Consider the following 57,671-nt stretch of genomic DNA (forward strand, 5'->3'; position numbering starts at 1 on the left):
ACCGTCATCGTAACGAATTTGGTTAATCGAATTGATATCTGTCTCATAGGCTTTGCCATCGGTACGAACCGGTACTCCGTTATCTTGCTTGTAGTGCTTACCCTCAATTCCCCATTCAAATAAATTTTGAATTTTCTCATCAGACAGCTTATCCAGGAAAGCAAGAATGTTTTTTAGCTCTTCCTCGGTTTTTACGCTCGTTTTCGGGAACATATACAAACCGTTATATCCGCCGTTGAATAGCATCTGACGCTCGCCCGCTGGACCGCTGATTCTGCTAATTACATCAAGCTCGGCATTTGGATTTACTTTGATTAAATCATTAAAACCACTGTTCACATCATCTAGTGCGCTAATAATCAACCCGGCATTTCCTTGATTCATCGCTTCTACGCGCTTTGTACCCGGCGTAATCGCAAAGTCCTGATTGATCAGCTTCTCCTCATACAACCGTTTATAAAGCTTGAGCACATCCAAATATTCACTCTTGAAAAAATCAGGAACAACCTTGCCGTCCTCAATGCCATACATATTGTATCCGCCATGCCAAGCGAGCAGCGCTTGGAAACCGTTCATGCCTCTGCCTTCGTACATCCCAAACGTATCGTTTTTGCCATTTTTATCAGGATCTTGCGTAGCAAAAGCTTTGATCACATTGTAGAAATCATCGATTGTTTTAGGAGCTTCCAATCCTACCGTATCCAGCCAATCCTTGCGCAAAATGATGCCTTCGCGCGCCACAGGACGGCTGCGGAATACACCGTATGTCTTGCCTTCTATGGCGATGTTGTCAAGCACAAGCGGATTCAGCTTGCTCAAATTTGGATAATCTTTAAGGTACGAACCAATTTCCCAGAACATGCCAGACTTTGCTGCGTTAATGATGCTTGGGCTTTTGTTACCCGTTATCATCATAATTTGCGGCAGCTCGCCGCCGGCAATGGTCGCATTGATTTTATCCGTATAAGCAGAGTTAGGAACCCATGTAATATCAAGCTTCGTCCCGGTATATTCCTCAATGAACTTAATCGCTTCATTATCCGCTTTTGGCGGCTCAACCGAATAATATTGATTAATCATGGACAGTTTGATCGGTGCAGCAGGCTTAGCCGTTTCCTCTGGTGCCGATGTAGATGTCGGCGGTAATGACTCCTTCGCACTGTTTGTGCCTTTGCCGGCTCCCTGACTGCAACCAGCCAATAGGACCGCTGATAGAATGATAGCACCACCAAATCTCATAGCAGCTTGTAAGCGATTCCAACCCTTCATTTAAAAATCCTCCCCTTGCTCTCATAGTTTTATATTAAATGACGACGCATCATACGTCATCCTTTAACCGAACCCAATAGAACCCCTTTGGCAAAATGCTTCTGTAAAAATGGATAGACCATTAGAATCGGAAGCGTCGATACCGTTATCACAGCCATCTTGACGGACTGCGCCGGAATCGCAAGCGATTCGCTCATCTGGCTTGCGTCGCCAATGCCGCCTTCCGCCATAATAACGACCTGTCTTAACAAAACCTGAATCGGCCATTTAGCCGTATCATTAATGTAGAGAATGGCCGTGAAAAAGGAGTTCCAATGCCCTACCGCGTAAAACAACGAGAAGGTAGCAATTGCCGGCAATGAAAGCGGAAGCACGATTTTAATTAATATTCCTATATCATTGCATCCATCGATTTTTGCTGCTTCCTCAATTCCATCAGGCATCTGCTGGAAAAAGTTTTTTAATATAATGAGATTGAATGCGCTGATCGCACCCGGAAGCAGCAAAGCCCACAGCGAGTTCATTAAGCCTAATGCCTTCACAACCAGAAAGGYGGGAATCATCCCTCCGCTAAACAGCATCGAGAAAATGATCATCAGCATAATCGGTTTTCTTCCATGCAGTTCTTTTCGCGATAGCGGATAGGCCATTAAAGACGTAAATATGATGTTGATCGCAGTCCCCGCCAATGTAATGAAGATCGTATTCAGCAGGCTGCGTACAATTGTATTTGTCGAGAAGATGTACATGTACGCATCTAATGAAAATTCCTTTGGAAAAAACACGACGCCACGCCTAGCAAATTCCTCTGATGATAGGAAGGAATTAAAAACAATATATAAAAACGGCAGCATAGCGAGTACGGCAAACAAGATTAAAGCCGTAATATTGACAATATCAAATAACCGCCCGCCAACAGTTCGGTCTTTCATGCTAATTCACATCCTTCTTCTAATAAATGCCTTCTTCCCCAGCCTTCTTAGCGAGTGCATTTGTTCCAAGCACAAGAATCAACCCAATTACGGATTTAAACAGTCCTACAGCTGTGCTATAGCTGAATTGTCCTTGATTAATGCCGGTCGTATAGACATAAGTATCGAATACCTCGCCAACCTCTCGATTTAAAGCATTAAGCATTAATATAATTTGTTCGAAGCCCGTATCCATAAAGTCTCCCAGCCGCAAAATCAACAAAATGATGATCGTGCCGCGTATAGCTGGCAACGTAATATGCCATAGCTGACGAATGCGTCCTGCTCCATCGATTTTTGCCGCTTCATACAGCCCGGGATCAACCCCTGCCAATGCAGCCAAAAATATGATTGTACCCCAGCCCGTTTCTTTCCAGATAATCTCCGTCATGATCATCGAGCGGAACCACTCAGCGCTAAGAAGGAAATTAATTTTCTCTCCGCCCATTTTCACGATAAGCTCATTGATCACGCCACCCTCAACCGTAAATAAAATGTAGAAAACACCGACTACAACTACCCACGAAAAAAAATGGGGAATATAAATCAAAGTTTGTACAAACCGCTTGAAAAATTCCTTTCTAACCTCATTCAGCATGAGTGCTACAATAATCGGCAGCGGAAAGAAAAACAGTAGATTATACATAGCCAGCACAACTGTATTCCAAAATAGCAGACCAAAGGTTGGTTCGTTGAACAGTCGGATAAAATGCTTCAGTCCGACCCATTCGCTTTTCCAAAAGCCCAGATAAGGCTGGTAGTCTTGAAATGAGATCAACACGCCCCACATTGGAAAATATTTAAACAAAATAAAATAAACAAGCCCAGGCAACAACATGAGATATAGCCAGCGATCACGAATTAATATTTTCATGCCAATCCTCCCCAAAAATCCTTCTTGCGCTTAGGGTCATCCCGATGGTAGATCGAATAACCTGACTTTGCTCCCGCAACATCGAACACCTTACTATTCAAGTCATATTGCAAGACCGCCACCTCGTTCAAATCTTGCAGCACTACTGCGAATTTTTTCGTGACGAGATATCCCGCTACGATGAATAAACCCTTATCCGGAATCTCAATTGGGACAGCATTACGTATACGGTTAACCTCGCTTTGCTCCTGCATTTGAACAAGCTGATCGCTTGAAGCATTTCCCCAGTGCTCCCTTGTGCCTACCCCCACCAGTTCCAAATAATGAACCTTCCTTGATAGTCCGAGCTCTTGAATCCGTTTCATATAGATCCGCGCATGCTCCACCGGCACACGAATATCTTTATCGCCATGAGCAATAAACAACGGGGTAAGCAAATTTTCGGCCAGCGCCAAGCCGCTACGTGATTGATAAGCCTCCGGATTATGCTTGGGAGGAAAGCCTATCCATACATCCAATTCATCGCGGAATTCTCCAATCTCATCCTGCTCATACCAAAGCGCATAATCCGAAATGCCGCACATTGCCGTAGCTGCGGCAAAAAAATCCGGAAACTTTGCGATTATGGCATAAGCGTTCCCGCCTCCGCCGCTTCCACCCTCGAAATAGACCAACTGAGAATTACTAATGTATTCTTGATAATGGTCTTGCACAAACCGGACTGCATCTATTACATCGAGCAGCTCCCACCCATTGCAGTCAGGGCGGCCATCAGAGAAAGCTCTCCCTCGCATATCAACCTCGACCACAAGATAGTTGCCACCCCCGTAAGGCTCTTCCCTATGTTCGAAGGGTGGGATGCTCATATGCCATCCATGTGTCGTGACTAAAATAGGCGAAGGCTCTGTAGGCTTTAATATTCTCATCGCCAGGCGAAGACCAGGCTCCTTGGATGACGGGTAATAAATAAAATCACAATAGGGTGAATATTTATTAAAGCGTTCATCATGGCTTTGGCGTTTTTCTATAATCCGATCCTCATACTTCTCTAAGGTCATGCTGCTTGTGCTCCCTTCAAATGCGGTTTAATTATTCCAAGCTTATCGAGCTGTACAATTACCGTCTATAATCATCGCCGAGCGAGTTGGCTTAACCTTACACACATAATCTTTAGCGAGTCACCATAATCATTGACGGAGATAGCCGAGAAAGGGCAGCTACATCAGTCATTTCAATATTTTCGAGCCCCACGCTTTGCGTGTAAAATCAAAAAAAATAAGCCTCGGATTCCACTTTGATTGTGGTTTCTGAGGCTTATTCTTTCAGCTCCTTGCGACCGAACAGGCATTGTTTTCCCATTTCGTCAGAGCCTCACTATTTATAAGGAATAAGGCAGTCATTCCATACTAAAAAAACCGACTACTCAATGTCGGTTTCTTAGTCACAGCGAAGCGAATACTCGACTAGCTGCAGATTTTCTCCAATTTTATTTTGAGCGATGCCGTTGTAAAGGGCTTGCCAAGATACTCGCAAACCCTATTTTCAAAATTATACTAATTCTTAGTTTCTCCATCACCGGCGATAACCTGAACATTAGTGAATACTGCCTTATTATCACTTGTACTAGCTGGATTGCTGAGTGCCAAACCTATATAGACATCATCATTCATAATCGTTTCAAAACTGCTGACTACCGTCCAGTCCACTCCATTATTTGAAATTGAACCGGTAAATACATTGCCGCTGCGATTCAGCTTAAGCCACAATGGCGGACTACCAGCCATCGTCTGATCGACGGTGCCTCCCCCCTCATTTTCCCGATATTGAAAGGTGGCTCCATTAACTGGGGTAACCATCATGTCTACATGCTTAGCGTCCACGTCCAACGTCTCACGAATCATCAAGCCTGCTTTGGCCCATTCACTCATTTCTTCCATCATAGTCACTTGCGCTATAATCGATCCATCCCCATGCAGTGGCTTATAAATATAATTTAATAGATCGTTATTTCCCCAAATATCGGTTGAACTTCCTGTTAACGTGAATGTCTCGTCCGCCGCATCATAGGATGCATCGCCAGTCTTCAACCCGATATTTCTAGCTTTCCAAGGCTGTGGCAGAACAGCATCATAATCATGCTCCACAGGCGGCTCCCAGCCTGCAGTTGGCCAAGCTCTTCTCGCATCGATTGCTTTAAGCACATTCCAATCCCAAGCGCCATAATTAAAGTAAGAGAGATGTGTAATAGCAGGAAAGTTCTCTCGAATTCCGCCATACACCGCTTGATATTCGTCATCCGTCCAATTGTCATCGAGCGTCGGCACGATCGCTACTCCAGAACCAACAAGGAACGATGTATCGGATAAAATCCCGTTCTCGTCATAGACCCATTCCTCATCGAATCCCCAATCATCGAAATAAGCCATCGGAGCTACAAAATTTACTGCATCCTTGAACTTCGAAGCATTTTGGCCAACCTCTACGAATTCCGGAGGCAAAATGAAAACGCCCAGCTCCATGCCCGCTTTAATCTGCTCGATATCCTCACGAACATCCTGCACATAGCCGCCGATTTGATCCGTTCTCCATTCATTCCATTCAATCCTGCGAGTAGAATCTTCATCAAAGTTAATATCCAGCGGCGAATATCCGTATATGCTCTCGTACAGGTTAACCGTGTAGCTGCTTACATCCATATTGTAATTATCGAATCTCAACCAATCGAGAACCACGCCATCTATATCATAATTGCTTACGACCTCTTCAATAATCGAGCGCTCATAGGCTTGAACATCGGGATGGATCGGGTTGACGAAATACTCACTGCCATTCGAGCCTGTATAAGGAACTGCAATACCGTCAACTAAAGCGTGCATCTGCCAGCTTGGACCCTTATGAAAAGCTGCCTGATCATGGAACTGAGGAATCCATGCACGAACCTCAATACCCTTCTGATGCGCCTGCGTGATCACTTGCGAAAGAGCATCAAAGCTCTCATAGCCATCGGCTATGGGGGCGATCGCACTGTTGTAAAATACATGGCCTGAAGGCACTTCATCGTCTTCGTCCTGTTTGACACTCATATTAATAATATCCACATTGTACTTAACGGCTTGCTCAACAAAGTCCGCTACATCACTTGCACTACGAAACTGGTTAACCGTTCGTACCGTAATCTCTGTTTTGAACGGCGTGTTCTCTTCTTCAACTGGCGAGGTTACTCCCCCGTTGCCGTTTCCACCAACATTCCCGTTTTCCGGTTTGATGGGAAGCTGGCTTAATTTAACTTGCAGCGAGCGGTCCAGGATAACCACCAGCTCCGCACGTGTCAATGGATTCAAAGGCTTAAATGTGTTTGCAGAATTATAGCCGCGCATTATACCTTGAATGACCACATTGCCAATTGCTTCCTTGGCCCATTCGGCAAATTGTTCACTATCCGAAAACTCCATCATCGCTGTAGATTTATCCACTTGCAATTGAAGCAACTGATTTATGACGACAGCGGCTTGCTGCCTTGTAATGAACTCTCGCGGCGCGAATTGCTTTGCACTCTTGCCGCTGATATAACCCGCTGCGACAGCCTTTGCAACATCTTGATAAAACCAACTATGCTTAGGCACATCCTGGAAGGTCAGCTCCGATTCATTCGTGAATTGAAAGGATCGATTAACAAGCGCCACAAATTCGGCTCTTGTTAAAAGCTGATCCGGCTGAATTGAACCATCCCCGTAGCCTTTCAACCAACCCTTATCCATCCATTCTGTTAATTCCTTATTAGCCCAATGATCGACAATATCCCGTTCCGATTCTGCCTCCGCTGCAAAGCTAAATGAAGTGAATAACATACTAAAGATGAGCATTAATGCAACGATCCTATATGATTTCAAATGACTCATGCTCCGGCCCCCCTATTGTAGATCTGGGTTACACCTTGCTCCACTCAATATTCGGCATTTATTTTCTTAACATTTGCCTGCCATTTCTCCGTTTTAAATTCGAGCAGCCGCTCCAGCCCTGCTTTTTCTGCGTCATTTGATGTTTTCTCTAAGATGGATGCGACCTCATCATCAGATTTAGCAAACACCATATTTGCAAAGGCTACTGTGAAAATATCAGAGATTTGCTGTGAGATAATGCCGAGCTCTGAATCAGGCAGCGGATCCACATTGACAAATTCGGTAATGTCCTTCGATGTCTCCCAAGTGACAGAGCTTTGCGCTATCGTCTCCCATGATCTTAGCTTCTCCGACAAGGCCATCTCCAAGCTTACCTTGGCTTTATCGATGAAGGTCGTGTTGCCCGCCCAGTTGAAATCTTCAAATTTTCTCATCGTTTCCGAACGCTTATTGACGTCCCCATTTTTATAGTTTTCATTCGGAATTGGAGATCCATCCTCATTTTGCTCATCCCAATAAAGGCCTTGCGGTCCGAAGAATAGAACCTTCTGTCCTTCAGGTCCTGTAAGCCAGTCATAATAAGCGAAGATTGCTTCGGGATCTTTGGCTTCAGTCGTAATAACGTTGACATTCCATCCTAAGCTTTCAAATCCACTCACAAAAATATTCTTTTTGTCCAATCCAGCTTTATGAATCGGCCAAATAATTTCGTAACCACCGTCTGGTTTAACCTTAGTCAATTCACGATGCCCTTCTGCTCCGTAAGTTGTAATATTCGATTCGACCATAACAGCCACTCGGCCTGTGTTTACTTTTTCTTTGACTGCATCCTGGGTTTGTGTAATAGCATCTTGGGTAATCAATCTCTCTCGGAATAGCTTGCTAATATACTTCATCGTTTCCTGAAATGCAGAGTCCTCATAGATCGAGACTAGCTTGTCGCCTTCCGGATAACCCCTCATGCCGATGAATTTGCTAGTTACACCTTCTTTGAAGCCTCCGTACAACAATTCCAAGCCTGCGCCTTTCTCCCCAACCTCAAGCGGTACAACATCTGGGTACGTGTCTCTGACTTTAATTAAGTAATTGTATAGATCATCGAATGTTTCCAGCTTCGGTCTGCCAAGTTCATTATAAATTTCTATGTTTACCATCCATCCGCCGTTCCCAAAGGTTCCCGATGTATACCAATTTGGAATTTGATAGATTTTCCCATCCTCGGAACGAAGTAGATTGAGCGTAGATTCCTTCACATACTTTTTGAAATTGGGATACTTATCGTAATACTCATCAAGCGCCACAAGCTTTCGTGCTTGAACCAAGCGGTCGACTGTCGCACCGCGATCAGTAAATATGACATCTGGCAAATCGTCAGAGACAATCATCGTGTTCAGCTTCTCCACCGATGCGCCGCCAGATTGAATCGGCTTAACGGTAACTTTCTTGTTGTCCAAAATCCATTTGGTCGCTTCGTTATCCGCCCAAGGTGCCGTCGTTAACCAATCATAATGACCATAAAATGAAAACGTTACCGGCTTTGGACCGTCGTTTCCTCCGGAATTATCCGGGTTGTTCGATACTTGCGGCCCATTGTTGTTGTTTGAACAAGCAGCCAGAAAAACCATTAGGACAATCAATAACGACACCCATCTCAATCTTGTATTCATTTTTTCCCCTACCTTCTTTTTTTATTGGGACTATCCCTTTATCGAACCGATCAATACCCCTTTGACAAAATATTTCTGCAGGAAAGGGTAGGTCAGAATGATGGGAATAGTAGCAACCATCATCGTAGCCATCAGAAGAGACTTTGTCGTTATGCTTCGGTTTCTGTTGATATGTTCCATTGCGATTGCATTGCCGGACGACATTTCTGTCATAATATTCGAATTCATAATTTGCCTTAATAAGGTCTGAATGGGCAATAGCTCATCCTTGGAAATATAAATGGCTCCGGTAAACCAATCATTCCAATGCCCCACCGCCGTAAATAATCCGATGGTAGCTATAATTGGACCCGAAATAGGCACAACAATTCGAAAGAAGATTCCATAATTGCTGCATCCATCGATCTTCGCTGATTCTTCCAGACCATCGGGAAGCGCGGAGAAAAAGGTACGGAAAATGATCATATGATACACACTGATCAATCCCGGAATAATCATGACCCAGAACGTGTTCATCAATCCAAGGTTTCGCACCAGCAGGAAGGTCGGAATTAATCCGCCGCTGAAAAACATCGTCACAATGAAGAAAATCATATAGTAATTCCTTAGCTGTAGATCTCTCTTAGACATCCCGTATGCAAGCAGCGACGTAACGAATACGGACAGAATCGTGCCGATCACTGTACGCATCACCGAAATCCAGAAGGAATTCAACAATCGAGTATCCTTGAATACAACATTATAATTTTCAAGTGTAAATGCCCTCGGCCAGATCGTAACTCCCCCAAGTGCCGTATCTCTTCCTTCATTAAAGGAAATAACTAGAGAGTTCCAGAAAGGATAGAACATCACGATTCCCAAAATGACCAGGCTCGCATATATCAAAGTCTGAAATACTTTATCGCCCGTGCTAAGCCTCATGCTTGCATTCCCCCCTTTATATTGCAAAATGAATTACCAAAGACTAACTCCCGCCCTGCGTGCCACTCTATTGGCTATTAGCAGTAAAACTACACTAATAATAGATTTGAACAAACCAACAGCTGTCGCGTAAGAGAACCGTGAATTTTGAATGCCTACTCGATAAACATAGGTATCTATGACATCTGAATATTCTCTGAGAATTGGATTGGAGGCTAGCAATAGAATATCTTCAAATCCAGCACTAAGGATCCCGCCAATGGCCAAAATCATGAAGATGATAATAACCGGCGTTATACATGGAAGTGTCACTAAATACATTTGCTTAAATCGGCTTGCTCCATCAATAGATGCAGCTTCATACAGCGTTGGATCTACTCCTGCAATGGCAGCTAGGTATACAATGCTTGCAAACCCAACCTCCTTCCACACGTTGACGCTTACTAGAATCGACCAGAAGTACTCAGGGATGGATAGAAAATTTATGGGATGCTCTATGAGATCCAGTTTTGCGAGAAGAATGTTCACTGTACCGTTATCAACCGATAACAATGAGACGACGAATCCGGATACGATGACCCAGGATAAAAAATAAGGCAGGTAACTGACCGTTTGAATGATGCGCTTAAACGCCATATTTCGAATCTCATTAAGCATGAGAGCCAAAATTATCGGTGCTGGGAAAGAAATGAGCAGCTTTAAAAAACTGATAGCTATCGTGTTGCGCAGCACATTAAAAAATTCCGGAGCATTAAAAAATAGCCGAAAATTAGTCCATCCCACCCACCGACTATCCCAAATCCCTGCAAAAATGTCATATTGCTGAAAAGCCATTAACACCCCATACATCGGAATATAACTGAATACAAATACGAAAATGATTCCGGGTAAAACCATAGTTTGAAGATCCCATTGTTTCATAAATAGGCTGCGTCTAGTTGGCTTTGAGTTGATTTTCATTCGCCTTTTGCTCCTTTGCCAAGATTAAATAAATCAGATAACATAGGTATTTAATATCTCTTGAGTTGCTAGTTTGAACCGCTGCTACCTGCTGCTGTAGCAACTCATCCTTCCTATAGGAATAGTTCTAACAATGGAATGGAACCGCTTTCAGTATACGAAAAATTCAATAGCACCAATTCTGATAAGGAGCATAACTGGCATGATACGATTACAGATATTTCCCACTCACTATGATTATTTTTACATCGTTTTTTGAACATTTTGAATATTTCGAATATTTTTTAGCTTAAATTCGCTTAAGTTATTCATAATATCGGGTGATACCTCCTCACCACTGCTCTCCATTGCTAGAATGAGAGCACCAACCGCCGGCTCCGTATTTAAAATAGTAATCGAACAACGCGGCGCTGCTTGCTTAACCTTTCGTTCAATAATACTCCGCAGCAGCCCGTCCTGATCGCCGCGTGTCAATATACTGCCTGCCAAGACAATATCGAATTTCTCCTCGTTCATGGCTAATCGATTGATAGTTGCTGCGGCCGCTAAACCCAATTCTTCGCCCTGCTTTATCAAGATACGCCTAGCTACTTCATCCCCTTGCTGCACGGCATCGAACAACAATTTTGCAACTTCGACAGGCAAATAGTTGGAGTAATCAAGGAAATTATCCCTTAACGCCTCAACGCTTTCATACCCTAATTTATTTATCAGCAAATTCGATAAGCTCGTTTCTTCCTCTCTTCCCTCCCAGGCACGCATTACACTGCGGAATACCTCTATACTCAAATCTTGCCCTCCGCCAAAGTCACCGAACATATAGCCGAATCCCCCGCATTGAAAGGATTCGCCTTTTCTGTTCATTCCCGAGCAATTCACCCCTGTTCCACAGATGAGAACAACACCAAATGGCTGATTCGTTCCTGCTCGAAGCGCTATTGTTGTATCACACGAAATATTTGTATTCGGAAGATTCATCTTCTGAATGATTGGCCTTAAGATGCGATAGTCGCTTTCTCTGTCCGCACCAGCTAAGCCAAACCAAGCAAATTCGATTTGATCAACGGTTAATTGGGCTTGCCGTAATGCATCTGAGACTGCACTACGCAGGCTTTCTTCCGCTTGATCACGATTTGTTTGGTGATTGCCGTTTCCCCCTCTTCCTACACTCAGAATGGTTCCCTCAGAATTAGCGACGAGGGCATAGGTTTTACTTCCCCCTGCATCAATACCCATATAATATTTCAAGTAAATCGTCACTCCTATTTATATCGAGTTATTTTTTCTCAAGTAGGCCGTTGATTCTCTAATTAATAATTGGGGTGTAAGCTTGGTGATCGTTGTTTCCTGAATCGTGCCGTTAATATGCTTCAGGAGCAGTTCAACACCGATAGTGCCTAATTGTGCTTCAGGTTGCCTGACGGTCGTTAATCTTGGGAAAAACCCAGCAGCCAGCACCTGATCATCATAACCTACGACTGAAATATCATGAGGAACACTTAGCCCTTCTTCGCTTAGAGCATGGATAACCCCAAGTGCAATGAAGTCATCTGCTGCGAATATGGCCGTCGGCAGGCTGTCATCTCTGATCCATTTCTTAGCTACCTTGTAACCATCACTTACCGTAAACTGACTATACTCAATAGCAAATGGGGTTAGCCCTGCTTCGGACAAGGCTTGCAAGTACCCCCTTCTTCGCTCCTTAACACTCAAGAACAGCGTTGGTCCCCCAATATGGGCAATCTCCGTATGACCTAGATCTATCAAGTGCTTCGTAGCCTCATACCCACCTAAATAATTGTCTACAACCACACTCGATACATCCTCATGCTCTTCTTGATTATCCAGTAGAACGAAAGGAATATTCTTTCTTTTCAACTCGGCGATATAGCTTTCTTCTTCAATCGGGGAGAGGACAATAATGCCATCCACCCTGTCCTTCTGAAATAAGAAATTGCTGGTGTCCCCTTCCCCCTCATTTTCCGAAATTGACAAGGTTAGAAAGTATCCTTGCTCTGCTAATTTCCGATTGGCTGCCTTAATCACTCTATCGTAAAAAGAATCGTTAAGATTCATAATGGTCATGCCAATAATTCCGGTCTTTCCTCGAATTAGGCTTTGGGCAGCGGAGTTGGGCTGATAATTCAATTCTTCCATCGCCTTTAATACCTTCTCCCTGTTCTTTTCACGAACAGACGGTGCATTATTGATGACTCGAGAAACCGTTACAACAGATAAACCGGATTTTTTTGCCACATCATGTATATTCACTGTAATGTTGTTCTCCTTTTAGTAAGTATTAAAGTTAAATCCTTTTAATTTCAATGTGATGCTAGCATCCATCCAGCATTGTGTCAATCCTGGATGGATGCTAGGCGTTGTGTACCCTATAAATAGCTGCTTAACGCACAATCTTGACCTCATTGAACAAGGCCTGATTGGAGGTAGAACTGCCTGGATTGCTTAGAGCGAGCCCAATGTAAGCTCCGCTGTTCATGGTCAACGTGCGTCTGCCAACCTCTGTCCAGCTGACCCCGTTGGAGGAGATATAGCCAATGAATTGATTGTTTATTCGCTCCAGCTTAACCCAGCGCGGCAAGGATGCGGCAGTTACGGTGTCCGTTGTTACGCCTCCAGCTGCCTGCCTGTATTGAAATGATGCTCCATTGCTAGGGGTGATAAGCATGTCGACATGCTTCGCATTGGCACCCAAAGTCTCACGAATCATGACTCCCGCTTTTGCCCATCCGTTCATATTTGTCATATTGGAAACCTTAGCGATAATCGATCCATTACCGGTTAACGGAAGATAAGCATATCGCATTTTGTCTGCGGTTCCCCATATATCAGTGTCTCTGCTCGATAAAGTATAAGTTCCTGACTGAAAATGGGCAGCTCCTGTAGTCGAGTTAATATCCGTGGTTTTCCACAGTACAGGCAAAGCGCCGCTAAGCGAGACATGATCGATTATGGCTTGACTATTGGCCGAGCTGCTAGAATTGCTCAGTGCCAAACCTATATACACATTACTGCCCATTGCAATTGATGCGCTGCTCACTGCGGTCCAGTTTTCCCCGTCTGTAGATACCGAGCCTGTGAACTGATTGCCGCTGCGCTCCAGCATTAACCACGACGGAGGAGCTTCAGCTATAATATGATCGACTGTGTTCCCTTGGTTAGCTGCTCGGTATTGAAATGCGGCTCCATTCACAGGAGTTACGATCATGTCCGCATGTTTAGCATCCACAGCAAGCGATTCACGGATCATTAAGCCCGCTTTCGCCCAACCATCCATATTATTCATTCCTGCAACAAGGGCAACAATCGCTCCATCCCCTTGCAGAGATTGATAGATGTAGTTTAATTGATCCTCATTGCCCCATATATCCGATGAGTTGCCTGACAATGTGAAGACCCCGCCGCTATAGCTAGCACTACCTGGCTTAAAGCCAATATTTCTTGCCTTCCATTCCGTTGGAATATTCGCTGCATAGTCTTGTGCCACAGGCCAGGTCCTTCGCGAATTAATATCGCTTAGCACGTTCTCATCCCAAGCTCCATAGGAGAAGAAGGAGAGATGAGTCACTTGTGGAAAGTGATCTCTAATACCGCCATATACCTCCTGATATTCATTCACTGTCCAATCGTTATCCAGTGTTGGAACAATCGTTACTCCAGAGCCAGCAAGCGACGATGTATCTGACAAAATCCCATTGGCGCCATAGACCCATTCCGTGTCAAATTCCCAATCATCAAAATAAGCCATTGGTGCAACAAAATCAATCGCATCCTTGAACTTCGCAACATTCTGACCAACCTCTGTGAATTCCGGCGGCAAAATATAAACACCGAGCTCCATATCTGCTTTTATCTGATCGATGTCTTCACGAACGTCCTGCACATAGCCGCCGATTTGATCCGTTCTCCATTCATTCCATTCATTCCTGCGATTAGAATCCACATTAAAGTTAATATCGAGCGGAGAATATCCGTAAATACTCTCGTATAGGTTAACCGTGTAGCTGCTTACATCCATGTTGTAATCGTCAAATCTCAACCAATCGAGTACCACGCCATCTATATCATAGTTGCTTACAACCTCTTCAATTATCGAGCGCTGATAGGCTTGAACATCGGGATGGATCGGGTTGACGAAATATTCACTGCCATTCGAGCCTGTAAAAGGGACTACATTACCGTCAACGAAAGCGTGCATTTGCCAGCTTGGATCCTTAACAAATGCTGCCTGATCATGGAACTGGGGAATCCATGCACGAACCTTGATACCATACTGATGCGCCTGTGTAATCACATGCGAAAGCGCGTCGAAATTCTCATAACCGGCGGCAATCGGGGCAATCGCACTGTCATAGAATACATGACCAGAAGGCACCTCATCGTCTTCATCCTGCTTTACGTTCATGCTAATAATATCGACATTGTACTGAACAGCTTTTTGAATGAATGCCGTTACGTCAGCGACATTTCTAAATTGGTTAACGGTCCGCACAATGATCTCGGTTCCGAACGGTGCTTGTTGGCTTGCCTGAACTCCCAATGAATGAGTAGGAAATAGGACACTGACAAATAACACAAATACCAGCAATTTCAAACCTTTAGTTTTAATCACCCTAACATCTCCACCTTTTTCGTTAAAAGTTTAAAGCATTTAACTTTCAGGCTAAAAAAAATGTTAAAAACGTGAGATCACATATCGAGCGACTAACTGTTTGATGATTAAGTCCTAATAATGGTTTGTTTTTTCAAGTTGTTATTCAATCCACTGCAAGCACCTCGAAAGTTTAAAGCTTTTAACTTTAGCTAGATATTATCACTCAATCGGAAATGCGTCAATAACTGGAAGAAAAATATTGTTCTTCAGTGCTAAGCGATTCAGTACTGTACTGACAAGAGGAACACTACAATCAGGAGGAGAACTAGATGCCTCGCATTTATCCGATCACGTTCGCAGTGGACACAAAGGGAATAAGGGGGGAGAAAAAGGAAAAGAACTCCTTGCACCCGTCCCCAAGCGGAGCGTGCAAGAAGTTCCTATCGAAATATTGGAGTTACAGCATCTACTTGTTCAACCTAAGCTTCTTCGACATACTCCCAATCTGGATAAAAACTATATTATTTAACGACGCCATGGGGATCTATAACAAATTTCCGGGAAACGCCGCGATCAAAATCTTGATAAGCTTTTGGAGCGTCATTTAATGATATAAGCGTGGCATTCACGGCTTTAGCAATTTGTGCACGTCCGCTCATGATCGCCATCATTAATTCTCTGTTGTATTTCATAACTGGCGTTTGGCCTGTCACAAACGTGTGGGACTTCGCCCAACCGAGACCAAAACGAATTTTCAATGTTCCAATTTTCGAATCCTCATCCACAGCACCTGGATCCCCTGTTACATAAAGTCCCGGAATTCCTAAGCTGCCGCCTGCACGAGTAACTTCCATAATGGAGTTCAATACCGTTGCTGGCGCTTCGCCATGCCCCTCCCCATGCCCATGCGCTTCAAAACCAACACAATCTATCGCCGAATCTACTTCAGGAGATCCCAAAATTTGATCAATTTGTCCAGCCAAATCACCATTCTCACGAAGATTAATCGTCTCACAACCAAAGCTTTTCGCTTGGGCAAGACGCTCTGCATTCAAATCGCCGACGATAACAACCGCTGCCCCTAGCAATTGAGCAGAATGCGCTGCAGCAAGACCTACCGGACCTGCACCGGCAACATATACCGTTGAACCCGGGCGAACCCCAGCACTAACCGCACCATGGTAACCTGTTGGGAAAATATCGGAGAGCATCGTTAAATCCAGAATTTTTTCCATTGCTTTCTCTTTATCTGGGAACTTCAATAACTGAAAGTCTGCATAGGGAACCATGACATATTCGGATTGCCCGCCCACCCATCCGCCCATATCCACATAACCATAAGCAGAACCAGGACGGTCTGGATTGACATTTAAACATATATTTGTATTACGTTCTTTACAACTGCGACAACGTCCACAAGCAATATTAAAAGGAACGGAGACCAAGTCACCCTTTTTGATAAACTCGACATCACGGCCCACTTCAATAACTTCACCTGTTATCTCATGGCCTAAGATAAGACCAGATGGAGCCGTTGTCCTTCCTCTAACCATGTGCTGGTCGCTTCCGCAAATATTCGTTGTAATCACTTTCAGAATAACCCCATGCTCACATTTACGTCCTACATTCAATGGATTGACACCCGGTCCATCCTTCAATACCAAGTCTGGATAAGCGGTGTCTCGTACCTCAACACTTCCTGGTTTACTATAAACAATTGCTTTATTTCCAGACATGTTCTCATCTCCATTTACTAGATTATTTAATTACAGTTTAGATGCTTTTTCAGCCTGTATGCCTAAATAATGAAGATTCTTTACCACGAAATTATGCAAGTGTAAGCTTAGTTATACGTCCATCGAAAATCCATTCCGCAACATAGACAGAACCTTTGGAATCAACGCAAATACCATGTGGTGAACTAAATTTATTATCCCTGTAGTAAGACTTAGGCAAATTCGGCCAGCCTGCTTGTTTGTAAGCCTGCTGATCTTCACCTAAATGACAGATCAACCGATCATTTTTGTCGAAGATCGTAATCCGACTGTTTAAGTCTGGGAAGAAGAGATCGTCCCCGTGATAATAGAAGCTGCAGGGCTGATCCATGTCATCGACGATGACTCTTTTGAAATCGCCCTGTAGAGTGAAGACTTGAATCCGATGATTGCCACGATCAGCTACATAAACTTCTTCTATCCCACTGCGAATATCAATCGAAATACCATGCGGGCAATTCAATTGTCCTAGTTCCGTACCTTTCCCACCCCACGAACGGATAGATTCTCCTGCTGCTGTATATTGATGAATCCAGCTTTGTCCATAACCATCGGATACATAAATATCACCATTTGCCGAAACGGCTACATCTGTAGGGACATATTTAAGCTCCTCGTTATAAATATCAGGACGATCAGGTGTTCCCAATGTCAATAAGTGCTTTCCGCTCAAATCCATTTTCACAACATTACCGCGAGCTGTGTCTGTGATATAAAGGTATTCGCTATTTTGCTCCTTATGAAGATAAAATCCGTGTGCGCCACCCTCGAACTCTTCGCCCCAAGCCGCTTGAAACTCCCCGTTCTGATCAAATTTGAAAATGGAGGGTTTTCCTGTATGAAAGACATAGACATTATCCTGTTGATCTACGACGATTCCATGTGTATAGCCAAACTCCAAGTGAGCAGGAAGCTGTGCCCAGCCTTGAACAAGATCATAGCTGCGTGCGGTATTTCCTAATTGCGGTGTTTTGTTTGTGATCATATTTAAATCCTCTTTTCCTTAGTTGAGTGATTAACTTTTTTGTTAGCAAACGCTATCATGAATTGGCTCATCATTTGATTTAAGATCAGCTTCTACCCGCCCGCGAATCAACAAATGATAGTGTTGTCTGATATGATAAACTCCCAAACTAAATTAGTCTTTGAACAAACGAGACTTAATTTTGCACTATGTGGACATTTTGATAAAAAAACGGAGATTTTGATCATTGGCTTCTTCGATAAAAAAGAAGGGAAGGCTTTTTTGCCTCCCCCTCTTCTTAGTTAACCCAGTATCAATCTAGCAACAACTTCAAGATCCGACCGCTTTGGCCCTGAATTAATCCTTCACCATTTCACTATTAATTCGCCGTATTATTTATGTTCCAACATCCCTAAGATCATGACCACCGCTTCCGCTCTCGTGGCGTTCTCATTCGGTGCGAAGAGATTCTTCCCGCGCCCCTTAATGAGCTTCGCTTCATACGCTGCGGCCACAGAGGGTCTTGCCCACTCAGCTACCTTGTCTGCATCAGCAAAAGATAACTTCGCGTTCGGATCGACCTTGAGCCCCAGTGCACGAACGATCATTATCGTCATTTCCGTGCGGGTAATATTACGTGTCGGACGGAAGGTATTATCATCATAGCCCTTCAAAATTCCTGCTTCTATCGTTCGTGAAATGGAAGGTCTAGCCCAAGCCGGAATCTTATTAAGATCTCTGAAAGGCAGCTCCTTTTCTACGCCTTCCAGTTTCAATGCACGGCTCAACATGACTGCGAATTCACTTCGTGTTGTTTGTGCATTCGGTCGGAATGTACCATCAGTATACCCCGTGATGAATCCTAACTTAACTGCTTCTTCGATAGACAATTTCGCCCAGTGACTAGAAATGTCAGTTAATCCGCTGCCAGAAGAACCGTCGCTTTTCACATCAACTTTCACACTGCCAAGGCTTGAAACAACCTTCGACTCTAACTCGGAATCCACGAGCTTCATACTTGAAAGTGTAATTTCGGCCGATCCCGCAGTAATTGCCTTAAAGGTTAGTGTAGCCAGAGTCACATTCCCCTTCTTGCCTGCTGTGTTTCCTATTTGTGTATGCGCTAACTGAATCGTATTCTCTTTCAAAATCGGACTTACTCCGAACCCTTCTTTTCCAAAGTCCGCGCTCACAAACTGCAGTCGTTTCGAATCGTAAGTTAGATTAATTTCGTAGGCGTACAAATCGATAACATTTGTTCCATTCACTTTGACTTGAAAGGTTTGGTTCGCCTTTGAACCGGTATCTTCGATGGATAGCGAAAATGCTTGATCATTCGCAGCAAACGTAGTTCTCGGAGGCAAGCAGGATATACACAGAAATAATGCCAAGCTGCATAAAAGTAATTTACGGATCATCATTGAACCATCCCTTCGGTAAACAAAGATAAGAGTGCGAGAGTAGCCTATTAATGTTTGACCACTCTCTCACCGTTTACTACTATCAGTATATGTTGATAATCCTACATAACTAAACTATAAAAATCGGAGAAAACAACAAAATCTATGCATTCGTAGCAACAAAAAACAAAGTACTTCATTGAAAGCTTGTTATTGTTGACTGCCTAATTATTCTTCTCATCAGGGTATAATCATTTATTATTCTTTAACTCATTGATATAATCTTCCATCAAAATAACTCGGCTTTCCAAACGTGATTTTTCAGCGGCGAAAGCAATCAGATGGCTCTTTACAGAGACACCTGCACCTGTAAGCCCTTCTTCCTTCCCATCACTTCGAACAAGACGTACAAAATCGCTCATTATACCTGTATCACCGCCGCCATGACCTGCCAAGTCCGTATCCAAAGTGATAGTCTCCGTCTCCCGAGTAACGAAGCTCGTCACTTCAATTACATTCTTCTCCATATCGCCTCTGATCTGACCATGAGTGCCCATTAGCTTCACCGAGCGTCCGCCTTCATAAGTAAATGCGCTCATTGTGAACGCAACCGTCACTTCATTTGCAAATTCCATGTTCACTACCTGATGATCGACCACATTGTTATCGCAATGATACACGCATCTTCCATATGGCCCATTTTTCAGTGCTCGAAGCACTCCCTCATCACTTGTATCGTTGCTAACAACCGTGCGAAGCACTTCACCCACCCAATCATCTCGTTCAATATACATTTTAGGTGCATAATAAGGGCAGCTGTCCTGTACCGGGCAACCGTCCAAACAGTACTTAGGCGCGCCTTCCGGCGCACTTTCTTTGCGGAAATGAGTTAATGAGCCGAAAGATGAAACCTTAGTACAATCTGCATCAACAAGCCATTGTAATATATCCATGTCATGGCAGCTTTTTGCCAGAATCATTGGACTCGAAACCTCTGAATCACTCCAGTTACCTCTTACAAAGCTATGTGCTTGGTGACGATGTTCTACATTTTCAGTATGTTGAATTGAAACGAGTTTGCCGATTTTTCCCTCCGTAATAATCTGCTTGATTGTTGAAAAAAAGTCCGTATACCTAAGTACATGACATATCGAAAATACCCGATTATATTTCTCAGCATATTCCCCCATGACAATACATTCTCTTGGATCGGGTGACATCGGCTTTTCCATTAGCACATGGTACCCTTTCTCCAATGCTTTCAGCGCAGGCTCATAGTGCATTTTATCCTGAGTACAGATGAGAATCGCATCGGCTAGCTTCGGCCCTGCAAGCAGATCCTCCCAGTTCGAGTAACAATTCTCATTCAGAACACCATGGTCTTTTTGGAATCGCTCTATTCGCTCAGGATCGATATCCGCAACGGCAACGAATTGAATGTCGTCTGGATGTTGCAAGGCATATGGAGCGTAAGCACCTCCCCCTCTTTGTCCAGCTCCAATTAATACAGCAGTAATTTTTTTCATTCCTGTGCTCCACTCCATCTCTATTGTTAGTTAATATCAGCTTAAATAGGTTCGTCCATTTTGAAAATAATAAAAAGTTTGTATTTCTTCGAAAAGTAATACAAATCGACTACTATTTAATATCATTTCTCTGAATTCAATCTGATAACTTTCAAGTTAATAAAAAAAAGCCCAATATCCGCAATGGAATCAGGCTCTTCAGAACGATACTAATATTGAAATGGCATATCATTTTCATGATCTATCTCTTGCCCAAGCTGCAGTCTGTAATCACTCAAAGACATGCCAAAATGCTTTTTAAATCGCGTGTAAAAATAATTATTTCTCTCTAGTCCCACCTTTTCAATAATGGATGTTAAAGGAAGCTGCGTATTGCGCATATATTCGTCCAGTTTTTGCATTCGCGTGTCGAAAATATACTGCGCAATAGACTGCCCATGTGCAGTTTTGAATATATGGCCGACATAGTTAGATGATAACCGTAATTTTTCGGCGATAGAGCTCAGGCATAATTCTGTGTTGGAATATTCTTGCTCGACAATTGCGACAATACGTTGGATCAGATGATCATTACTATTGGAAGTGTTCCTGAGAACCTCCACTTTATTACACAGCTTCTGTAAAAATGAATCCATTACGCTGTCCATATCTGTACTCACTTCTGCATTTTGAATCCCGCGCAAAAACTTTTGTAGTGTTAAATCCTGACTATCCTTTACTGCAGGCATCTTGCTTAGCACACTGGAGTAAACACTGTAAATCAAATGAACAATGCAATACAAAATTTCGTCGTAAGTGTATTGATATAACTTTGGACTAATACTTTGATAGATTACGGCAGCAGATTCATAATTGCCCTCGAGTACTTTCTCAACCAACTGCTCTTCTTTCTTGACGGGTATATGAAAATTATCTGTGTTGATTTCATCCATCATGTAAGGAGTAATAATACAACCATGTCCGTAGCGCATCTTCAACAGAATGGAGCCCTTCATATTATTGTACATGCTAGGTAAATGCTCAATCCCCTGAAACATCGTGCTGTACGCCATAGATAAAGAAATACGAAGATACTTAAGTGTATTACTGTGTACCTCGAGCAAGTAACGCTCTATTTTCTCCTGCAGCACTTTATATTGGGTTACTGTGGAACAATCCATAATCACTACGAATTTATCGGGCTCACTGCTGAAAATTTCGCACACACCATAGTCCGCTGCCAGTTCTGTTGCAATATTCACAATAGCATAGCGTAGTGCCCATCGTTCCTTCTGGCTATTCACAGATACAAATTGGCTGTAATTATCGATTTTAATGAGACACATGCACAACTGACTGGTGGCGATATAATCCAGTTTGATGTCATGTAGTTTCTCCTGCACTTGGTCTATAGAGTGTGTAGTACTATCACTTAATAGTGCATTAAGAAAGTCTTGTTTGACCGCATAGCCTGCTTCATGGATTATTTTATCAAGCTGTTGATTTCTCTCCTTCATAGACTCGAATACAGACAAAATAAATTGAAATTCTTCCATTCTCGAAATGACTACATCGTTTTTCTCAGAAGCTTCGCCGTTAATAATTTTCGTAATCGTTTGAATCGGATGATTCAGTCTGCGAGCCAAGTACAGACAAATTATTGCGCAAATGATAAATACAACAACTACGATACCCGCAGACACCATTGATGCTTGAATTACATCCTTAAACGTTTCTTTTACAGGAGTAAGGCCCATAATGTACCAATTGTTTGCGTTGCTTTTACTGCTGGATACCAAATAGCTGATACCCCCAATTTCTCGTATCTGATTATTGCTTCCAACAAGTTCATTTACTTGCTGGCTTAATCCGCCTACTTCACTCATATTATGCTCAAACTCCGGTGTGAGCGTCTTACTTAGAATAGAGCCGTTTGAATCAACGACTAAAAAAGAAGATTTCGTTTCAGGGTCATTGCCATTGATCGCTTGAATAGATTCCGTAAGCGCTTTCGTGCGAATGTTGACGACAATAGCATTTTTCAAGCCCGATAATGTCTCCCCCGGTTCAAATAAGATATAGGAACATGTATCGGCCGATTGCGTTGCTTCTTCTACAGATGTCACAATAGGCCGACCACGATACTCCGCTATAAAATTTTTATCGGTTAGCAGCGCTACAATCGCTTGATCTGAGAAGGTAGAGGCTGATTGGCGTTCACCGCTCCTTGAAGAATAAAACAAATCCGCCCCCGCATTGTAAAGATAAACGCTATCGATATCTTTTAGTGTCAGAAAGTGCTTGTCAATGACCTTGCTTGCTAAAATCGCCACGATCTCATCATTTTTCTTCATATTAATAAATTGGATGATATCTTTATCGCTGTACAGTGCATTTCCTAATTTTTTTGCAGTCTCATCTAGGTAGGTAATACTGTAATTGTAATGTTCAATCAGCTCATGATTGAAGCGGTTAATCATCGAGATACTCGTGCGTAAATAAGTAATGGTCAAGAAAACAGTAAGCAATACAGTGATGAGGATCGTAATAATCAGAAAGGAGAAGAATGATTTGCGAAAAAAGCTCGTACTGTTTTTTTCCAATATCCTCGGTAGCTTCATTGTGATCCCCCAGTTCATACGACTTCGATTTTCTATGTATTTACAATTATCATCATAATAGCATAAGTATCCATTTAGCATCACAACGATTAAAGCTCTTTGTAGATTTCATTATTTTTTAGAGATGCCATCTGTCGAAAAACTAAGAGAATGATGGTTTTGATTGTTGTGGATAAAAGTACCACTAAATACAATGAGGGAAGTAAAAGATTAATTGCAAGGAAGGGGGTGAACTCAATGAAACTAACTACAAGACCAATTCATAACAGAACATTGCGCAGCGTACGTAAACAGTTTCCTTTCTATTTAATGATGTCACCTGGTCTACTATTCATTGCAATCATGTGTTATATCCCAATGGGCGGTGTCATAATCGCCTTCAAAGATTACAATGCACGCGATGGTATATTCGGAAGCGCATGGATGGATCCGCTGTTCAAAAACTTCGAATTTTTCTTTAAATCCGAAACAGCGAGAATTGTTACGTTCAATACACTTTTCTACAATATCATAGAGATGGTTACCGTTACGCTCGGTGCACTAATATTGGCCATTCTATTGAGCGAAGTGAAAAATAAAAAGCTCTCAGCCACCTATAAAGGTGCTTTATTGCTGCCAGTTTTCCTTTCATGGATTGTAGTTCAGTATATTGTGTTCGGTATGCTTAGTGTAGACCGAGGTATTGTCAACAATGTTATCGAATCAAAAGGTGGAGAAGCTATTTACTGGTACAGTGAGCCTTCACATTGGCACTATATTCTTCCCTTAGCCTATCTGTGGAAGAATATCGGTTACTATTCGGTATTGTATGTAGCAGCGATCGCGGGGATTAATACGGACTATTATGAAGCTGCTCAATTGGATGGCGCTTCGAAGTGGCAGCAAGTCAAATATGTTACACTGCCGCTGCTGAAACCAATAATTATCGTCCTCATGTTGTTATGGGTAGGTAAGTTGTTCAATGGCGGATTGGGCGACTGGAATGGATTCTATACCCTTTCCAATGATTCAGGAGCACTATATGGTGCAACAGATGTTATAGACACCCTTGTATTCCGCTCTCTGAAAAAGCTGAACGACTATGGCATGTCGTCTGCAATTGGTCTATATCAGGCAGTGATTGGTCTCGTTCTTGTCCTGATTTCTAACTATATTATTAAAAAAACAGACCCCGACAGCGCCTTATTTTAATCGATCAGCGTAGAGAAAGGGAGGGATTTTCATTTTAGCAAGAAACTTTCACGTGTCAAAGATCGTGATTCATCTCATATTCATTGTATCAGCACTAGCCTGTATCATTCCGTTGCTATTAGTTGTATCGATATCGTTTACAGCTGAAAAGTCGCTTATGGTCGACGGATATAATTTTTGGCCCAAAGTGTTTGATATTTCAGCTTATCGATACGTATTTAGCGGAGCAGGCTCGATTGCCAATGCATACGCAGTAACGATCTTTGTAACCGTTGTTGGTACGCTGCTGCATTTACTTGTTACTTCGATGCTGTCCTATTCGTTGACGCGACCTGAAGTTACCTATCGAAATGCACTCACTTTATTCGTGTACCTTCCCGTGCTGTTCAATGGCGGACTTGTTCCATCCTACATTTTAATAACACGATATTTGCATCTTAAGAATACCATCTGGGTTCTCATTGTCGTCTTCCTTGTGTCAGCGATCAACGTGCTCATTATGAAAAACTTTTTCAAATCGATTCCTAGTTCCTTGTTCGAGTCTGCACGCATAGACGGCTCAGGTGAAATTCGTACTTTTTTCAGTATTGCACTTCCACTTTCAAAACCGTCACTGGCGACTATCGGTCTGTTCACAGCGATTTCCTACTGGAATGACTGGACGACCACTGCCTTGTATATCGAAAAGCCGAAGCTGTACACATTGCAATATTTACTGCAATCTTTAATGAACAATATCGGCTATTTGCAAGCCAATGAAGCAGCATCTAAATCTATGGAAGCCGCTATCGGCATGCTTCCTAGTGAAGGAGCACGGATGGCGACCTGTGTACTTGCCATCGGTCCGATTATATTACTGTATCCTTTTCTACAGAAGTATTTCGAGAAAGGCTTAACAATAGGTGCTGTAAAAGAGTAATTTTACAAGAATCTAGTTGAGAATAAAATTAGTTTTTAGGGGGATATCAATGAAAAGAATTTCTATGTTGTTGATCAGCGTAACTCTGCTTCTCACCATGATCCTGTCTGGCTGCTCAAAGGTTTCACCAAACGCTAACGGCGATTCTACGACTCCAGCACCTGATACTAAAAATGCTGAAAAAGAAAAGGAAAAAGAAAAAGAAGAACTCGTTACCCTTAACTTCTATATGTCGAACAGCCCTGTCAATGACTTTGACCGCATCATGAACAAAGCTAATAAAATTATTGCTGAAAAAATCAATGCCAAATTGAATTTAGTACTTGTAGACGGCAGTACTTATGCAGATAAAATGAATCTGATGATCAATTCGGGCGACGACTGGGATCTTGCTTTCACTGCATTCTGGGGTGGAATTAATTACTTTGGAAACGCTGCAAAGGGAGCGTATGCTGACTTAACTGACCTTCTTCCTGTACATGCGCCTGAAACGTTTTCCCGCATCCCTCAAGGTCTATGGGATGGTGTGAAAATAAATGATCGTATTTATGCAGTTGTCAATTATCAGCAATGGGGCGTTGCCAAGCGCAGTGGCTTTATCTTCCGCGAAGATGTTCTTAAAGAAACGGGGTTTGACTGGAAAGCTGTTAAAGGCAAGCCAACCATAGAAGCTCTCGAAATGGTAGGACCATTCCTTGGCGAAGCGTTAGCTAAGCATCCTGATATGATCGGATTTGAAACTAGCGCTAATCATAGTTTTTTTGCCAATGAGCCGCTTTACTGGGATATGGAGCCTGTAGGTGATTTGCTAACTCCTGGCTGGGTCAATCTCAATGCGCCAGACAAAGTTATCAACCAGTTTGAAACTCCTGAGTTCGCTAAATACGCTGAAATTATGCGTGACTGGTTCAATAAAGGCTATGTGCGCAAAGATGGTGCAACGGTAAAAGATACAACTCCTGATCGTAAAGCTGGCAAAATTGTTTTTGCGATGCACTATGGCTGGCCTGACAGCATCGATCTTCCAGGTCAAGAGCAAGCTATGTCCATGACAGAATACAAAGATTTCCCTGCTCTATCCGTATCTACTACTCGTACATTGATTTCAGCTGGAGCTGCCTCCAATGCAGCTATTGCTATCAATTCAGGTTCAAAAAACGTTGAAAAGGCTTTGCAATTAATTGAGTTGCTAAACACTGATGATGATCTATACAAACTCATTACATTAGGAGAAAAAGACGTTGACTACACCTACAACGAAAAAGGTGACTTCACTCAAATTGGAGGCAAATATAATTTCAACTGGAATGAATGGCAAATCGGTCAATCCTTCAGCCCAACATTCAACCGTGCCGATCATGCCGAAAATGCGGCTGGCGAAATGAAGAGAAAAGCTCAGTCAATCGTTTTTGAAAATGATCAAACAGCAGATGTTTCGCCATTATCAGGCTTTGTATTTGACCCAACTCCTGTAAAAACGCAAGTTGCCAACGTAGCTTCCGTTATGACTGAGATGATCCCAGCTATCAGCTCTGGTTCGATTGACCCGACTACAGCCGTGCCTAAATTCCTCGAGCGTTTGAAAACTGCTGGCGTAGATGACATCATCAAAGAAAAACAAGCTCAATATGACACTTGGAAAAAATAAAAATCTATCACTCAGTAATGAAATCCGGTGTATCGCTTACACCGGATTTCTATTTTGCAAACCACTATCTGCCTGCGACAGGATGGGATGCCGCTGCCGTCCTGAGATGCTGAAGGCAGCTTTGTGGCGTCATCCCCACGATGAGGCTGACTCCGTCCGTATAACCCTCTTCTCGTCCGGTAAGTTCTAGAATCAATCGGTCTTTCCAACAGTTCAACAACTCTGCGCGCTCCGCAGACTTTACAAGGTTGCACAGCTCTTGCGGGTCAACCTGAAGATCAAACAATTGCTCCTCGCCCGTCTGGGAATACCAAATATATTTGACCTTGCCATCGGTTAAGTAGTGATAGGAAAGCTCACCGTAGGCATGCTCACCGTGGATGTAAGTCCTCCATTCGGATGTGCCGGCATGCGTCCCCAAAGGAATGATGCTGCTTCCGTCTACCGTGGTTGGGATCGGGACATCTGACGCCTCCAATAAGGTTGGCATAATATCACGCAACTCGACGATTCGATCCACTTGTTTGCCTCGGACGAGGCCTAACTTGCCTGTAGGGTCATTCAAAATGAGCGGCACTTTGGCGCTTCCTTCGTAAGCTAATATTTTCTTATAGAGAAGATGGTCCCCCATCAGGTCCCCGTGATCCGACGTGAAGAGGATGATCGTATCGTTGCTTACACCGAATTCATATAGGGCGTTCATCAATCGGCCGATCTGGTTGTCGATATGAGTAATTAAAGCATAGTAGGCCGCCAACGATTTTTGGCGCATACGCTTATTCACGATTCCTCTGCCAGTCGTCGGATTCAGCCCGTCACGGTCGGGATCATCGAGGCGCGCCCAATCGCCAATCGGAGGTTCCGGCAAATCGATTCCATCATACAGATCAAGAAACGCTTGCGGAGGATCCAAAGGCGCATGTGGCCTTACGAATGAAGTCCAAAGAAAGAACGGCTTGCTCGGATCCCTCCGCCGCAAGAAATCAATAGACTGAGTAACCGCCCAGTTGGTCGGATGTAACGCTTCTTCCAAATGCCAAGGTCTCGCGACAGTCGAAGCGTTACAATCAAGACCGTGATCCATAATATCCTGTTGTGATCCGGCTCTCTCTTTCAACCAGCTGATATAATCGTCCGTTTGATCCCACCACTCATTCGCCGTCGATCGGGAGCGATCACGGTTATAATGCATATAGCCGTCATGCAGTACGATGTTGTGAAATCCGCACAGATTGCGCGTGGGATACACATGCATCTTGCCTACGCATTGTGTATGGTACCCGGCCTTCGCAAACTCTCCAGGCATCGTATGCTCATAGCTCCAGGGCACTTTGTCCTCATACCCAACTCTTCCATGGTTTTGCTGGCTCATTCCTGTTAAAATGGCGGCTCTTGCCGGAACGCAGGATGGAGTTGCTGTGTAAGCGCTTGTATACGCAACGCCGGTTCTCGCCAAGTTGTCCAAATTTGGTGTTTCGATAACGGGATGGCCCAAGAAATGAAGACAATCCGCCCTCATCTGATCAACGGTGATTAAAAGTACGTTTGGTCTCATGCGACGCCTCCTTCTCGCTTGCTATATGAAATCCTTCTCCTCTACTCCTAATACTTCTTCAAACGTAGGCGTTATCCTTTTGCAGCAAATGCGAGCTTCTCGTTACTAGAGTCACTGAGTCACTGATATGCATCGAAAGGGTATACAAAAAGGTCCCCAGACGCTAAACACTTCTAAGTGTCCAGTGTATGGGGACCAGTTTGGGCTYTTTTTTGTATGTGGAGCGATGTCGCGCCTTTCCATCGCTTCACTTAAATCTATTTTATTTTTGGAGATTTAGAAATAGCACTCTTAAGACAATGTTAGTCAACAATAAAAGTTTCTTGTTCTTTATACACTTGCAAGCTTGACCGAGGAAGGCTTTAAACCTTTAGAATAAGCCTTCACTTTGATTTCCCCAGGCGTCTCCCGCGACTGAAGCAGCACAGTTGCGATGCCAGCTTCCGCCCTTACGGGGTTCTCGCCGACGATGACTGCAGGACCGTCAATTTCAAACCAAACCTCATGGCAGGCGGGGGACACCACGGTCCCGTTCGCGTCTTTGATTTCGGCGTAGACAAAGATAAAGTCAGATCCGTCGGCTGTAAGCTTTCTCCCGCTCTCGTCAATGCGGATGGAAAGCATCTCAGGCTCCAGTGGAGTATGCACGACGCATACAGCAGCTTCCCTGCCGTCTATTCGCCCGATTGCCTTTAATTCTCCGGGCTCGTACGCTACATTGGTAAATGTGAACGGAGCTTGCGTCAAATTTCGGCAGTTTCCTCCGTCATGCGGATAAACCTTCATGTCACCAGCATCCGTTTTCCCATGCACGCCTGCTTGATTCCCTTTATGCTGTTCTTCATCCGTAAGCCAATAGTCCACTTCGTAGCCTGTCACACGTTCTCCGTATTCCGTATCCGGACCATGATCAGCTTTTCTCACACTGACTGATTTCCCGTTTACAAATAACTCGACCTCGCTGCAATTTGAAAATACGACAACCTTCGTCGGCGAGATGCGTTCCGTCCAATAATTCGCAATGTAGACCATCGGTCCGCTTTCCACATGTTCATGAGCGATTTCCGCTCTTCGTTGACTCTGGTAAAAATAGTAAACCATTTTAGGCAGACGGAACGTGTCGAGGGCCCCGCATTCCGCCAGCCTTGGATAACAACCGCGGTTATGGTCGATGCCAACCCACGAGGCGTCCCCGAGCGACCATCGGTTACCGCGGTTCCGGTTCAGCGACCATTGATAATTCCAGGCTTGCAATAGCAGCTTCTGTTCTCCGGCGCCGCGCGGTACCCTGCTTGTACTCTCATGGCCGCCGAACTCGTAATCTCCATATTCTCTATCGAACCCCCCTTTCTCGGGCAGCACCTCTTCCAGTGGACGCGACAATGTTTCGTCTTTCCATAGTGTATAGGGCACATCAAAGTTGACGTAAGCCGGATTTATTCGTCCGATCGTGTCTCCAGAAGTAAACATTTGATCTCCCGGATATTCTTCATGGGCAATCAGATGGCATTCGTGAAAAAATTCGTCCGTCGCCCCTTTCCTGCCGGGATACGTTTCATTCAGGCTGACCTCCCACATGATCACGCACGGACGGTTCCGGTCGCGGCGGATCATATCACGTATGTTTTGCCGGACAAGATCCAGAAACTCTCCTTCCTCGCAGTACTGCCAGCCCGGCACCGGTTCGACGACCATCAGCCCGAGTTCGTCGCAGGCGTCAAGAAAAGCAGGCGCCTGGGGGTAATGGCCAAGCCTGACGAAATTGAATCCCGCCTCCTTCAGCTTCTTCGCATCGCGGTAATGTGCGTTATTCGAAGCTGCATTTCCGATATATGGATATTGCTGGTGGCGGTTCGTCCCCCTGATGACCAGCCTTTCATCATTTATTACAAAGCCGCCTTCTTTACTGAACGAAATCTTGCGTATTCCGGTTCGGGTGCGAATCTCATCCACCGTTTGGCCGTTTTCGAGGATTTCCGTTTGCAGGGTATACAAATAAGGGTTGTCCGGATGCCAGAGATGAGGCCTCGTTATCGTTAGCATTTGAACGAACGTATGCGCTCCGCCGGCTAAAACGGTCTCCACCGAACTTTCTTCCGATTCTACTTGCCGCCCCTGTTTATCCAAGAGTGTTGTCACGATTTTCACTTTCTTCATCGCTTCATGCTCATTAATCACATAGGTCAGAACTTCGACCGTCGCCGATGCTTGCGAGACGTCGGCGTATTTGACGAAGATCCCGCCTCCCGCAGGTTTTCCGGTATAAACGGCATCCGTGACATGGAGCTTATCCGTGACATGAAGGTGCACGTTGCGGTAAAGTCCGCCGAAATAGGAAAAATCCAGACTTTCCAGCGGCTTTCCCGGAGGTATGGCTCCGTTGTTCCGGTTGTCGAGTCGTACGGCAATTACATTGACCGCCTCGAAATCGACATCGTCGGTGATGTCGATCGTAAACGGCAAATAACCGCCTTTATGATTCAGCTTGAGCCTGCCATTGACCCATACAGATGCCTCATGCATGGCCGCTTCGAATTCCACAAAGAGCTTCTTTCCCCTGTCTGCTTCGTCCAAAGCAAATTGCTTGCGATACCAGCATATCCCTTGAAAATGCAAGTCCGCATGCAGCGTTTCAATTTTTGGCGTATGAGGCAGATAGACGGTTTCCCAGCTTTCGTCTGAATGACGCTTCTGCTGTGCTCCACATACGTCCTCACGAATAAACTTCCAGTTCCTATTGAAATTCATTGTTTTTCTGCAGCCATTCAAATGTCTCAATGATCAATAAGCCTCCCAAATTTGATTATAAAAAATTTGTTTAACCTAACTCGGCATAATCTTGCAGGGTAACGATTGTGTTTTTCGTTCCATGCAGTTCAAATATGATGAGTTCATTGTCACCGATACGCAAGAGCGGAGCAGGGATATATAATGTTTTTTGCGGACCAATCTCCCAATAACGGCCGAGATTGAACCCATTGATATAAGCAACTCCCTTCGTCCATCCTTCCATATTCAAAAAAGTATCACCGATTTCATCCAAGTGAATTACACCTTTATAGAAGGTAGGGGTAAAGGCCTCGTTTGTCTGTACTTCCCGGAATATTAGCTCTGATACATTGTTCAGAGGAAGCGTATGAATCGTCCAGTCATAAAGGAACTGCTGGCCCAGGCGAACGCCTTCCGTAATTCCTTTTGGATCCTTCATCCCGTAACCATAATTAATTCGTCCTAGGTTTTCCACTAGGATGCTGAGTGTTGCACCTTCTGAAGGAATGTCTAAAACGATATCGATATCTGATATATTCGGTGTTATATCATGTGTGTTTCGTTCAATCACTCCTTGATAAATACCGTCAAGGAAGATCAATGCGCGATCACGTACCTCCTGTATCGTTAATTTCATTTGCGATATAGGACCAACAATGTTAGTCGTATATAAAATGAAGCCATAGTCCTGATCAAGCCGCTCCATTGTTTCCGGACATGTGCTTTGAACCGGAGTCGACAACAAATTAAGCGAATCAAACAACCGCACATGTTCCATTAAGCGGACTTCACCGTAATGCTTCTTCGGCACAGGACGTGGTAGTTCTATCTCAGCAATTTCGGTATATTTCGATAAAACTTCACGAACTGCAATATATTTGTCCGTGATATCTCCTGATTCATCCAATAACACATCGTAATCATAGCTAGTCACCGTCGAATCATATTTACCCGAATAATTCGCACCGTTATAGAATCCGAAATTCGTCCCGCCGTGGAACATATAAAAGTTAACAGAAGCTCCTACCTTCAACATTTGATCCAGTACTTCCGCAACATCTTCATGCTTTCGCAAATGGTGTTCATGGCCCCAAGAATCAAACCATCCGTTCCAAAATTCCATACATACAAGCGGTTTATCCGGTTGATATTCCTGCAGCTTTCCAAAAGCCTCTTCAGGCCGCGACCCAAAGTTGACTGTGGCTAACACGTCTGGAAGGAGAGTCCCCCCTTGTAGATTGCTGTCGGTATACCCGTCCGATGTGAACAATAACACATCCATTCCACGTTTAATCATCGCTTGCTCCAAATATTTCAAATATTTCTTATCGTTTCCGTAACTTCCGTACTCATTTTCGATTTGCATCGCAATAATCGGCCCGCCATTCGTACATAGAAGTGGCAAGAATTTAGCCAATAGCTCATTGTAATAAGCATCGATTTTTTCCAAATAGGGTTGATGAAAACAACGTAAGCGCATATTTTCTTCCTTAAGCAGCCAAGATGGCAATCCTCCGAATTCCCACTCCGCACATATATACGGACTTGGGCGTACGATAACGAATAATCCCTGCTCATCCGCTATCTGTATAAAACGAACGACGTCAGCAATGCCACTAAAGTTGAATTCCCCTTCCCTTGGCTCGTGTAAATTCCATGGAATGTAAATTTCTACTGTATTAAATCCACAAGCTTTTAATTTAATTAGTCTGTCCTGCCAATATTCCGGCACAATACGAAAATAATGTATGGCTCCAGATAGAATACGAATAGGCTCCCCGTTATAAACAAATTGATTTCCTTCGATTGTAAAAGTAGACATAGCTTCTGCTCCTTCTTTCTTGATTAGTCATGTTGTCAGCTTAACAAGTACCCCTTCTTTAGAAAACAATGAAGAATAAACAATCCTCAAAAAAACATAACAATATCAACTATTTTTTTTAGATATTTCTCAGAATTATAACGATCTCACTATAAAAGCAAAAAAGAGGGGAAGCATATAGCTCCCCCAAAACAATGTTCGATGTTATTTTATTGCAAGATCGCTTTTGCTACGATTGCAAGGTCTTCGATACCAACCTTACCGTCTTTATTGACATCCGCATTCACATTCCAACCCGCTTGACCTTGTTGTGTGCCATAAGCCGCTGCAACAATAGCCAAATCTCCAATCGAGACGCCGCCTTTACCATCGACATTTGCGTTTATCTTCTTGTTATTAAACGCTTGAATGGCTGCTTCCAATGCGCCTTTCGCATTATCCACTTGCGCTTGAGAAGCATTCGAATCGCTTGCTGTCACATTAGCCGCATGGATAGCTGACTGTAATAGCGCTTTGGATCCAACCACATACTGGCCGTCCGCATTTCCTTCCACTGCAGCATCGTACTTCGCCTCAGCACTTGCAATCAGTGCATTTAGCAATGATTTATCCACGCTTTCCACGATTTGAATATCATGGTTGCTTCCTCTGATCTGCAGTTCATGCCCCTGTGCGTTAGCAATCGCAACATGATCGACAGAAATCGTCGTAGAGGTTGCCTGCGTTCCAGATTTGGCGGTAAATGCGAATGCAAGGACATCCCCTTGAGCATTCACTCCTTGGTTTTCGTTCACGCTAGCAGCCAAAATCCGGACTTGTCCCGGTACTTTTTCCTCATGATCGATGACTTTAAAACCGTCTTTTAATGAAGTAACCGATTCAAACTGTAAATGTGCCGGATCATAGTGAAGCGTCAAATCTTGAGCATACACTTGCTTGTATACACTATCCGTAACGCCAGACAATCCCATCTTCAGATTGAATGCTTGGTCAGCGTTCACCTTAACTGGCCCGGTTATAACCGATTGCGGCACTTCTACTGATTCCAGTAATACATTGATTTCAGCAGCCGATGCGTAACCACCAACGCCTGCTGTTGCTTCAAGCTTGACATATGATGCTTTTGTCGAAGTAAATGATGCGTATTTCTCCTTGTTGTCGTTTGCCCAATCTCCATTTGCAACTTTGGTAAAAGATACTCCATCCTCACTGACATACACGTTATAGCTTGTAATATTTCCGTTGCTGCCTGATTGCCTTGGTAAATACGCAAGTCTATTGATTTGGTGAGTTCCACCCAGATTTAAGATAATCGATTGGGGAAGAACGCCGGATTTATCCCACTTTGTATGCCAAAACGTTTGTGGGTTTCCATCAACCGCCAACGAGGCTGCATTGTTCTCACCAGCCGTTTCCTGACTTGCCGCCGTTGCCGTCATTTGTGACTGAGGAACACTATTGCTAGCTACATTTATTGTCAAAGGGCGACTTACAACGGTCACCCCTTCTAAAGTAACCTTTACCGCAACAGTTGCTATAAACCCAACGCCAAAATCGCCTTTAACAATGATCGTGTTACTGCCGTCAACAACAGATAACCTTGCATCGCTAAATTGATATTCTACAGCTGCCTTTGATAGATCGACCGTCTCTCCAGTACTTAATATGCCATTAATAGTAGACACGATTGGATCATTCGGTTTAATAGTCGTTTTATTCAGAGTGAAGTCCATTTTCTCTAAATAAGGAGCCATGTAGATTTCCTTTTGCTCATTAACAAAAAGATACGTAACTTTGTCAATCGAACGTCCATCTATTTGCACTCGAATGTTAATCTTTGCCATGCCTTCTGAAACAGCGGTCAACAGGTTGGATTCGTCCACCGTAATCACATCCTGGTTTTCGCTTGTCACTGTGATCTTCGCATCTTTAATATCAATCGGTTCACCCTTACCCGTAAAAGCCGCAATGTCATATTTACCTGTAGCAGCATTCACCGGTTTATACTCATAATCGAAACGATCAAATAATCCGGACTTATCCACTCCGTTTATTGCCACTTCAAGCAAATCAATCGTTGACCCGTTTGAACCATTTTCAAATTGTAATCTAACGTATTGAGCTCCCGCTCCCGTGTTTATTACATATTGATTGTAGAATCCAAAATAAGCAGAGCCCGTCGGGCCGTTAACGGTGCTGACATCGTTCCAGTCCACGCCATCAGCACTCGTTTGAATTTTTATTGTTTTAGGCGTATTGATGTATTTTTGTTCTAAAGAATTGAAGTTAAGATTGATACTAGCAATCTCGGAGATTGTCGGCAGCTTAAATTGAATCCAAGACTTCTCATTTGCTGGTACCGACCATTTGGCCCCGTCAAAATGAATACCGTCAATTGTTTTCCCATCAACTAATTGACTCACAGCATCTTGATCATGACTAGCTGTAATTTCAGCGGCCCCTGCAAGGTTATCATGCGGCAGCAGGTCCATGAATACTTTATTTGTTGTAAATGTTTGACCGTCTAAAGTTACATCCGCCCAAACGACTCCGCGTGTAAGTTTCTCTACGAACGGCGCAATAATTTCATTTTTCTTAAATGTAAACGTATCTACTTCTTTGATCGCCACGGGATTATAGTTATTACCCGCTTTTAAATCAATAGTACCCCCATGCCATGTAATATCTGCTGTATCAAGCCCGATCGCTCCGCCTTTAGCTGATCTGCCTTCTATTTCATAGCGTAGGCTTTTCAGTAAATTAAACTCACCATAGGCTTCTTTACCCTCAATCAACAAAGTCGCACMAATCATGCTCTCGCCAACATAAACGACTCCATCTTTAACGGTTACTTTTAAGATGTCCTCTTTCGTTACACCCTCATAAGCAGCACTTACGGTGATGGAAGTTGTTCCATTTGATACTGGAGTCACAATTCCGTTCGTATCGACCGCAGCTATTGCTGGATCTGCACTGCGATAAGTTAAATCTGAAAGCTGGGCTTTCAGCGCCGGGAATGTCATATATCCCTCAGCGTTGATTTTAAGTGAGGAAGGCGTTAACTGCTCCCCTGTTGCTTTTACATCCGTAAGCGTATAGTTTCGTGCAGGATTGTCGGTTACAATCTTAATGATCGTATCAATCTGATCCTCTTGAACGTTAGCAAGATTGATTGTCAAGCTGTCCTCATTTTGTTCAAACGATGTGACCGGGACATTCTCGTTCAACCATGTCACGGATGTCACCTTATCTTTAACCGGACGAATGGTCAAAGACTTTCCTGCAATGGCGTCAAACCCTTTTTTGCTGTCGGGTCCTTTCATTACATGCAGATACACATTGTTGTCTCTATACGTTGCATATCCCCATTGTGGTCCTGTAGTGCTGTTTGCTAAAGCAAATTTTTCATAATTGCCTTTTCCATCATCTTCATAGCCATAGCCTGAGAGGAAATATGGCGTTGTACCCGTTGTTGCCTCGTGTCTTTCCGGCTTGCCCTCAGGCGCAAACCATCTTGCCAAGCTTTCTCTCACATCAATGTATTCCTGCTCTGCTTTAGGATATCTTGTCGCAATTTCCTCAGGAGAGTTCCAATTGGGTCCGCGGCTATCTACCGGCGTCTGATCATTATTATCCACATAACCTCTGCCGACATTCATGACCATTTCCTTGATAACTTGCCTGTAGTCATCTCGTATACCGTAATAGGGAGATTGTGCATTTTTTGTGTGAATCATTTTCCATGGTTCCATAATCGTACGTTTTAAAAGATGATTTGCAGCGCCATTACTGTAAATACCAGACGCTTCTTCGGTTCTTAAATCAGGGTCTCCATACTCATCGCCCCATGCATTGGAGTTTATAATAATATCATCGCTATAATTGCGTACAACACTGTATATCACATCAAAATTGGCGTTTGGTATCCCTTGCGGTCCATCAAAATAAATATAATCAGGCGTATACCGTCCAATCAAATCGGTCAGATTCTGCACATAGACGTCCGTCGTGTAGTATGGAATCCCTCCGCCATAATATAAACCGAATTTCATTCCATGACGTTTTACGGCCAGTTCAAACGGTTTCAATCCATCTACTACTTTGCCGTTTGCGTCTTTTGGAAGATACATATGCCTCTCATGTTTTGGATCCGCAAACTTGGACGGCCAAAGATAAGCTTGTTGTACCGATTCAACCGAAACTAATGAATGCCCTTGACGTTTCGCTCTTTCCGCCCATAAGTCGGCAGAGAAATTCGGGTCAACAAAGTACTGGTAAATTGGGGCAGCATGAGTTAAAGCGCCCACACGCCCTTCTTCAAACCATTTATTAGGACGTTCCTTTACTGTAATCGTCATATTCTTGCTAGCCGTATTTCCATTTCCATCCTTTACTTGTATCGTAAAGTTATAATCTCCTGGTTTCGTATTGATACTAATGATGCCTTTGCTGCTATTTAAATCGACATTTCCATTCACTAATCCATCTGCGATTGTGCCATCGGCATTTAATTCCAAGCCGTCCGGCAGTTTGCCCTCTACGATACTCCAAGTATAACCGGGAGTTCCCCCGCCCGCCATAAATTGGAAGGTTGATGCCGCTAAGCCGTATTTCTTATTCCCTTTCGATTTATTCCATACATATGGCCATTCCTTGTAGCCAATCGGCATGGTTTGGGTTGGAAGCGGAGTTTTAATGGCATCCTCGGTTGAGAGTCCTTGCGTGACGATATTTAGAGCTTCCGTTTCGCCTTCAACCGAAGAAATAAGTCCATTGATTTTATTGCCATTTTGGTCAGTGACTCTCCCATAAAACCCAAGGTACGCTGCGCTGTCATCAAATCCTAACGGGACATTATTTGAATTCACATCTTCTGTATACGTATGCTTGATTTGAATCATCAGTTTATTCCAACCCTGCTTTAACAGGACTGCTTGTTTGGTCAAATCCTTTTGTACTTCTACTGGTACAGTCGGTGCGGTCAAAGTTTTATCGTTTACATAAATGCGATATGAACCGCTGGCACCTACATTAAAATACGCTTGTTGTGCTATCGGACTGTATATGTACGTGTGAGCATACACATATTTGTTTCTTGTGTCGACACCTTTTTTGACCGTATAGTAACCGTATAAGTCTTGATAATCATCATAGTTTCTGTTATAAATTCGATCATCAAAGTACTCCCACTTATTACTTTCACCGTCAGAACTTAATGAATCGCCAATATTGGGAGTGATCGCAGTCGTTGGCTCTCCGCCTGTCACTGCCGGATTGTTATAAACTTCTATTTCTGAGAGGCCGGTAATTGTTGGATAAGGTGTGCGTCCCTTATCTATTTCAACCTTCATTTGAACCACATTCTTAAGTCCGGATGATAATGCATACACAGTTGGTTCGGATGGGTTAGAAGATGTACTTTTAACCTCTCCCGATTCTACTTTGCTGCCGTCTTCAAGAGTGAACGTAAGATGATACCCATTGTTTACGTGACGCCCATCGCCCCATTGCGCTATTTTCAGTTCATTGATTGCAATAGGTGTACTCCATTTTAGATTTACCCATGGGCTAGAGTCTCTTTCTGTCACCCATTGCTTTTTTTTGTCTCCATCAACCAAATTTGATACAGGGTTTACTGCAAGCGTTGACGACGATGCTGTTATTTCTGATGCCAACGGCGCATAATTTACATTTTCACCCACTTCAGTCCCGTAAATCTTGTCCACTACTGGCGCATCAAATGGACCAGTTACCAGCCACGAATTTATAAAAGGCGCATTACCTGTCACTTGCTGTGCATTTACTCTCGTATTTGAGAATACAAACGTAAATGTTGTCATAATCATTGCAGCTGCCAATGTTACAGAAGTGATTTTTTTGAATCTGTTCATCATTAATACCTTTCCTCCCAATTCTGAATTTCTCCGCTTATGAACCTGAAACAAAAAGCATATTGTCGAAACAGTAGTTGAGGTATTCCTAGCAGAGTAAGGCGTAGCCATTCGCAGGATAACATGACAACGCTTTCTTTTTTAATCATGTTTAATGGTTGCTCATTCGAGAACCCCTCTCTTACGAGCCGTTCGCTATTCTCCGTTCATTGATCTGTTTTTGCTTCTCGGCGATAATATCATCCGCACCAGCTGATCGACCTCCCCTTCTCTTCAAAAGACTCCATTGTTGCTTATTTCTATTTCACAGTAGCTGATAAAAAAAGTGTTGAAAACATAAAAAAGTGTATTTTCCTTTGATAAATCATCATTGCAGCTCTCTAAAAAAGATAATTCTCTCTAAATTTTGATTTTCAAAAAAAAACAAAGATTGCACTCGCATCCTTCTATGATTTAACGGCTCCAAGACGTCTATTTAGGGAGATTTTTCAAAGAGGCAACAGGAAAATCAGTTGCCGAACACAAAACAGGTACCCATACACTCGACACTTTAAAAAAAGTGTTTAGCGTATGGGTACCTGTTTTAGTCGTTTAAAAAGCATTTTGGCATGTCCTTGAGTGAATACAGACTGCAGCTAGGGCAAGAAATAGATCATGAAAATGATATGTCAGTTCAATATTAGCTTGTTTTTTGTTCTAATACCTCACCACAACCATTAAAAAAATGATCAAACTGAGCGCCATACAGCCGGCGAACTTGTAATTCGGTGCAGCTATCTCAAACACTGATTTCTTTAGTAAACCGGACAGCAAGTTGTTTACAGCCGAAGCCGGCGAGATGGGATTAGACAAAGCCCAGCTTCCAAGCAGCAGCACCGCAAAATAAGTTGGGCTGATTTGCACGCTCACGGGATCAATGGCTCCAGCGAGCATAGTCACTGGCACGATTGGATGGAGACCAATTATTGAAGTGCTTGCAATCAAAAGAACGGTTAATATCGTGAATGTGAAGGAAATCGGCATTGGAACAAACTCAAGCAAATTCGGAACCTTTGAGCCGAAGTTTGTAATCCCAATTGCGCCACTGAAAAAGCCAGCGGCCAGAAAAAGCGTAATCTCTTTCTGCAAAGCCGGCAAAGTGATTGTTATATGATTTATAATTCCTTCTCTGTATATATTCATGGTCCCCTTTATAATGCACCAGAACAAAGGGAAAGCTACTGCAGCCATACAGATTAATAAGACCATTGGCAGCTTGATCATACGTTCCATAGTTAAGATGACAATTATGGCGCCTATTAAATACATGCCGAGTCCAACTGGAAAATTCGAGTTCTCCTTTTTGTCTACTGCCTCTTCAAATTCATCTAGACTAGCGTTACGCAATTCCCGAAAATCGACTGCCCAGCTTATGCCGAGGCTAAGAATGGCGAGTCCAAGCATATAGGGCAGAACGGACGACCAGGACAGTCCTAACGTTGAAGTCACTAGTGTCATGGCAGCGAAATAAGGTGACCAGAGAATCGCTCCCGCAAAACCTCGGTTGAGCGCATTTGCAAGCAAACGGCTCATCCCTGGCTGCGGTTTAATAAAGACCATTTGATAAACAACCGGTATCGAACCTACGTTGATAAATACGCCCATAATTTGAGTGAGCAGCTGCGTTCCCAAGAATAGAGCGGCCTTGCTGTGCAGGTTAGCTTCGTAAAACCGCTTCAAGGCCTTAACGTATTCAGGAATACGAACTGGAATTCCGAACAACGGAGCGAATAGGAAAAGCGTTACAATGGTCACGTTTATTCCAGCCGACTCGAACCAAATCCTAGCATTTGCTTTCTGCAGCGCAAGAAGTACAACTCCAATAGTCACAAAGAAAATCGTGAGCCAAAACGTCATCCCCTTCAGTTTTGGCAACAGCAAGGCGATTGCAGAAAACACCAATCCACCAAGCAGAAAGACCAGCATCTCAAGCTGCGCCGCCTGCAACGCAATATACACAGCGGCAATAGAAAATATTATTATTCTCTCCGCTGCCGTCTTAAATGCGGATGTCATCCGATCCGCCCTCTTTCATTTCATCTTAATTGAATTGCCAGCAGCTTAAGCTTAGGTTACCGTATTGGTAGCTGCGATGAAGAAGTTTTGCGTTGCGGTTGACGTCACCTGCTCCCATGGCGAGAAGAAGCGGAATGAAGTGCTCACTTGTCGGTACGGCCTCTTGGGCATGGGGAGCGAGCTCACGGTATTGAAACAGGGCTTCGGTATCCCATGACTCCAGCTTACTTTGAATCCAGTTGTCGAATTGTTCCCCCCACTCATCAATTCCCTCCGACCGCCAGTTCAATTTCCGTAAATTATGAACGGTCCCACCGCTTCCGATGATAAGAACATCCTGCTCGCGGAGTTCCGCTAATGCCTTGCCGATTTGATACTGCCTTTCATTAGATAAATAACGATTTACGGATAGCGCTACGACCGGAATATCTGCATCCGGATACAGTAGTTTTAGAACAGCCCATGCCCCGTGGTCCAAACCTCTTTTTTCATTTTGAACGTTCTCAACACCATGCTTTGTAAACAAGTTTTGAATCTGATCTACTAACGATCGGTCACTTTGTGCCGGATAAGTCATCTGGTAAAGCTCATCTTGGAACCCGCCAAAATCATAAATGGTTTCATAAGTTTCTGCAGCGCTAACCGTCTGTATCGATTCCTCCCAATGAGCGGAGAAGAGAACGATAGCTTTTGGTCTTGGTGTGTGCTCTTTAAATTGCTTAAGCAACATTGTATATTCGTTATCATCGAGCACGATTGATGGTGCACCGTGCGCGAAAAAATAGGATGGCATCATGTGATCTCACTCCTTATTTATGTTTAATTCGACATCCTTCTTCATCCACTTCATAAAATCATGCTGGTTCTCTTCAGATACGCCATGGTCGGTCGGATATAGTTTGAAAGTTAAGCGCTCCGTCTGGTCTTTTAAATAGGCAGCTGTCTCGTGGCCGATATGAACCGGGAATACGGAGTCGAATTCCCCATGCGAGACAAATATGGAAACATCCTTAGCACTTCGAAGTGAATACTCCGTTTTCACAAACTCAGGAATATATCCATTCAACGCTACGATTCCCTTTAATTGATCTCCCATTGTAAGTGCAAGCGTCATGGACAGGATTGCACCTTGGCTAAAGCCGAGCAAATAACGTTTGTCAGGATCGATTGGATACTCCTCAGTCGCATAATGAATGAATGCTTCGAGATCTGTAACCGCTTGGTCATACATCTCTCGAATAGGGTTTCCTAGGCTTTTCAAATCGTAATATTGGAATCCCGTACCAAGCGGCAAATTACCGCGAACCCCAATGATGATGAACTCTTCAGCCAATGGAGCAACCAAACCGAACATATTTCGTTCATTTGATCCTTTGCCGTGGAAGGTGAAGATCGTCGGATATTTCTTTCCTTGCTCTAGTTTAACCGGTAAGTGAACGTCATATTGATATTTCGGATTCATCTTAGTTTCCTCCATGCTGTAAGTTATTCACTGCGCTTGCTCATAATAAAACGGTCAACAGAGAACGGTGATCGATCGGCAACAACCAGATACAACGAGACCAAGATGAATCCAAGATCCAGCTCATAACCAGCCATTTGACCGTTACCAAGAAGTCCAGCCGATAATTTCGCGGTTATAATTGCACCGATGAGTATGATGACAAACAATCCTGCTACATAACGAGTAAACAACCCCAAGATCAACAATATACCGCCGATAAGTTCAAGCGCTGCAACAACATAAGCTAAAACTCCCGGAATGCCTATGGAACTGAACCAAGCTTCTACATTGCTTATTCCCTGAAACTTATCCACTCCGTGAAATATAAATATGATGCCCAACACCACACGCATGATTATGGAAACAAAAGCTGTTTTAGTCATTCTTTTTCCCTCCAAAAATATTAGTAATAGAAATATATTTTCTATAGGTGTAATTTAAAACGATTTACATTGACTTGTCAACACAAATATTGATAATATAAAATTAAATTTAGTATTACAAATATTCTAGAGGTGTGATTAGATGGATATTGGCTCCACTATACGAGCGATCCGGAAGCGAAAAAATATCACAATCGCTCAAATATGCGAAACAACCGGCCTGTCTCAAGGATTTATGAGTCAGGTTGAAACGAATAAGACCTCACCGTCCATCTCAACATTAGAAAGTATAGCTCAAGCACTTAAAGTGCCACTTGCCTACTTGCTTCTAAAGAAAGAAGAGCGAATGAGAATTGTTCGGAAAGACGAACGGACAATCACTACAAGCGGTTCAGAAAATCTAAAAGTCGAACACTTGAGTTCCACAAAAAACGTACGGATGATGATTATAGAGTTTCCTCCTGGTTCTACGACTGGCAATACTCCTCATGCTCATGAAGGCGAGGAGGTCCATGTGGTCATTAAAGGGAGAATTTACGCGGAACAAGGGGAAGATAAGGCTGAATTTGGAGAAGGTGATTCCTTTAGTTGGAATGCATGTACGCCACATTTAGTAAGAAATATAGGTGAAGATAAGGCAATCGTGCTGATCTCCATCTATAAAGAGAATGAAAATGAAAATGAGAATGGATAGGACCTCATCTAACTAAGCAAAAAACCCACAATCGAGCCAGATAGGCCGAATGTGGGTTTTTTCAATAACTTTTGAATACCTTTATTAGGTAAATTCGAAGCAGATGGAATTTCCAACGATTTTAGGCAACCGCAATCAGATGGAACCAAGAACTACTCCTAAATCTTATACGCCTTCATAGCCTTGCGGATTTCTTTCAAGCTAGGGCGTTTGCCGTACATGAGTACGCCGGTGCGGTAGATCTTAGCGGAGATGTAGACCGCCGCGTAGATCGAGACGAGCAAGATGCCGAAAGAGAGAAGCGTCTGCCACATCGGCACTTCCGTCAGCCCAAGGCGGAGCAGCATGACGAATGGCGAGAAGACCGGAATGTACGACGTCACCTTCACGAGCATGCTGTCCGGCGCGCTTATGCTAAAGATTGCGATGTAGAAGCCCGCCAGAGAGACGAATGTCAGCGGCATGACCGCTTGACCCAGGTCTTCCGTCCGGCTTACGATCGAACCGACCGCCGCATACAGCGTCGCGAACAGGAAGAAGCCCGTCAGGAAGAACAGCAGCGCGTAGATGAGCAGAATCGGATCAACGAGCGACAAGTCGATGTCGAGATTGCCTAATGCCCCTTTGTTATGCGGCATGGATATGTTCGTCAGAATGACGGCTAAGTAGAATGTGACCTGCACAATGACGACGACGAACATGCCGAATATTTTGCCGAACATTTGCTTCAGCGGCGATACGCTCGTAATGAGGATTTCCATGACGCGCGAGCTTTTCTCCGCCGTAATCTCCGACGCGATCATGTTGCCGGAGGTCATGATTGCCATGAACAGGAAGATAATCATGACATAGATGACGCCCATGTTGACGCCTTGCTCCGCCGGTGTTCTGCCCGTGTTGCCGCTGCCCGAACCCTCGCCGGTATAAATCTGAACGGTGCCGATCTTGATCGGAGCCGATAGCTGCGCCATTTGCTCTGCCGAAAGGCCTGCATCTTGGAGCACGTTCGTTTGGCGAATTTGCAAAAGCGCTCCCTGTATTGATTCCGTCATGCCGAATTCCATCAGCTTCTCGGACTTGTAAGTCATTTCCGGGAAACCGCTGTCCGTCATATCGCCGAACTCAAGGTAGCCTTTGATTTCCCCTTCATCGATAGCTTTTTTCAGCTGCTTCTCGTTTGCCGAGGCATCGCCTTTGTCCTCAAGAGGAACCATCACGATGTTCGAATTTTCTTGTTTCTCGTAGTACGCCTTCAAGCTGTCGCCTGTTGCCGTGCCGCTCGCCGCTTGTTCGCTCTGCGACTGGATATAGCCGATATTTGTTACTTTGTCGCCTTTATCAAACTGTGCAATGATATAAGGAAGATTAATGCCGATGCTGATAATTAACGCGATAATCAACGTAGTAATTACGAAAGCTTTGCCTTTGACCTTATTCCGGATCGTAAACCCTACTACCGTCCAGAAACTATTCATGACGATCACCCACCATTCGGATAAAGATTTCATTTAGCGTCGGTTCCTTAATTTCGAAATGATTCACGTTCGCCTGCTCCATCGCCAAACGCAGAATGTCAGCACCCGCCGCTTCGTAGGAGATCGCAATGTCGTAGCCGCGCTCCGTGCGTGTGACGCCGGTTACGCCAGCCAGCCGATCGAGTCCGCTAATTTCTTTGTCAGTGCCAAGGATGACACGTTCTCTCGGAAATTGTTTTTTTATTTCCTTCAAGCTGCCCTTCAAGACCGTGTTCGATCGATGCAAAATCGTAATGTTGCGGCACAGCTCCTCGACATGCTCCATCCGGTGCGTCGAGAACAGGATGCTCGAGCCGGAGTCGCGCAGCTCCTTCACCGTCGACTTCAACAATTCGACGTTGACGGGGTCAAGTCCGCTGAACGCTTCGTCCATGACGACGATGCGTGGTTTGTGGTTGACAGCCGCGATGAATTGAATCTTCTGCTGGTTCCCCTTCGACAGCTCTTCGACCTTCTTGTTGTAATATTCCGGCACCTCGAACCTCTCCAGCCACTGCTTAAGGTTGCGGTCGGCATCCGCTTTCGACATTCCTCTGAGCTGCGACAGATAGATGATCTGATCGCTGACCTTCACCTTCGGATACAGCCCGCGCTCCTCCGGCAAATACCCGAGCAGGCTAAGTTGCTCATTGCTGTAAGGCTTTCCGTTGTAGAGAATCCGCCCTTCGTCCGGATAGATCAAGCCGAGCACCATCCGCATCGTCGTTGTTTTGCCGGCGCCGTTGGCCCCGAGCAGGCCGTAAATCTCGCCCTCGCTTACCTCCAAGCTAATTTCGTTTACTGCTGTTTTATCCCCGTATTGCTTAACTACCTTTTCTACTATTAATGGATTCATTTCATTACTCCCCTCTACTAGTTCATTCTTGTATTTAATCTATCTTGTGTAAGCAAAGCATTCATAATCTCATCCAGCTCAAGTGCCTGCCTGCTTACAATCTGATAGCCTTCCTCAGCACACCATKCTTCAGCTTCTGCAGCCTGATTTGTCGCAATTCGATAGGTCGTTCCACCTGCATGCTCAACAACGGTTTGACCTGGGATTAACGCTGCTTTCTTCGGAGTCAGATCCGCTCCACTTACAAATAACGTAAACCAACTGCTGAATAGCTCATCCTTCTCGTACATGCCAAGCACTCTGCCTTGAGCCATAAATATGATAAAATCAGCAAGTCGTTTCACCTCTTCTATGATATGGGAGGTCATAAGAATGGTACGATCTCCTCGATCCATGTACCGATGAAGCACCTCAATCATCGTTTTCCATGCAAGCGGATCAAGCCCTGAGGAAGGCTCGTCGAGCAGGAGCAGCTCCGGATTATGTGTTAGGGCTAGTGCAAATTCAAATTTGCGGCGCATCCCCTTCGACATTTTGCCTAGCAGCTGATTATCATCGACCTCAAGAATGCGAAGCAGCTCCCGATAACGATTCACATCCCATTTGTCATACCAGAAACGATGAAACTCAGCTTTCTCCGTCCCCTTCATGTTGTCCTCATGCGAGGAGGATTGATCATGCAGGTAACCAATTCGTTTTTTAACCTCTGTGCTGAGACCATTCTCCACTTGCTCTCCAAGCAGCTGAATGGTGCCCTCATCCGCTTTATCCAGATCAAGCATTAAGCGAAAGGTGGAGCTCTTACCGCATCCGTTCGGCCCAACAATGGCAGTGATGTAACCCTGTGGAATACTCATATGGACCGGCCCTAGTTTGAAGCTCGCACGATTTTGCACAACGCCGTTTAATTGTATCGCCATCGTCTCATTCATCATATGTCCCATCCTTTAATCAAAATGCTTACTCATCGCTTCTTTAAACATCTTCTGCAGCTCTTCCTCTGTGCACTGAACCCGCTTGCCGGCTACAACTGCCAGCTCTAGCGCTTCAATAACAGAAGCAAGACGATGCCGGTCACGTTCCTGATCACCAACCTGTGCCACATAAGTGCCAGTTCCTTGCCTTGTTCGGAGCAGCCCTTCCGCTTCCAAATCGTTATATACTCTTTTTACTGTAATCACGCTGCACTTAACGGTTTGGGCAAGCTCGCGTATCGATGGCAGCAGCATCCCTTCCGAAAGTTGACCGCTGACGATTAATGCTCGCAATTGTACTTCGATCTGATGATAAAGCGGCTCTGCACTTTGTTCATTAATTTGGATCGGCAGCCGCATGAGGTTCACCTTCTTCCATTCTCAAATATCTATGCTCTGTAGGTTCTTTTCTCCAGCCGATTTTCAATTCGTTTAACGCCGAGGAACACAGCAGCAACACCAATAGTTACGGTTATGATTGGCAGCCACCAACTGCCGTTCTCGATTGCATGCAGCGAACTTGAAACAATATTTCCAATATCCAGAAAGGCTAGACTGATTGAAAAGATAAGCAGAAAAGCGAGATAAGTGATGTTGAAGAAAAAATATGTTTTTCCTGAATGCCCCAACTCCCAGTATACATAACCAGTCCCCATTGTCAGTGAATAGCCAAACCAGCTTGCTCCATATAACACGAAGCTTAAGGCTGAAATATCAACGCCCATATTCCGTGCAATGATAAATTGCAATAAGAAGAAAACAAGTTGAGCAGCAAACAATACGATAGCCAGCTGAATGATTCTCCCTAGTGCAATTTGTTTCGATGAAATCGGCAGCGTTCTCCATTGTGCGATCTTCCTCGTATAGGAATTCTCTTTCCAGGAACGCATCATTGTCTTATTAGCAATGAACCCTAGAACAGGCAGAATCGAAAGGTAAATGAAATCGAGTGACCAGTTTCCGAATGGGCCATTTTCCCCTATGAAGCCATCCCGCATTAAAGGAACGGTGAATAACAATAGATATCCGATAAAAAATAATGTAAAAAGACTTTTCCAACGATCTTTAGCCAGCTCATGCTTCGCTAAATACCATGCACCCTTCCATAACCCCACAGCATTTGCTCCCTTCAATCGCTTAGCGAATATACTGTATATATCCTTATACACAGTATATTCAGTGTATACACAGTTGTCAAGTACTTCCATAAAAAGATTTTTGGAGGAGAATTCCCTTCTACGGTAAATACTCCTGCACAATGGCAATCCCCCTATTTACAAGCCAATCACTTCTGCATAAACATAAAAAAAGCCATGTTCTCAAAAGAGTAGTCTCTTTTGAAAACATGGCTTACACATTGTCGTTCTATCCGAAAATAGCATCAATAACGGGTTTCGTATGGCCGCCTGGGTACATAAGGTAAAGCAATACGTACACCGCTGTGCCTGTAATAGCTGTAATAAACCAAACCACTGAAGTTACTTTACCCCATTTGCGATGTTTGGCAAATTTCTTCTTATAACCAAGCGTTAGTGTTGTAATTCCGAATGCGCCGCCAACTGTAGCAAGCACGATATGAAACAATAAGAAGACAAAATAGTAAGGCTTTAAGCTGTCTGGGCCGCCCCAGATTGTATTTCCCACGAAAATCGAACGCGATACATATACGATAAAGAAGATCGTTGCTGACACTGCTGCATAGAACATAACCTTCTGATGCTCCGCCAGCCTGCGCTTAATCGCGAGCCTCCAGCCTACGGCTACCAGCACCGCACTAAGCACGATGAAGAAAGTACTGATTGTCGGTACAATATTATATTTGTCCACTTTTACCCCACCTAATGTTCGTTAAATAATTGGTATTAAGCTGTTCCTGTATTCGTATTCGGCAATTCATCGTCCTTATGCTCACGCTTGAACCATTGCTTGAATATATACGCCAATATAATGCCATACATAATTTCCTGCACGAACTTCATGACGATTCCGCCAAGCTGCTGGTCTTCAACTACGTCCATAATATTAAAAAATTGCGGACCGCTAAAGCTCTCCAGCAAACGACTCGGATCACCCGATACACAGTACCCCATCGCTGTAACCCAAACATTAGGATCGCTATAAATCGCATACATAGACGTTTTGGCAAAAATAATTAAAGCACAAGCTGGTGTCAGAAGCATGCCGTTCGCAAACACATAAGCCATTCTCTTCACATCGCTAAGTCTGCTCCACTCCGGAACAGGTGAGGCAATCTGCCACCACATCATAAACGACGTTACAAGCAAAATAAAATAATAAAGACGATGCACAGAGAAGTGCGTCATCACATAGTCATGGACAATTGGGACATGATAAACCGAGAACAAAATATTAAACAACAAAAGACAAATAATAGGATGCATCATGAAGCTCAGTTTTTTCCAAAACGGAGCGGAGAACATTTTTCGCCATAAGAAGCTTGGAACTCCAAGCAATACTAGCGGCGGTACAACTAAATAAGATACTGACATATTGACCATATGAAATGTAAACATAAGGTGACCTAATAGATTTAAAGGTCCTCCGTGAACCATATAAAACATAATTGCAGCCGAAACAAACATAAACTTCTGAAGCTTTGTCGCTGCATCAGCCTCAGGAGCATTCTTCTCACGCCATGGTCCAATTAAGTAGTAATATAGAATGACAATTGCGGCCATTCCGAATAGAAACATGGGGGTCCACAATTCCTCGAAGCGAAAATATTGTAAGCCAAGCATCGTGGAAACTCCTTTCAATTACGCTAGCTTTTTTACAAAAGAGGAGGGACCCAAGCCTCGGGACCCTCCTCTCCTCCAATAGTTAAATCGGTTACCACCAAGCCCAGTATTCAGCCATAATGACACATGTGAAGACGATGAATACACCAGTCAAAATCCCAATAATTGCGAAAGTATGACCACGGTCTTTCATGTGCATCCAGAATGCCATTTGTACGAACACTTGCAATACCGCTAAGCCGATCAAAATGATGTAGATAAAATCTTTGTTGATTTCTCCGCTTATTACAGTCGCGAATGCGATGAACGTAAGCAAGATCGAGAAAATAAACGCGATAATATGCTTCTTAGGTCCTTCGACCTTATGACGCTTGGGGCTTTCCTCAGTGGCTGTATGATTGCTTGCCATGGATTAAACCACCTTTCCCATCAAGTAAACGACGGTGAAAATGAATACCCATACAACATCGATAAAGTGCCAGTACATACCAGCTACATATACCTTAGGTGCTGTTACTACAGTCAATCCTTTTCTTGCTAATTGAATAATAATCAATGTGATCCATGTAATACCGAAAGCAACGTGTGCTCCGTGGAAACCTACCAGCGTATAGAACGAGGAGCTGAATGCGCTCGTTGTAAAGCCGTGGCCTTCATGTACATAATGATAGAACTCATAAATTTCAAGAGCAAGGAAACCTGCGCCAAGTATGACCGTAATAATCAGCCAATTAATTAACGCCTTCACTCTGTTTGTATGCAGCGCATGAACAGCGAACACGCTTGTTAAGCTTGACGTAAGCAAAAGTGCTGTCGCAAGCGCAACGAGTGGAAGCTGGAACAATTCATGTGCTGGCGGTCCATCAAGGACTTGATTCCGTAGTGCTAGGAACGCTGAGAACAACGTTCCGAACAATACAGTTTCTCCGCCAAGGAAAAGCCAAAAGCCTAATACTTTATTGCGTCCCTCGAGGGTCGCCTTTTCGGGCTCATGAGGCAATTGCCCCTCTACATGCGAATGCGCACTCATGCTTTACCCCCCATATCTCTAAGGATTTCTTCTTCTTCAATGTGGAAGCCGTGATCATCGATTACGGAACGAAGGAACATGCAACCGAACAAGATCAGCAAACCAACAATACCGAGAGCATAACCTGATTTGAATGATCCAAACAAGTTGCCCCAATCTTTAGCGTACATGAAACCTAAACCTGCGATAAACAATCCAAATCCCATGAAGAAAGGCAGGATCGAAGGAGAAGGCATATGAATTGGACCAATTGGCTCCGCAGGCGTCATGCCTTTGTGACCGTCCGTTTTTTCTTTCCAGTATGCATCATAGCCGCGTACAAGCGGTGTTTGAGCAAAGTTGTATTCAGGAGGTGGAGATGGAATCGTCCACTCTAGAGTACGACCGTCTTCCCATGGATCAGCTGGTGCATTTTGTGGTTTGAAAGCTGTGATAACAACGTTCAGCAAGAAGAAAATTGTACCAAAGCCCATCAAGAATGCGCCTACTGTACTGATCATGTTCATTTCGTTGAAACCAAGACCGTCGAGATATGTCCAAATACGACGAGGCATACCTAGCAAGCCAAGGAAATGTTGAATAAAGAATGTTAAGTGGAAGCCAATAAAGAATGTCCAGAACGTCAATTTACCAAGTGTTTCATTCAGCATGCGTCCGAACATTTTTGGCCACCAGTAGTGAAGGCCTGAGAAAATACCCAGTACCAAACCACCTACGATAACATAGTGGAAATGCGCTACGACAAAATAAGAATCATGATATTGGAAGTCAGCAGGTGCTGCTGCCAGCATGACGCCGGTAACGCCGCCCATTACGAAGGTTGGTATAAATCCGACAGCGAACAAGTTAGCTGTCGTGAATTTAATGGAACCGCCCCACATCGTAAATAGCCAGTTGAAAATTTTGATACCTGTTGGAACCGCGATAAGCATCGTTGCAATGGAGAACAGCGCATTCGCAACTGGTCCTAGACCAACCGTGAACATGTGATGCGCCCAAACCATGAAGCCCAAGAAGCCGATCAGGATTGTAGCGAATACCATCGAGCTGTAACCGAACAAACGCTTACGTGAGAATGTACTTATTACCTCGGAAATAACGCCGAAGGCCGGCAAGATGAGGATATAAACCTCAGGATGCCCGAATATCCAGAAAATATGCTCCCATAGGACCGCGTTACCGCCGCCTGAAGGATCAAAGAAATTTGCATCAAACAATCTGTCGAACATGAGTGCCGCTAGACCAACTGCCAAAGCAGGGAATGCGAACAGGATTAGCGCCGAAGTAATGAACGCTGCCCATGTGAACATCGGCATACGCATGAACGTCATGCCTGGAGCACGCATGTTAATAATCGTTACGAGGAAGTTAATACCCCCGATAAGTGTTCCGATACCCGCTATTTGCAAACCTAGTACATAATAGTCAACGCCGTGATCGCCGTTATAGGTCGTCCCCGCGAGCGGTGCATATGATGTCCAGCCTGCATCTGGAGCGCCGCCAGTAAACCAGCTCACGTTAAGCAAAATACCGCCGAACAAGAATGTCCAGAAGCCTAATGAGTTAACGAAAGGGAAAGCTACGTCGCGCGCGCCGATTTGAAGCGGTATAACCGCATTCATTAAGGCGAATAAAAGCGGCATCGCTGCAAGGAAGATCATCGTCGTTCCGTGCATGGTTAAAAGCTCATTATATGTATCCGCGCTAACAAAGTTATTTAGCGGCTTCCACAATTGAACCCGAATCAAAATCGCTTCCAAACCACCGACAAGGAAGAAAAAACCGCCGGCAATCATATACAATATTCCGATTTTTTTATGGTCAACCGTAGTCAGCCAGTCCATTAGACCGCTGTAACGTTTGACCTTATGCGTATGCGCATGAGCCAAAGTAGGTACCTCCTTCAATCACCGATAAATTATTGTTCGTAGTTAAGCTTCAATTCAGATAAGTATTTAGCAATACCTTCAATCTCTTGTTCAGTCAAATCTTCGATTTTACCCATTTGGTTGCCCGGTTTAACTTCGTCCGGGTTTTTGATCCAACGGTGCAAGTTGTCGTATACTGAACCTTCATTGGAATATTGCGGATCATCGGTGTTAACAAGTATACCCCCGACAGTCTCACGGCTTCCGATACCTGTCAAGTTAGGATAAGCAGGTCCGCCCAAATCACCCACTGCGTGGCAAGATAGACATTTGCTTTCAAATGCTTTAGCAATTGCCGGATCGCTTGGAAGCGCTACAGGTTCTTTAAGTGCAGCTACCCAACGATCAAATGACGACTCGTCCACTGATTTAACTTTAAAGTCCATCAAACCATGTGAAGGTCCGCAAAGCTCAGCACATTTACCCAGGTAAACGCCTTCTTTTGGTGCAGAGAAGTACATTTTATTTACGTTTGCACCAGGGTTGGTATCGATTTTCCCAGCAAGCGATGGAATCCAGAATGAGTGAAGCACATCTGCGGATTTCGCTGTGATGGAGATCGTTTTACCTTTTGGAATAATAAGCTCTTGTGCTGTCTTGATTCCGTAAGCTGGGTATTCAAACTCCCACCAGTATTGGTGTGAAGTAACGATGACCTGAACCGCTTCCGGATCTTTGCTGTAGTCTTTAGCAAGATTAAATACGGATTGAACGGTTGGTACACCCAAAATGATAAGCATGATGATTGGAATTACTGTCCAAATAATCTCAAGCTTATGATTTCCTTCCACCTGCTTAGGAATTGTTTTGTCTCCCGGACGTCTGCGGAAACGAATAATTACAAACAAAGAAATCGCAAATACGGCAACAATCACGATCAACATGATTCCTATTGCCAGCTTCATCAGCCCGAATTGTTCTTCCGCTACAGGTCCCTGAGGATTCAGCGTCGACAAATCGCTCCGCCCGCAAGCCGCTAGTACTAGCACCATCATGGCCATAAGCGGCGCAAGCCGTTTTACAAATCGCCACCGTTTCATCATTAATCAACCCCACTTTTGACGTTTTCGCAGCTGCCTAATTTTCACGTGGCATACGGCTGGCTGCGTGTTTCACAGATGTTATTACAACTCCTGCAACTTAAATCACTTTATTAAATATAAAGTTGAAGCCCCTATTTGTCAATGTTCCACAGAGAGTTCACAAATTGTTCTCAAAGCTGTCAAATTCGCATCATTACTGCGTTTTTTCGCATGATAAACTGTCTTGTTTAGCCCGTCTGCATGGCATTCTCTCTATCCTACATTGTGCACCAAACCCATGGTCAATTATGTATGCTTGCAAAAACGTATAATTACGGAGCCACGGCAAAAACTAAAGTCATTATCGTATGAATGGGGGTCCGTTCTTTATGGTTAAACGAATTGCCGCATTGCTGTTGTCGGCAGTCATGATAACAACTTCAGCCGGCTGTGCCTACAAACAGTATGCTCAGCAAAGCGACACCGATTATGGAAGCCGTCAAGCTAACGATCCGAAGATGCTCGGCGGCAGAGCTTATGGGCCGACTACGAACAATGCTGACCAGCATAATAATTCATTTTTTGAATACAGCTCCGTCATCTCACGCAAAGTAACTGATCTAAACGGCATAGCTTCCGCAATCGTTATGCTGACAGACAAAAATGCTTATGTCGGTTTAATGCTTGATTGGACCGCAGTTGGTACTCGGAATTCAGGCGGCAAAAGCGAGCAAGACAATACAGGTACTAGTGATGGCGTATATAACCATGATACAGGCAGTCCGTATGGCAACAGCAAGATCCTTGTATCACCGTACAACTCCTATTTCTCAGTCAACGATGTTAATGATTTGTCGGATGAACTTAAGCAGACTGTCGCTCTTAGAGTTCGCGAGCTGGCTCCAGCTGTACAAGAAGTTCATATTTCAGCCAATATGGAGTTCGTAAATTACTTCAACGATTTTGCCAAGGAAGCATGGGGCGGACGATCCTTAATGCCACATATCGATAAATTCAATACCGTAGTGAAATATCATTTTGCCGGTGGAAAGGATATGCCCCCTCCTATTACACAACCGGGCACCTATAGCCCCTCCGAGACCCAAATGAATCATTAAAAAAAAATCGCTTCTATTATATATATAGCAAAAAGGCACTTCTCTCGAAGAGCCTTTTTGTTATTTCTATCATTTTGCTTTTTAACGCATCGGAGCAAAGCCGCTGATTTCTGCCAAGATTGCTTCAGTTTGTGATAGCAGCTCATCTGACAGTTCAATGTCTACTGACTTTATGTTTTCTTCGATTTGAGCCGGTCGGCTCGAACCGATAATAGCTGAGCTCACATTCGGCTGGCGAAGCACCCATGCTAATGCAAATTGTGACAATGATGCTCCAATCGTTGCAGCCAGCTGCTCCAGCTTCTCTGCAACCTGCAGTACATCTTCTCGCAAATAACTGTTAATGATGCCATTTGTCTTATCATTTGCAGCACGACTGCCTGCCGGCACGGCTTGGCCTGGCTTGTACTTACCTGTTAAAATCCCTTGTGCAAGCGGTGAGAAAACAACCTGCCCCATGCCTTCTTGCTCACAAGCTTCGATAACGCCCCGTTCAATATACCGCTCAAACATATTGTAAATCGGTTGATTCGAAATAAGCTTCCGGAGGTTAAGACGTTTCCCTATCGCTGCAGCATCCGTAATTTGTGCAGCTGTCCACTCGCTGACCCCTGCATAAAGCACCTTCCCTTGTGCCATCAAATCATCGAGTGCCCGCAAAGTTTCCTCAACCGGCGTTTCCGAATCAAAGCGGTGGCATTGATAAAGATCTATATAATCAGTACCCAAACGCTTCAAGCTTGCATCACATTGCTCGACGATATGTTTTCTAGAAAGACCGCGATCATTTGGTCCTGAGCCCATTGGGAAAAACAGCTTTGTTGCGAGAACATAACTGCTGCGTGTATACCCTTTTAAGGCATCTCCCATTACTTTTTCGGCTTCCCCATTATTGTAAGCGTTAGCAGTATCAAAAAAATTAATGCCAGCCTCATAAGCTTTATGTATACATTCCTTAGCGGTTTCCGCTTCTGTTGCCGTGCCGTAGGTGAGCCAGCTTCCAAGTCCAATTTCACTTACTTTTAAACCGCTGTTGCCAAGTCTTCTATACTTCATCCCAAAACACCCCTCTTAATCGATTTACTCCGCTCTTCATCTGTAGTCTATAGTACAACGTTCTATTATTAAAGTAGTGAATGTTTTTTCACTTTATTATCTTTAATATACATACTATACTATTGGTAGCATATAGCAGAGAGGGGAATTGTCGATGAGTGCACATAATTACATTCCGAAGGAACCGCTCCATATCGAATGCAATATTGAGAAGACATTAGATGTGATCGGCGGTAAATGGGCTTTTTTAGTGCTGAGAGAACTGTTTTGCGGCACCAAAAGATTCGGAGAAATACAGAGGCTTATTCCGGCGGTTAGTCCTCGTGCATTAACAAGCACGCTCCGTCATCTCGAGGATAAGGGCGTGCTTGAACGCAAGGTTTTTCCAACCGTGCCTGTTACCGTCGAATACACACTGACACCTAAGGGCGAGGACTTGCATCATATTTTAAAAGAAATGAAGCTTTGGTCGGCTAGATGGACATAGGCTAATGCTTCAACAGCTGATCAGGCAGTGACTTTGTGCTTGCTTGAAAGCGATCAATTGCAGTCTGATAAACGCGTCGATCGCTTTCATTACGAGACAAGCGTTCAAGTCGAATCAACTCCGCCTCAAACTGCTCAATCAACATAATGACACGATCCTTGGGTTTGGATTGTTGACTATTTTGCGGCTGCTTGCTCTCTTCGCCGGTATCGATAAGCAGCTCGCCATTGCTGTCAATTTGGGCAAAAAACACTTCTGATTCCTTCACATTTCGCTTTTCCAGCTCCTGCAGCAGCCATTGTCGGTCATGGCCTAAGTTTGTGAGCACTTCATCCTGTATTTCCCCGTCCATCAATACGGTCATTGCCTCTCGCTCATTCGGCACCTGCCAGCCAAGCGTATCCGGCGTTAAAGGCTGATAGGCTTTCTTCAACAGCACATTGACTTCACCGCTTGATTCCATAACAGCAAACTCCACGTCGGCTACACGGTATACATCCTTTTTGCGCAATTGCTCGAGCATCTCATCCAAGGTCAACCGTTCCTTGTGCAAGCTTTCTTTGAGCAGCTGGCCATCTTTAATTAGCACAGTACCTTTTCCGTCAATAAAGTCACGAGCCTTCTTGCTTTTTATGGTCAAAAATTCCATTCCGACCGACACACTAACCCAAACCGCTAATGATACCAGTCCCAAAAACCATAAATTGTCGAGATCAAGCGAGATATATGCGGCAATATTACCGATAGATATACCTGTTATGTACTCGAACAGCGACAGCTGAGAAATTTGGCGTTTTCCCAAAACCTTCGTAAGCGCAAATAAAATAGTGATGGCCGCTAACGTTCGCAGTACAATTTCAATCCAACTTGGCATTTTACTTCCCCCTTCCATTTCTAGAGTATCCAGAAAGGAAAAAGTCATTCGCTGTAATTTGTTGTTGCATTTAAATATAATATGTAGTATGATAATGGGAATGTATAATATTTAACCCCATAACATCCCCAGTAAGATTCAATGATTTCCTCAGATTTTGATTTCTTTGCTGTTAATTCCAAAC

Annotated in this window: 43 protein-coding genes (1 of these 43 only partly in view); 6 read left to right on the forward strand and 37 right to left on the reverse strand. The window is 43.9% G+C overall.

What is annotated here, in order from left to right; genetic code table 11:
- The 16 genes from AC1DPK_RS15475 to AC1DPK_RS15550 form a co-directional block, all read right to left on the reverse strand.
- On the reverse strand, positions 1-1,269 hold the 5' portion of the coding sequence (locus AC1DPK_RS15475) for an extracellular solute-binding protein (RefSeq protein ID WP_477510879.1). It extends 288 nt beyond the left edge of the window; only the first 1,269 of its 1,557 coding nucleotides appear in the window; its start codon is at positions 1,267-1,269; the stop codon falls past the left edge of the window.
- Positions 1,270-1,325: 56 nt separating this feature from the next.
- On the reverse strand, positions 1,326-2,201 hold the full coding sequence (locus AC1DPK_RS15480) for a carbohydrate ABC transporter permease (RefSeq protein WP_477510880.1): 876 nt from the start codon (positions 2,199-2,201) through the stop codon (positions 1,326-1,328).
- 19 nt (positions 2,202-2,220) lie between these two features.
- A complete protein-coding gene (locus AC1DPK_RS15485; RefSeq protein WP_441882589.1) occupies positions 2,221-3,114 on the reverse strand; it encodes an ABC transporter permease in 894 nt (297 codons plus the stop codon).
- The gene (locus tag AC1DPK_RS15490; protein WP_477510881.1) at positions 3,111-4,172 is read right to left on the reverse strand and encodes an alpha/beta hydrolase family protein; all 1,062 of its coding nucleotides are present in this window, start codon (positions 4,170-4,172) and stop codon (positions 3,111-3,113) included. The genes AC1DPK_RS15485 and AC1DPK_RS15490 overlap by 4 nt, the downstream gene beginning before the upstream one ends.
- 495 nt (positions 4,173-4,667) lie before the next feature.
- Positions 4,668-7,013, reverse strand: a complete 2,346-nt coding sequence (locus AC1DPK_RS15495) for an S-layer homology domain-containing protein (RefSeq protein WP_477510882.1) — start codon at positions 7,011-7,013, stop codon at positions 4,668-4,670.
- Positions 7,014-7,057: 44 nt separating this feature from the next.
- On the reverse strand, positions 7,058-8,680 hold the full coding sequence (locus AC1DPK_RS15500; RefSeq protein ID WP_477510883.1) for an extracellular solute-binding protein: 1,623 nt from the start codon (positions 8,678-8,680) through the stop codon (positions 7,058-7,060).
- Between the two features lie 30 nt (positions 8,681-8,710).
- On the reverse strand, positions 8,711-9,601 hold the full coding sequence (locus AC1DPK_RS15505; RefSeq protein ID WP_339204837.1) for a carbohydrate ABC transporter permease: 891 nt from the start codon (positions 9,599-9,601) through the stop codon (positions 8,711-8,713).
- Positions 9,602-9,634: 33 nt separating this feature from the next.
- Positions 9,635-10,561: an ABC transporter permease gene (locus AC1DPK_RS15510; protein ID WP_477510884.1), complete on the reverse strand. Its 927-nt coding sequence runs from the start codon at positions 10,559-10,561 to the stop codon at positions 9,635-9,637.
- Between the two features lie 243 nt (positions 10,562-10,804).
- Positions 10,805-11,809, reverse strand: coding sequence for an N-acetylglucosamine kinase (locus AC1DPK_RS15515; protein ID WP_477510885.1), 1,005 nt, complete (start codon positions 11,807-11,809; stop codon positions 10,805-10,807).
- Between the two features lie 18 nt (positions 11,810-11,827).
- Positions 11,828-12,832, reverse strand: a complete 1,005-nt coding sequence (locus AC1DPK_RS15520; protein WP_339204840.1) for a LacI family DNA-binding transcriptional regulator — start codon at positions 12,830-12,832, stop codon at positions 11,828-11,830.
- A gap of 130 nt (positions 12,833-12,962) precedes the next feature.
- On the reverse strand, positions 12,963-15,191 hold the full coding sequence (locus tag AC1DPK_RS15525; RefSeq protein WP_477510886.1) for a family 10 glycosylhydrolase: 2,229 nt from the start codon (positions 15,189-15,191) through the stop codon (positions 12,963-12,965).
- Positions 15,192-15,694: 503 nt separating this feature from the next.
- A complete protein-coding gene (gene fdhA / locus AC1DPK_RS15530) occupies positions 15,695-16,909 on the reverse strand; it encodes a formaldehyde dehydrogenase, glutathione-independent (protein ID WP_477510887.1) in 1,215 nt (404 codons plus the stop codon).
- A 91-nt stretch (positions 16,910-17,000) separates the two neighbouring features.
- The gene (locus AC1DPK_RS15535) at positions 17,001-17,933 is read right to left on the reverse strand and encodes an NHL repeat-containing protein (RefSeq protein WP_477510888.1); all 933 of its coding nucleotides are present in this window, start codon (positions 17,931-17,933) and stop codon (positions 17,001-17,003) included.
- A 371-nt stretch (positions 17,934-18,304) separates the two neighbouring features.
- Positions 18,305-19,333: an S-layer homology domain-containing protein gene (locus tag AC1DPK_RS15540; RefSeq protein ID WP_477510889.1), complete on the reverse strand. Its 1,029-nt coding sequence runs from the start codon at positions 19,331-19,333 to the stop codon at positions 18,305-18,307.
- Between the two features lie 230 nt (positions 19,334-19,563).
- The gene (locus AC1DPK_RS15545) at positions 19,564-20,838 is read right to left on the reverse strand and encodes a Gfo/Idh/MocA family protein (RefSeq protein WP_441882608.1); all 1,275 of its coding nucleotides are present in this window, start codon (positions 20,836-20,838) and stop codon (positions 19,564-19,566) included.
- A gap of 209 nt (positions 20,839-21,047) precedes the next feature.
- Positions 21,048-23,438: an AraC family transcriptional regulator gene (locus AC1DPK_RS15550; protein ID WP_477510890.1), complete on the reverse strand. Its 2,391-nt coding sequence runs from the start codon at positions 23,436-23,438 to the stop codon at positions 21,048-21,050.
- A gap of 237 nt (positions 23,439-23,675) precedes the next feature.
- Between AC1DPK_RS15550 and AC1DPK_RS15555 the strand changes: the two genes are divergently transcribed.
- The 3 genes from AC1DPK_RS15555 to AC1DPK_RS15565 are packed head-to-tail and all read left to right on the forward strand — an operon-like array spanning position 23,676 to position 27,196.
- Positions 23,676-24,629 (forward strand): ABC transporter permease, encoded by a 954-nt coding sequence (locus tag AC1DPK_RS15555; protein WP_477510891.1) that lies wholly within the window; start codon positions 23,676-23,678, stop codon positions 24,627-24,629.
- 52 nt (positions 24,630-24,681) lie between these two features.
- Positions 24,682-25,548 (forward strand): carbohydrate ABC transporter permease, encoded by an 867-nt coding sequence (locus AC1DPK_RS15560; protein ID WP_256710832.1) that lies wholly within the window; start codon positions 24,682-24,684, stop codon positions 25,546-25,548.
- A gap of 49 nt (positions 25,549-25,597) precedes the next feature.
- Positions 25,598-27,196 (forward strand): ABC transporter substrate-binding protein, encoded by a 1,599-nt coding sequence (locus tag AC1DPK_RS15565; protein WP_477510892.1) that lies wholly within the window; start codon positions 25,598-25,600, stop codon positions 27,194-27,196.
- 64 nt (positions 27,197-27,260) lie between these two features.
- Here the strand turns inward: AC1DPK_RS15565 and AC1DPK_RS15570 are convergent, their stop codons facing one another.
- The 8 genes from AC1DPK_RS15570 to AC1DPK_RS15605 form a co-directional block, all read right to left on the reverse strand.
- Positions 27,261-28,751: an arylsulfatase gene (locus AC1DPK_RS15570; RefSeq protein WP_477510893.1), complete on the reverse strand. Its 1,491-nt coding sequence runs from the start codon at positions 28,749-28,751 to the stop codon at positions 27,261-27,263.
- A gap of 330 nt (positions 28,752-29,081) precedes the next feature.
- Entirely contained in the window at positions 29,082-31,529 is a 2,448-nt protein-coding gene (locus AC1DPK_RS15575; RefSeq protein ID WP_477510894.1) for a glycoside hydrolase family 2 protein, read from the reverse strand.
- 40 nt (positions 31,530-31,569) lie between these two features.
- The gene (locus AC1DPK_RS15580) at positions 31,570-33,342 is read right to left on the reverse strand and encodes a glycoside hydrolase family 35 protein (RefSeq protein ID WP_441882619.1); all 1,773 of its coding nucleotides are present in this window, start codon (positions 33,340-33,342) and stop codon (positions 31,570-31,572) included.
- 209 nt (positions 33,343-33,551) lie between these two features.
- Positions 33,552-39,236, reverse strand: coding sequence for a discoidin domain-containing protein (locus tag AC1DPK_RS15585; protein ID WP_477510895.1), 5,685 nt, complete (start codon positions 39,234-39,236; stop codon positions 33,552-33,554).
- A gap of 693 nt (positions 39,237-39,929) precedes the next feature.
- On the reverse strand, positions 39,930-41,288 hold the full coding sequence (locus AC1DPK_RS15590; RefSeq protein WP_477510896.1) for a hypothetical protein: 1,359 nt from the start codon (positions 41,286-41,288) through the stop codon (positions 39,930-39,932).
- 25 nt (positions 41,289-41,313) lie between these two features.
- Complete coding sequence (locus AC1DPK_RS15595; protein ID WP_477510897.1) at positions 41,314-42,084, reverse strand: DODA-type extradiol aromatic ring-opening family dioxygenase; 771 nt, start codon at positions 42,082-42,084, stop codon at positions 41,314-41,316.
- Positions 42,085-42,090: 6 nt separating this feature from the next.
- Positions 42,091-42,750, reverse strand: a complete 660-nt coding sequence (locus AC1DPK_RS15600; protein WP_477510898.1) for an alpha/beta hydrolase — start codon at positions 42,748-42,750, stop codon at positions 42,091-42,093.
- 23 nt (positions 42,751-42,773) lie between these two features.
- A complete protein-coding gene (locus tag AC1DPK_RS15605; protein WP_477510899.1) occupies positions 42,774-43,175 on the reverse strand; it encodes a DoxX family protein in 402 nt (133 codons plus the stop codon).
- A gap of 142 nt (positions 43,176-43,317) precedes the next feature.
- Between AC1DPK_RS15605 and AC1DPK_RS15610 the strand changes: the two genes are divergently transcribed.
- Positions 43,318-43,869 (forward strand): helix-turn-helix domain-containing protein, encoded by a 552-nt coding sequence (locus AC1DPK_RS15610; RefSeq protein WP_477510900.1) that lies wholly within the window; start codon positions 43,318-43,320, stop codon positions 43,867-43,869.
- Between the two features lie 158 nt (positions 43,870-44,027).
- On the opposite strand, the gene AC1DPK_RS15615 is transcribed toward AC1DPK_RS15610, so the two are convergent.
- The 11 genes from AC1DPK_RS15615 to coxB form a co-directional block, all read right to left on the reverse strand.
- Complete coding sequence (locus tag AC1DPK_RS15615) at positions 44,028-45,377, reverse strand: ABC transporter permease (RefSeq protein ID WP_441882632.1); 1,350 nt, start codon at positions 45,375-45,377, stop codon at positions 44,028-44,030.
- Positions 45,337-46,239, reverse strand: coding sequence for an ABC transporter ATP-binding protein (locus AC1DPK_RS15620; RefSeq protein WP_076267143.1), 903 nt, complete (start codon positions 46,237-46,239; stop codon positions 45,337-45,339). Before AC1DPK_RS15620 ends, AC1DPK_RS15615 begins: the two co-directional genes overlap by 41 nt.
- 17 nt (positions 46,240-46,256) lie before the next feature.
- Positions 46,257-47,174 carry an ABC transporter ATP-binding protein gene (locus tag AC1DPK_RS15625; RefSeq protein ID WP_477510901.1) on the reverse strand — a complete coding sequence of 306 codons (918 nt, stop codon included), beginning with the start codon at positions 47,172-47,174 and terminating at the stop codon, positions 46,257-46,259.
- Between the two features lie 12 nt (positions 47,175-47,186).
- Positions 47,187-47,573, reverse strand: a complete 387-nt coding sequence (locus tag AC1DPK_RS15630; protein WP_441882636.1) for a GntR family transcriptional regulator — start codon at positions 47,571-47,573, stop codon at positions 47,187-47,189.
- A 29-nt stretch (positions 47,574-47,602) separates the two neighbouring features.
- Entirely contained in the window at positions 47,603-48,328 is a 726-nt protein-coding gene (locus AC1DPK_RS15635) for a hypothetical protein (RefSeq protein ID WP_441882638.1), read from the reverse strand.
- Positions 48,329-48,578: 250 nt separating this feature from the next.
- On the reverse strand, positions 48,579-49,040 hold the full coding sequence (locus tag AC1DPK_RS15640) for a DUF420 domain-containing protein (RefSeq protein WP_339204859.1): 462 nt from the start codon (positions 49,038-49,040) through the stop codon (positions 48,579-48,581).
- Positions 49,041-49,075: 35 nt separating this feature from the next.
- Positions 49,076-49,972: a cytochrome c oxidase assembly factor CtaG gene (ctaG, locus tag AC1DPK_RS15645; protein WP_441882640.1), complete on the reverse strand. Its 897-nt coding sequence runs from the start codon at positions 49,970-49,972 to the stop codon at positions 49,076-49,078.
- Between the two features lie 91 nt (positions 49,973-50,063).
- The gene (locus AC1DPK_RS15650; protein WP_076267149.1) at positions 50,064-50,381 is read right to left on the reverse strand and encodes a cytochrome C oxidase subunit IV family protein; all 318 of its coding nucleotides are present in this window, start codon (positions 50,379-50,381) and stop codon (positions 50,064-50,066) included.
- Between the two features lie 3 nt (positions 50,382-50,384).
- Positions 50,385-51,002, reverse strand: coding sequence for a cytochrome (ubi)quinol oxidase subunit III (locus AC1DPK_RS15655; RefSeq protein WP_054023103.1), 618 nt, complete (start codon positions 51,000-51,002; stop codon positions 50,385-50,387).
- Positions 50,999-52,846 carry a cytochrome c oxidase subunit I gene (ctaD, locus tag AC1DPK_RS15660; protein WP_076267396.1) on the reverse strand — a complete coding sequence of 616 codons (1,848 nt, stop codon included), beginning with the start codon at positions 52,844-52,846 and terminating at the stop codon, positions 50,999-51,001. The genes AC1DPK_RS15655 and ctaD overlap by 4 nt, the downstream gene beginning before the upstream one ends.
- Before the next feature lie 74 nt (positions 52,847-52,920).
- Positions 52,921-53,973, reverse strand: coding sequence for a cytochrome c oxidase subunit II (gene coxB, locus AC1DPK_RS15665; RefSeq protein ID WP_076267151.1), 1,053 nt, complete (start codon positions 53,971-53,973; stop codon positions 52,921-52,923).
- 368 nt (positions 53,974-54,341) lie between these two features.
- On the opposite strand from coxB, the gene AC1DPK_RS15670 reads away from it, so the two are divergent.
- The gene (locus AC1DPK_RS15670; RefSeq protein WP_477510902.1) at positions 54,342-55,070 is read left to right on the forward strand and encodes a YhcN/YlaJ family sporulation lipoprotein; all 729 of its coding nucleotides are present in this window, start codon (positions 54,342-54,344) and stop codon (positions 55,068-55,070) included.
- An 81-nt stretch (positions 55,071-55,151) separates the two neighbouring features.
- Here the strand turns inward: AC1DPK_RS15670 and AC1DPK_RS15675 are convergent, their stop codons facing one another.
- Positions 55,152-56,126: an aldo/keto reductase family protein gene (locus AC1DPK_RS15675; RefSeq protein ID WP_477510903.1), complete on the reverse strand. Its 975-nt coding sequence runs from the start codon at positions 56,124-56,126 to the stop codon at positions 55,152-55,154.
- Positions 56,127-56,280: 154 nt separating this feature from the next.
- Here AC1DPK_RS15675 and AC1DPK_RS15680 point away from each other — a divergent pair, with 154 nt between their 5' ends.
- Complete coding sequence (locus AC1DPK_RS15680; RefSeq protein ID WP_076267153.1) at positions 56,281-56,613, forward strand: winged helix-turn-helix transcriptional regulator; 333 nt, start codon at positions 56,281-56,283, stop codon at positions 56,611-56,613.
- Between the two features lies 1 nt (position 56,614).
- On the opposite strand, the gene AC1DPK_RS15685 is transcribed toward AC1DPK_RS15680, so the two are convergent.
- Positions 56,615-57,487: a DUF421 domain-containing protein gene (locus AC1DPK_RS15685; protein WP_477510904.1), complete on the reverse strand. Its 873-nt coding sequence runs from the start codon at positions 57,485-57,487 to the stop codon at positions 56,615-56,617.
- Positions 57,488-57,671: the final 184 nt, after the last annotated feature.

It is taken from the genome of Paenibacillus sp. 01T424, assembly GCF_056398745.1.

Bases quoted from the DNA above. Each gene is read 5' to 3' on its own strand.
- AC1DPK_RS15485 (WP_441882589.1), bottom strand. From the start codon at position 3,114: ATGAAAATATTAATTCGTGATCGCTGGCTATATCTCATGTTGTTGCCT.
- AC1DPK_RS15490 (WP_477510881.1), bottom strand. From the start codon at position 4,172: ATGACCTTAGAGAAGTATGAGGATCGGATTATAGAAAAACGCCAAAGC.
- AC1DPK_RS15495 (WP_477510882.1), bottom strand. From the start codon at position 7,013: ATGAGTCATTTGAAATCATATAGGATCGTTGCATTAATGCTCATCTTT.
- AC1DPK_RS15500 (WP_477510883.1), bottom strand. From the start codon at position 8,680: ATGAATACAAGATTGAGATGGGTGTCGTTATTGATTGTCCTAATGGTT.
- AC1DPK_RS15505 (WP_339204837.1), bottom strand. From the start codon at position 9,601: ATGAGGCTTAGCACGGGCGATAAAGTATTTCAGACTTTGATATATGCG.
- AC1DPK_RS15510 (WP_477510884.1), bottom strand. From the start codon at position 10,561: ATGAAAATCAACTCAAAGCCAACTAGACGCAGCCTATTTATGAAACAA.
- fdhA (WP_477510887.1), bottom strand. From the start codon at position 16,909: ATGTCTGGAAATAAAGCAATTGTTTATAGTAAACCAGGAAGTGTTGAG.
- AC1DPK_RS15535 (WP_477510888.1), bottom strand. From the start codon at position 17,933: ATGATCACAAACAAAACACCGCAATTAGGAAATACCGCACGCAGCTAT.
- AC1DPK_RS15540 (WP_477510889.1), bottom strand. From the start codon at position 19,333: ATGATGATCCGTAAATTACTTTTATGCAGCTTGGCATTATTTCTGTGT.
- AC1DPK_RS15545 (WP_441882608.1), bottom strand. From the start codon at position 20,838: ATGAAAAAAATTACTGCTGTATTAATTGGAGCTGGACAAAGAGGGGGA.
- AC1DPK_RS15550 (WP_477510890.1), bottom strand. From the start codon at position 23,438: ATGAAGCTACCGAGGATATTGGAAAAAAACAGTACGAGCTTTTTTCGC.
- AC1DPK_RS15555 (WP_477510891.1), top strand. From the start codon at position 23,676: ATGAAACTAACTACAAGACCAATTCATAACAGAACATTGCGCAGCGTA.
- AC1DPK_RS15565 (WP_477510892.1), top strand. From the start codon at position 25,598: ATGAAAAGAATTTCTATGTTGTTGATCAGCGTAACTCTGCTTCTCACC.
- AC1DPK_RS15570 (WP_477510893.1), bottom strand. From the start codon at position 28,751: ATGAGACCAAACGTACTTTTAATCACCGTTGATCAGATGAGGGCGGAT.
- AC1DPK_RS15580 (WP_441882619.1), bottom strand. From the start codon at position 33,342: ATGTCTACTTTTACAATCGAAGGAAATCAATTTGTTTATAACGGGGAG.
- AC1DPK_RS15590 (WP_477510896.1), bottom strand. From the start codon at position 41,288: ATGACATCCGCATTTAAGACGGCAGCGGAGAGAATAATAATATTTTCT.
- AC1DPK_RS15595 (WP_477510897.1), bottom strand. From the start codon at position 42,084: ATGATGCCATCCTATTTTTTCGCGCACGGTGCACCATCAATCGTGCTC.
- AC1DPK_RS15600 (WP_477510898.1), bottom strand. From the start codon at position 42,750: ATGAATCCGAAATATCAATATGACGTTCACTTACCGGTTAAACTAGAG.
- AC1DPK_RS15605 (WP_477510899.1), bottom strand. From the start codon at position 43,175: ATGACTAAAACAGCTTTTGTTTCCATAATCATGCGTGTGGTGTTGGGC.
- AC1DPK_RS15610 (WP_477510900.1), top strand. From the start codon at position 43,318: ATGGATATTGGCTCCACTATACGAGCGATCCGGAAGCGAAAAAATATC.
- AC1DPK_RS15615 (WP_441882632.1), bottom strand. From the start codon at position 45,377: ATGAAATCTTTATCCGAATGGTGGGTGATCGTCATGAATAGTTTCTGG.
- AC1DPK_RS15620 (WP_076267143.1), bottom strand. From the start codon at position 46,239: ATGAATCCATTAATAGTAGAAAAGGTAGTTAAGCAATACGGGGATAAA.
- AC1DPK_RS15630 (WP_441882636.1), bottom strand. From the start codon at position 47,573: ATGCGGCTGCCGATCCAAATTAATGAACAAAGTGCAGAGCCGCTTTAT.
- ctaG (WP_441882640.1), bottom strand. From the start codon at position 49,972: ATGCTTGGCTTACAATATTTTCGCTTCGAGGAATTGTGGACCCCCATG.
- AC1DPK_RS15650 (WP_076267149.1), bottom strand. From the start codon at position 50,381: ATGGCAAGCAATCATACAGCCACTGAGGAAAGCCCCAAGCGTCATAAG.
- AC1DPK_RS15655 (WP_054023103.1), bottom strand. From the start codon at position 51,002: ATGAGTGCGCATTCGCATGTAGAGGGGCAATTGCCTCATGAGCCCGAA.
- ctaD (WP_076267396.1), bottom strand. From the start codon at position 52,846: ATGGACTGGCTGACTACGGTTGACCATAAAAAAATCGGAATATTGTAT.
- coxB (WP_076267151.1), bottom strand. From the start codon at position 53,973: ATGATGAAACGGTGGCGATTTGTAAAACGGCTTGCGCCGCTTATGGCC.
- AC1DPK_RS15670 (WP_477510902.1), top strand. From the start codon at position 54,342: ATGGTTAAACGAATTGCCGCATTGCTGTTGTCGGCAGTCATGATAACA.
- AC1DPK_RS15675 (WP_477510903.1), bottom strand. From the start codon at position 56,126: ATGAAGTATAGAAGACTTGGCAACAGCGGTTTAAAAGTAAGTGAAATT.
- AC1DPK_RS15680 (WP_076267153.1), top strand. From the start codon at position 56,281: ATGAGTGCACATAATTACATTCCGAAGGAACCGCTCCATATCGAATGC.
- AC1DPK_RS15685 (WP_477510904.1), bottom strand. From the start codon at position 57,487: ATGCCAAGTTGGATTGAAATTGTACTGCGAACGTTAGCGGCCATCACT.